The following is a 57,671-nucleotide window of genomic DNA, read 5'->3' on the forward strand; positions in this document are numbered from 1 at the left end:
GCCGCATCGTCGCCTCGCTCACCGTCGAGGCCGAGAAAGAGTGGCCGCACAATTCCTCCGTCACCGCCTTCACCTTGCGGGTCGAAACGCCTTGTACGTACATCTCGACCAGCGCCGACACCAAGGCCTTCTCCGAACGCTGATAGCGCTCAAACAACTCCGTCGAGAACCGGCCCGTCCGATCCTGCGGAACGCGAAGTTCCAGCACCCCAACCCGCGTCACCAGCTTGCGCTCGTAATACCCGGACCGGTAACTCACCCGCTCCGCCGTCCGCTCGCCTTTCTCGGCCCCGATCGCCTCCGTCATCTCGGCTTCCAGAGCCTCCTGCACGACAGTCTGCAATACCTGGCGAAAGCCGTCCTCATCCGACAGCAGCAACGCTTTCAACTCGCCCCTGCTCAGTTTAACTTCTCGATTGGTCATGGCACTTCCCCTTCCACGGGAATCGGTGATTGCAACGTCACCACCGTGCCATGGCCGCTCGCCCTTCAGAGCAAGCGCCGTTCTCTCTCCAAAACTTTTTGCAGAACCTTCAGGACACTATCCTTCATTTCAGATCGGCTGAAAGCCGGCCGCCTCCGCCTTTCGCGATCAGAAGCGGTAAGTGACACCTGCGCCTATCAACCAGGGATCGAGCTCCGCCTTCCCCGTCAGCTTCGCGCCGTCCACTGTGACGTCGAAGTCTGGCTTGAGGAAAAGCTTCTTCACGTCGAAGTTGACGCCCCAGTGCTGATCCACCATGTAGTCGAACCCGACCTGCAGCGCGGTGCCGAACGTGTTCTTAACCTTGAGAGCATCGGCGCTGCCGGCATCCTGGTTATAGAAGATCGTGTAGTTCACGCCGGCGCCGACATAGGGCTTGAAAGCGCCGAAATTGGTAAAATGATACTGCAATGTGAGCGTGGGCGGCAGCAGCCAAACCTTGCCGATATTGCCTAGCCCGCCGATCGCTCCTTGGCCCTCGATGTTGGCATAGGTGGTGCCGAGTATGAGTTCGGCGGCGATGTTGTCCGTGAAGAAATAGGAGATATCGAGTTCCGGGATCACCGTGTCCGAATAGGAAAGACCCGAGCCTGACACTGCATTGACGTAGCCCGAATCCTCGGTAATGACCCCCAACCCACGCAGGCGGAGTTGCCAAGGACTTGGCTCTTGCGTGACCGGGGCTCCTGCCTGCGGGACGCTCGCGGCTTGCGCAAGGTCCGCCGCGACGGCCTGCTGTCCCATCACGATGAGGACAACGGCCGCTGTTACTCCCCGCGCCGCGCGCATTTGGTTTCTCGCCATGATATTCTCCTTGCTTTCAGAAAATGTGGACTGAATTACGAAAAATTTTGCTCGAACTGCTTGAGATTGGCGGAGCGCTCATGCGCATTTGCGTGGGACCGTGCACACATTATTGGCGCCGTGCTCACAATCATCGACCTGTACTCACTTATAGAAGCGTTGCTCTTTGTCTGGGTCCCGCCCACCTATCGACGCCATCGGCTTGCCAACCGATCGCACTGCGAAGGAAATTGTTGCCCAGCGCAATGAATCCGGCCCGCTCCCGATTGTCCTTGCCGTAGCTGTGGCCGCCCGCGTCGGCCTCGTAAAAGTAAGCGGGATAGCCAAGAGCCTGCAGCTTTGCGGCCATCTTACGCGCGTGGCCCGGGTGGACGCGGTCGTCCCGCTTCGTGGTGGCAAGCAGGATCGGCGGATAGGGTTGTCCTGGCGTTGCGGCGTGAGAGGCGGAGATTTCCTTTAGGAAAATCCATTCCTCCGGCTTGTCGGGGTCGCCATATTCGTCAATCCAACTCGCGCCCGCCAAAAGCTTGGTGTAGCGGCGCATGTCGACAAGCGGCACTTTGCAGAACAGCGCGCCGAAACTCTCAGGATAGCGGGTAAGCATATTGGCGATCGGAAGGCCGCCATTTGAGCCGCCCTCGGCGGCAATCCGCCTCGGCAGCGTTATGCTCCTTCGCACGAGGTCGGCGGCAACGGCGGCGAAATCGTCATGGGCGAGACGCTTGCCCGCCCTGCGCCCCGCCTCGTGCCAACGGGTGCCGAACTCGCCGCCGCCCCGGATGTTCGCCACCACGCACGTGCCGCCGCGTTCGAGCCACAGCTTGCCGAGCGAGGAGTTGTAGTGGGGCAGGACCGATTTGCCGCACCCGCCGTAGGCGGTGAGGTGAACCGGGGCATCCCCGTTCCCGTTCGCCGGACCGACCTGCGTATAGGGGATCATCTCACCATCGGTCGAGACTGCCTCGTGGCGCGTCACCACCAGCCCTGACGCGTCGAAATTCTCCGGATCGCACTTCAGGATTACTGGAGCGCCGAGAGGCGCTGCGGCATTGAGGTCTAATAGGAGACGCTTCGGCGGCGTGATCGGGTCCTGAGCCGAAATGAGGACGTCCCCATTGGTCTCGTGAGGTTCAGCATCGAGCGACCAAAGGTGAACAGTCCCTTCGGTGGGCACGGTGTCCAGCGCTCGGCGCGTCCATTCGTGGCCCTCGGGGGTGAACATCTCGAAACGTGGATCGAGGTTGACGAGGTAGGAGATAACGAGCTTCCCGTTATTCCAGAAGAATGATTGCAGGGAGCGCCTGTCGCCTGGTTCAAAGAGGATGGCAAAACTGCGCTCGCCGGCGATGAAGGAGGAAAGCGAGATGCCGATCAGCGCGTCCGCGGCATGGGTCATCGCTCCCACTGTCCATGGCCTGCGCGGCTTTACCGCCAACCAGTCGCCGAAGCCGCTCCACCAGGCGTCCCGAGGAAGGTCGATCCGCATCTTCGGCCCGCTCCTGTCGCCGATTCGGCCGATCGTCTCAAAGAAGGTCGACCGCTCGATGAACCAGAGGCGCTCGCTCTCAGCGGTGCGGTCCAGATGGCCGGACACGGCCATGGAGTCGGAACCGGTTTCGAATATTACCGGCGCGGTGAGCGGATCCGCGCCACGCTTCCACAGCCGCACGGTGCGCGCGTAGCCGGAGCGGGTGGCCATGCCATTACCAAGCGCACTGGAAAGCAGAAGCGTGTCCGGATCGAGCCAATTAGCCCCGCCCTTGGCCTCGGGTAGATTGAAACCCTCGGCGACAAAGCTCATGGAACCCAGATCAAATTCGCGATGCACGACCGCATCGCTGCCGCCGCGCGACAGGCGCAGAACGGCTCTTTCTCGTCTCTCTGGCTCAAGGGACGCGCCACGCCAGATCCAGTCCTCTCCGTCGCTAGCGGCGAGGGCGTCCAAATCGAGCAGTAGCTCCCAATGGGGATCCACTTTCATGTAGGCGGCAAGGGTGGTCCGGCGCCACAGTCCGCGCGGATTTCCGGCATCTTGCCAGAAATTGTAGAGGTACGGGCCGCGGCGGGTGATCAAGCGAATCTTGTCAGGACGGTCGAACATCGCTGTCAGCGCGTCGCGGTCGCGATCGAACTGCGTTACACCGAAGTGCCCCAGGGTTCTGGCCGACTGGCTGGCGGCCCAGGCAAGTGTCCGTTCTCCTTCTACATCTTCGAGCCAAAGATAGGGATCATCGTCTGGAGCATTCAGCGTTGGGCGGAAATCGAATGCGGTCATGTCTGGATAACCCGAAGAGTGATGTGGCCTCGAAAACAGGCGCAAAGTCTTCCGTCCCGGGAAAGCCCAGTTTTCGCGACTGGGACCGCATGTTCGGCGCGCATGATCATGGGATGATTTCTCCTCTGTCCGTGCCGCAGCGCGTTTTGCGGACTGCTTTGCAGGTGTCGTGCCAAATGAAAAAATCATTTCAGAACAATGCGATCACCCTGACCGCGCTGTGTCTCATGTCTGACATCGTCGAAAATCCGACAACGAATGCAGCCGTGACCGCCTGATAGAACCTCCTGTGCGACCTCGGTGGCCACTGCGGAATAAGCAGTGAAGCTCACTGCGGAACTGGCAGAGCTTCGGATCGACATCGGCGACGGGCGACCGACGACCACCTACGTCGCCGGTGCCGGGCGCGGCACAGCCCGAGGAGCTCCGCGGCGGCGATCATCGAATAACTGCGTTTACAACGGCTCCATCCTGGCCCACGGGTCGGCGCGCAAAAGACTGCTTTGCGGCCTCATCCCTTTGCCTTGGATGAGTCGCAGGGACCGAATGGCGCATCTGCTTTTGGAACCGGCAGAGTGGTAGAACGCAATTCTCCTCGGGCTATCTTTACAGAGATTCGACAATCCAGTTGGTGAAGGTCCCATATCGCGCAATCATTGATGCGCTTAGGCTTGGGCATGCGCCCATCCGCGACCATCTCATCAAGAGCATCGATCCGACACCAACATAGAGAATTGCTTCCCCATTTAGAGAGGCCTCGCGGCGGACATGAGATTGCGTCACTCTTCATGATCGCGGCCTCCGAGGATGTCGGGATCGAGCCAGTGCAACGGCACGACAGGGCGAAGGATCTGGCAACTCTTGCAACTGCCGACCTCGCTGAACAAGGCACATCGCGATCTGCTCGGCAGAGACACAATGTTCTGCACTATCCGTTCATGAAGACGTCGTGCTGGTCTCCATAAGGGAAGTATTCTGGTGCAGAAAGTGCCCGATTAGCTATTCGGAAAGGCGACATCGACGTGCAAATCGGACGCCGCCGGTAGGCGTCCCCTTAATGTCGGATTTCCGACAGGATCGGAAATCCGCCAACCCATTGTTTAATAAGGCTTTCCTTCTCTGGCACGGCCCATGCACGGGATTCTGCGAACGCATCAGCGAGAGGTCGTCCATAATCATGCGCACCGAAAATACCGTCGCCGCAGTGAAAACCGCGCTCTCGCCTGCCATCAAGCCGCCGAAAGGCCCGCGCGTCATGGTTGAGGCGGACGATTGCGCCGGCTTCAAACACCTCGATGGGCTGCGTCTCGCGTGACGGCGACGCGGGCATCCAGACGGCGGATAGGACATACGTCGTTGCCCCACGTCGCCGGCCTGACCCCTCGATTGTCACCGCGCTGGAATGCTCGGGTCTACATTCGACGACGCGAAAGCGCTGGACAAATTCTCGCAAACCCGGTCGGGACGGGGGCTCCGAAAACGTCCGCGAGGGGCCCAATGGTTATGGCCGATATTCGCCGAGAACAAGCCACCTAGTGGGAAGACTCTATAGGAGGAAAGCAAGTGGAGTTATCTTGCGTTGGGGTCGGTGCTGGGCCGTCTAATTTGAGCCTTGCGTGTCAAATACACGAGCAAGTTGGGCAAGGGGCACTGTTCCTGGATCGGCAGATCGACTTCCGCTGGCATCCGGGCATCGCGTTCGATTCCTCGGAGCTCCAGGTCAGCCACTTCAAGGATCTGGTCACGCTGGTGAATCCGCGATCAGCCTACACTTTCGTAAACTTCCTGCACGAGAACGGGCGTCTGTATCACTTCCTGAACGCACGGTTCGAAGCTGTGTTCAGAGCTGAGTTTGAGCAGTACCTGAACTGGGCCTTCCACAGGAACCCACTTGTCCGTGGCGGCGAGACCGTGCACGAAATCCGCTTTGACGGCGAGTTCCGGGTGCGGACGGAAAACGCGGTTCTTGGCGCCAGAAACGTCGTGGTCGGCATTGGCAAGCAGGCGCAAATTCCGCCTCAGTTTCAGGGCTGGACTGGACGCAACCTGTTCCACTCATCTGTTTTATTGCACATCCATCCTGAGGTGCGGAGAAAGCATGTCTGCGTGGTCGGCGGAGGCCAGTCGGGAGCCGAGGTGATGTTGGATCTTGTCGGCCTGCCGAAAGAACGGCGGCCTGCCTCGATCACTTGGGTCTCGCAGCGCGAAAACTATCTGCCTCTGGACGACAGCCCGTTCACAAACGAGTTGTTCATGCCCTGCTTTTCGGATCGTTTCGCGGCGATGAGCGAGTCGCAGCGTAAGCTGCTCCTGCGGCGTTTCGTGCTTGCCTCGGACGGCATTTCGGAAAGCACGTTGCGCGCGATCTATCAGGCGCTGTACCGCCACGCATTTTTCGAGTCAAACCAATGCGACATCACACTGCGGCCGGGCTGCACCGTCTCGCACTGCATCAACGCCGGACCGGGTCACAGGCTGACCCTGCAGCACGGCATGGACGAGGTCGAAGAAGTCACGGCTGACATCGTCATCCTGGCCACCGGTTACGAGAACGCGGTGCCAGACTTCTTGGAACCGATCGCGCACCGGCTGGAGCAGATCGATAATGAATTAGCTATTCGCGAGGATTTTTCGGTGAGCTGGGACGGACCGCGTGACAGACGCATCTTCGTACAAAACGCGAGCCTCGGGCAGCGCGGCCTGGCCGATCCGAACCTAAGCCTGCTGGCCTGGCGCGCGCGCCGCATCCTCGATAGCCTTCTTAGGCGCGCGCCATGCGCGAACCCCGAGCATCCTGGCTTCATCAGCCATACCTCGATCGAGAGCTGGGCCGCCCCCGCAGCCGAAGAAATGGGCAGCGGGATATGACTCGTAGACTTTTGATCATCGGCGGTGGCATCCTAGGAATGATGTCCGCCTCCGCTGCGGCGAAGGACGGAGGCTTCTCCGAAATCATCGTGACCGAACAAGCCCTTGGACCAAGCGGCGCATCGCATTATTCTGGGGGCGTGCATTTCCCCTACGGTTGCCAAGACCGTACCAGGTCGCTCACTCGAAAGAGCGCCGTGGTCTTGGCGGCCATGGCTGGGTCGGCGGTCAGCGGATGGCGCCGGCCTTTAGCGATGCGTGTCGTGGCTGGACCGGGTGAAGCGATTGATCCGGCCCAGTTTACGGAACCCCTGGACCCGGCTGAGCCTGACATAGGCAGTCTCGCGCCGAGCTTCTGCGGACAATATCCGCCGGAGCGGAACGCACTTAGCATCTCCGTCCCACATGACGTGAGTCCGTCTCCGTGGACCCGCAACTTGACCAGCGCCCGACTGCCCTAATTGGGATGTCCGACCAACCAGTCTTTCCAACAGGAGGCTTTTCGCATGTTGACTGATGCACAAAGAGAAAAGTGGCAGAAAGACGGATACGTCAGGCTCGAAAGGTTCTTCGCTCCAGAGGCTCAAGAAGATATCTCTACTTTTGTCGAAGATATGTCACGCTGGGATGTCAGCGATGATAAATGGCTCATGTGGTTCGAGAAGACGACGGACAATCGAAAGATCATCTCCAAGATCGAGAATTTTCTCGACTTCCATGATCCATTGCGTCGTTTGCTCTTAGAAGATCAGCGCATAAAGTCAGCGGTCGAGGATTTGCTTGGCGAAGATTCGCGCAGGCTCAAGGAGTTGCTGATTTTCCACTACCCCGACAGCGGCGGCTATCTCCCGCATCAGGACATTTATCACATTCCACACAAACTCCCCGACCGGATGGTCCATGCGGTGGTTGCCATAGGCATCGACGACTCCGACCCGGAAAACGGCGGGCTTTTCTTCAGCCGCGGCAACCACAAGAAGGGGGTGTTTCCCATGGATGCCGGTGGGGTGATCGATCCTCAAGTCGCCGAAATGTTCTCCTGGGAACCCGTAGTATGGAAGGCTGGCGACATCTTCATCTTCGACGATTACGCACCGCACTACTCACGACCGAACAAAAGCAATCGTTCGCGGCGGACACTCTACTTGGTGTTCCAGCGTGCTTCAACCGGTGGACCGACCCGCACTGAATATAACGTGCTTAAGCGCGCCCTTAACCCGCCCGAGGGCAAAGTGGCCGATCTCGACAAACTCAAGCCCCCAAATGGCATTTTCTATCGCGATTGAGCTCACGCAGCCAGGCGGAGGCATGCACACGAAACTGATCGACCGCTCAAAAATGCGGGAGAGTATGGCGTTCTGGTTTGCGGGCTCGCGGAGCATCGACCGCAGCCCGTTAAGACGCTTCGGCACGTGGATTGTGGAGGTGGTCGCAGGGCGGTCTTCTGTGGCGCCTACAGCCCGACTGGTGCCCCTGGTCGCCCGCCTGGCGGCCCAGAGCTGCACTATCCTGGCCGGGGCCGCCAACGGGTCGGGCTACCGTTTCTCTCCACGAATTGCACGGGAGGCTGTTGCGTTGGCAGCCGAGGCTCCCACTGCTTCAACAGCTTAGGTTCGTTGTCATGCGCAAATACACGTTTTCTCGAACGGAGCTGTCGCGGGCGTTCGGTATCGACATGGCCACTCTTGGAACGGGAAGCGTCGGCACGGGTTTTTCATTCGGTACGGTGGCACCGGGCGTTACATCCGAGCCCCATCGGCACGACGAAATCGAGGCCTTCGTGGTCCTGTCTGGCGCGGGCAAGGTCACTACCGACCGTTGGGAAATCTCGGTCGAGGCGGGCGATGTCGTTCTGTTCCACCCTTTTGAAGCGCATGTGCTGCGCAACGACGGAAACGAAGACCTAGATTTCGTCGATATCTACTGGCGAGACGGCGAGGCCGCCCTTGATGCCGCTGCAAAGACCGCGGCTTCACGCGGGCCGATCTTCGTCTTCTCCACGCCGCCAACGCCAAATGGCGATCTGCATCTGGGGCATCTTTCTGGCCCCTATTTCGGCGCCGACGTGTATACTCGTTTCCTGCGCATGAAAGGAGCCGAAGCATATCACCTCACTGGAAGCGATGACAACCAGAGCTACGTCACGACACGCGCCGATGCCGATCAATCGACGCCTGCAAACGTGGCGCGCTACTACGCCGACGAGATTCGCGCCACGCTTGCACTTCTCGATTGTGACGTCCACAGCTTCCAACCCACAATGGGCGATGACGGTTACGGCGAGTTTCAAGCCGCGTGTTTCCGCAGTCTTCTGAGCAGCACGGCGGTAAATCTGCGCCAGAGCCCTGCGCTTTTCGATGCTGTGACAGGCCACTATCTTTACGAACCGGATGTTAGCGGCCTCTGCCCCGATTGCGGCGGCTCCGCCGGTGGCAACATCTGCGAGGAATGCGGCGCCCCAAACCTTTGCCACGACTTGGGTGCAGCCCGGTCACGGCAGTCTGCCGAGGCGCCGCTGGTCGGCTCCGTCCGCCGCCCGGAACTTGCCTTGGACCGATGCTACGACAATATCGACCGGCATCTAAGGGCGTCGGGCGTCCCGCTACGGATCTTGGATCTCTTCGCGCGCCTACGCCGACGCGGCAACTTTTCAGTGCCCATTACCCACCCCTCGGGCTGGGGCCTGCCGGCCGAAGGGTTCCCGGGGCAAGTGATCTGGGTCTGGCCGGAGATGGCCTTCGGTTTTCTTTACAACATCCAGGCGCTCGGCCGCTTGCTGGGTCGCGACTGGAAGGCGGAGATGCCCGGCAACGACTGGCAGATTGTCCATTTCTTCGGCTTCGACAATTCGTTCTACCACGCGCTACTCTACCCCGCTCTTTACGCCGAGGTCTTCTCCCACTGGACGCCACGCATCCACTATCACGTCAACGAGTTCTACCTGCTCGACGGCAAGAAGTTCTCAACCAGCTGCCGCCATGCGGTCTGGGGCAAGGAGGTTCTGAGCCCAAAGACAGTCGACGTCGTGCGCCTGCATTTGGGCCTGACACGCCCGGAAGGTGAGCGGACGGATTTCACGCTGGACGCGCTGCGCCGCACCGAGAACGAGGTGTTCCAAGGGATCTGGCTGAACTGGCTCGATGCGTTGAACCAGGAAATCAAGCAGGATTTTGGCGGCCGTGTACCCGATGCAGGCGACTGGAGCCCGGCCGACCGCGCCTTCTTTGCTCGGATAGAGATCTATCGCGCGGCGATGGAGCGCGCCTATTCGGACGAAGGCTTCTCGGTCCGGCGCGCGGCCGCTCAGGTCTGCGATTTCGTGCGCGATTGCGTGATCTACCGTCGGGCGCGAGACTATGCGGCGGCGCGACTTTTCTATCCCGCCCGCAATCGGACTTCGCTAGCCCTTCAGACGACGGCCGCGGCGATCCTGGCACAGACACTCGCTCCGCTGATGCCCCGATTCGCCAGAACGCTGGCGCGAGGCATTGATGGCGTCTCAACCGAAACATGGCCCCGGTCCGTCCAGCGCCTTGCGCCAGGGACGCGCTTTGATCTCGGACCCGTGTTGGTGTTCTACGCCAAATCCGGCAATCCTCATCTCGATGAGGAGGAAGCACTATGAGCCCAAAGGTGCACCAGTGAGCTATCCCAATCTCGACCAGATCTGCGGCAATCAAAACCGATGATGCCGAACATCTGTACTCGCTGCTGGCCCCCGAAGGCCGCTACCAGACTAGAGACCAGACTGGCCGACCTGAACCAACGCATCGTCGACACCCTGGCCCGCGCCTTCGAGGACCGCTCGGCCGATCGCTTCCCAGCCCTTGCTGTTTCGTGCCGCAAATGCCGTGTGGGCTCGACTGCGCTGACCAACCTCTTCGGCATCGCGGGATTTCCGTGCTCCAGCCGGTCAAGACTGTCATGCGGTTCGAGGCGCTTGGTCAACCTGGCGTGCCCTAGATCGTGCGCCGATCACCGGAAATGTCGAATGCGAATGCCTGCCTGATGGTATCTTCGATTCTGTCCGAGCCTGTACTGGCGCGGCAGTCGGCCGAAGAACAACTGAGCTACTGACAATCGGAAGGTAGCAGGTTCAAAATTCTGCCCCAGAAACCGGATATTGCGCACAACCAGCGTTCACGATCGCGAGGGCGCACAAGCTTCCAACCAGACCCGTGCAAAGACAGCCCGTCGCCTGAAGATAGTCGGCGAGGGCCGCCAAATCCCTCGCAAGCGTATCCTCCGTCACATGCACGCCGTCTTCGCCGACAATGCAGACGCTTGTCTCGTCGAGAGATAAGTCCAGCCAGGGTGCTCCTTCAGGATTGCGTGTTTGCTCGGGTACGGAAGCCGCCCCCTGAGATCGCTCGCTAGGTTACCCGGCCGTGAACCCTGCAAGCCGAAAATTCAGATGCCGCCCATGCAGAGATATTTCATTTCGAGGTAGTCCTCGAGGCCATGGCGGGATCCCTCCCGCCCGATGCCGGACTGTTTTATCCCGCCGAACGGCGCCGCTTCTGAAGACATCCGGCCGGTATTTACCCCGACCATTCCATATTCCAAGGCCTCGGCCACACGCCAGACACGCTTCAGGTTGGAGGCATAAAAGTAGGCCGCGAGGCCGTAGATCGTGTCGTTGGCCTCACGCACGACCTGATCCGCATCTTTGAAGCGAATAATCGGTGCCAGCGGCCCGAATGTCTCTTCTTGCGCGACGGTCATCTCGCTGGAGACACCGGTCAGGACTGTCGGTTGGAAAAACGTGCCATTCGTGCCGATGCGTTTGCCCCCGCATCGAATTGCGCCGCCTTTGGCGACGGCATCGGCAATATGGGATTCGATCTTGGCCAAAGCGTGCTTGTCGATGAGCGGTCCGATGTCCACTCCGGGAGCGAAACCGTCACCAACTTGAAGTTGGCGAGCCCGTAGCACGAATTTCTCGACGAACTCGTCGTGAACGCCCGACTGGACGTAAAGGCGGTTCGCCGAAACGCAGGTCTGGCCGGCATTGCGGAACTTCGCCTGGACCGCACCGTCAACCGCGGCATCGATATCGGCATCATCGAAGACGATGAAAGGCGCATTGCCGCCGAGCTCAAGGCTGACTTTTTTGATCTGGTCCGAGCACTGGCGCATGAGAAGGCGCCCGATCTCAGTCGACCCGGTGAAGCTGATCTTGCGCACCTTCGGATTGGTACAAAGTTCGCGGCCGACCGCGTCACCTTCGGACGCATAGATCAGGTTGACGACGCCTTCGGGAAAGCCAGCCTGATGGGCGAGGGCGAACATTGCTCCCGCCACGAGCGGCGTCTGTTCAGCGGGCTTGAGGACGATCGTGCAGCCCGCCGCCAAGGCTGGCGAGATTTTGCGCGCCACCATCGAGGCCGGGAAATTCCATGGCGTTATCGTGCCAACAACTCCGATGGGCTGCTTGATTACCAGCATTCGGCGGTCCATTGATGGTGCGGAGATCGTCTCGCCATAGACGCGATTGGCCTCCTCGGCGTACCATTGCAGATACGCCGCAGCATGCGATATCTCCGACTTGGCTTCGGCAAGCGGCTTGCCCATCTCCGCGGTGAGAATCGCGGCGAGATCGTCGGCGTGGTCGATGATCAACTGATGCCATCGCCATAGAACGTCGCTGCGCTCACGTGCGGTCAGCCCTGCCCATCCAGGCTGCGCGACATAGGCCTTGTCGATCGCAGCGCATGTCTCCTCGACACCCATGTCGGGTAGTTCTGCCAGCACTTCGCCAGTCGACGGGTTGAGGACCTCGAATGTCCGCTCGCTAATCCGCGTGCCAAGTGCCGGCAGGCGATCAATGGGTCCAAACAGGTCGGGGGATCTCAGGTGACGGATCATCGGCAGGCACAGGGGCAATACCGGATTCCTCCTCAACGCAGCAGGTACATATAGCAGGTGCGGTGTGTACTCCGCGACGTCCGGGTTCCTTATAGGGCCTCGGCCAGACAGCTGGTAGACCACGGTACCCGACTGGAAAGGGAGAATACCTGAATACGCCAGAAGATGCCTCGCGGTTCTACTAGTCGAACGATTGAACAACGGACATCGGCTTCGCCAGCCGCGCGGAGTGGATGCTGGTGGCCTGCGCCTACAATCTGCGGACCACGAATCGGCGACTCTATCCACTCGAAGAGAGGCTGGCCTGAGGAGAGCGCACCCCAATAATGACGCCTGAACCGGCAAATGCCTGGCAAGGCCCGCGAAAACCGCTCCTCGGGGCTTTAAACAGATCCCGTTTACCCGGCGAGCGCCCGCAAGATGAGAAAGAGGATGGAGAGGAACAGGGTGGCGAAGGCGCGCCGAGGGAAGACCGGCCGGCGCATTTGCATGGGGATGGAGCTCATGATCAATTCCCCGCCTGTTGCTGCGGCAAAAGATAGCCTGTCGTCGAATGGTCGAGCACCAGATAACGCGCGGCGACCGCCTTCACCTCGTCGGTGGTGACCTTGCGGACGCGGTCCGGCCTCTCGAGCACGTCCTTCACATTGCCACCGGTGGTGAGCGTCTTGCCATAAATGTTGGCGATGTGGTCCAGCTCGTCGTGCGCAAAAATCACCGAGCGGATATAGCGGTCTTTGGCCTTGTCCAGCTCGTCGCTGGTGACGCCATCTTTGGCGATCTGGGCGACTTCGGCAACGGCCGCCGCTTCGAGATCGACGAGCTTTGCATCGCCGCGCGGCGAGCCGGAGATGGTGAAATTGGTGTCGTCTAGCATGGTGCCCTGGAAGAAGGCGCCGGCCGCCGAGGCTATGCCTTGCTTGACGACAAGCTCCTGATAGAGCCGGCTGCGGTTGCCGCCGCCGAGGATCTCGGCCAGCAGGTCGAGCGCCTCGGCCTCGCCGGGCTCTGCCGTATGATAGGACGGCACCACCCATTGAGTGGAAAAGCTCGGCACTGAAACGCGCGCATCGGTCAGCGTCACTGTGCGCCTGGTGTTCTGCTCCGGCTCGACCGGGCGGTTGCGTGGGGGCAGGTCCGGCCCGCGCACAACCTTGCCATAGGTCTTCTCGGCCAGCGCCTTCACCGTCTCAGGCTCTACGTCGCCGGCCACCACCAGCACGGCGTTGTTCGGTCGGTAGTATTTGTTGTAGATGGTGAATGCGTCGGTGCCGTTCAGCTTCTCCATCTCCTGCATCCAGCCGATGACCGGAATGCGGTAGGGCTGGTTCTGCCGCAACGTCGCGTTGACCTCCTCGTCCAGCAGAGCATGCGGGTTCGTCTCTCTGCGCCAACGGCGCTCCTCCAGGATCACGTCGCGCTCGGTCTTGATATCATCGTCGTTGAGGATGAGGTTGAACATGCGATCGGCCTCGAAGCCCATCATCTCACCCAACGCCGAGGGCGCCACCGTCTCGAGGAAGGTGGTGTAGTCATAGGCGGTGAAAGCGTTATTGCAGCCGCCGATGGCGGCGACGGCTCGGTCGAACTCGCCGGCGGCGTGATTGGTCGTCGCCTTGAACATCAGACGCTCGAGGAAATGGGCAAGGCCTGATTTGCCGGGTGGCTCGTCGGCGCTGCCGATCTTGTACCAGACCATATGAGTGACGATCGGCGCGCGGTGATCGGGGATGACGACCACTTCCATGCCGTTGTCGAGCAGGAAATCCGTCACCTTGCCGCCGTCGGTGGCGGCCAGAGCCGGAGTGGTTGTCACCAGGGCCAGCGCGGTGGCAATGAACGCCTTGCGCAGCCGGGGGGACGATCGATGGCTCCTGTTGTGGTGGCTAGTCGAAAGGCAAGGCTCGAGGCAAAGTGATTTGTTCCTCATTTTGATGAAGGCGCTGCGTCCCAGTCTCCCCCCGTGGGAGGATCGGCGGGCAGCGCCGAGCCAGATGAACAAGCTCTTCACGGTGCCAGGCCTTACTCGAGCCTCATCTTTGGATGGACCCAGGAGACCTGCGGCCGTACTTCTTGGTGAGGTGATCATGGGACGGATTCTCCTTGGTCCGCGACGCCTTGCGGATGACCAAGCACGCACCGTGCCAGATCAGAAAACCGTCGAGGCATGTAGACAAATCGGGCTCTGCCATGTTGCGCATCCGACATTGTCGGACATCGGACAGGGCCGAACGCAACGCGCGCGCGGCTGAGGATATCTTCGGAAGACGATGGGCGCGCTGCCGGGAGGGGAATAGGATGCGCTTCGATGGCCGCTGCACTGACGGTGAGAATGGAGATGTTGGTCGCCCCAGCGGAAACCTGTCCTCGACAGCCAGACCGGGTCGATGCTGAACGGCAGAGGCGTGAGCAGCGTAGCGAACTCGAGCGCAGAGCCTGCTCGCGCGCGAAGACTGATCAAAGATCGGCGAGTTGGGCGATATCCGCGAGGCGTTGGAAAACGAAGATCGTAGGACTCGGGCGGGAAAAGAAGGAAGCGGTGGCGCGCTTCAGGCGTAATGCGCCTGCCGCGAGGCCGTTGAGCCTGATGAGTTGCTGCGGGAAAGGGGAGTGTTTGCGCGGGACCTTGGTCAAACGTAAGAGACAACCGTCGAGCTTGCCGTGGATGGGGTCATGCAGGCACGTTTGTCGCTGGAGGACAGCTGCACGGAGGCAGTCCGCGCTTGCCGTCGTCGCTGGGTACCAAACAGGAGAATTTGGTGGTCGCGATTGAATTCATCTGCGTAAATACCGCCTGGCTGTGCTCGGTTTGCCGGCGAACAGATTGTGCCTTCTTCGCGGCTGCAAACGCATCCCTGCCGGCGTGGTCCCTAAGGTCAAGGGCATCGGGTCAGTAACAGCCTGATCCTGCTCAATCCGGTGCGCGCCAACCGCCTCGCCGGATTGTGGAACCGCTCGCGGGTAGCTTCTACCACAAACAGCAAGGTCATGAAATCAAGTAGGAAGTCGTCGATCGCTTGGGCGATTGTTTCTGACTTGCCCTTGAACTGGTCCAGCAAAACGCGCGCGTTATCGATCGCTTCCACGCTGGTGGCATCGATTAACCCCTCGATCCTCTTGAAACAATCCAATTCAAAACTCCTTCAAGCGCTTGCCAAGCCGTTATGCACGAAGGTAGCTCCGTGAACTACCCGGCCCTCGAGCGGCGGCACGAGCAGCGGTCGGCCATACGTCGTGCCTCCAAGCACCAGCCATAGACGTGGCGCTGAGGAGCGTTGGAAGGATGGGGCGCTTCCGGCCATGCTCGAGCGGTAGTGTAAGGACATTTTTTGCTGGCGGCCACGGCCACAATGGAGTGCGCCAGTTGCCGCGACCAATCAAACGGCCTTGAAGTTTTTCGTTTTGCTGCCCCTAAGTCTCGGCTATGAATCGGACTGGCCAAATGGCCTGCCCACGTTGCAATTTGTTACAAAGGAAGACGCATATGGCGACCGGAACAGTGAAGTGGTTCAACAGCACCAAGGGGTTTGGATTTATCCAACCCGACGATGGCGGTCAGGATGTTTTCGTCCACATTTCCGCTGTCGAACGCGCGGGCCTCTCGACCCTCGCTGACGGCCAGAAGATCAACTATGAGATCGAGCAGGACCGACGCACTGGCAAATCCTCCGCTGGCAGCCTCAGCAAAGTTGGCTGAATTTACTCTTGCGTCCTGGCAAGAGTGGGAGCGGTACGTCAGGAGGGCCTCACGGCCGCTCGACATGAGCGAGCAAGAACGTGGCTCAACTGCAAGGCCGCAGCAGATTGCTGCAAGGCGTCGCGAATTCCTCATGAAACAAAGTTGTTTCAAAGGAAGGCGGGGTTGGCCCCGCCTTTTTATTTGACGCGCAGATTAAGCCGATGGCTGCAACGCTCCAGAACGAATCTCGATTGCCGAAATCAAGCTGCGACCTTCTTGCGGGTTCGCTTCGTCGGCGCCGGCCCTTCCGGCGCTTTCGGTTTGCGGCCGAGCCCCATCGTCTTGGCCAATGCCGAGCGCGCCGCGGCGTAGTTCGGCGCGACCATGGGATAATCCGCCGCCAGGCCCCATTTGGCCCGATATCCATCCGGCGTCAGCCCATAGTGGGTCGACAGATGGCGCTTTAGCGATTTGAATTTCTTCCCGTCCTCAAGGGAGATGATGTAGTCCGGTGTCACCGACTTCCTGATCGGGACTGCAGGCGTAAGGGCAACCGGCTCTTCTGCAGAGACACCTCCGGCCGTCCCTTTCAAAGCCGCGTGCACTTGGCCGATGAGGGCAGGGAGATCCCCCACCGGGATCGGATTGTTGGAGACATAGGCTGAGACGACATCGGCGGTGAGCTCGATGAGGGTGTCGATGTTTTTTTCGGCTTCTTCTGTCATGAAACTCTCCAGGCGGCGTGAAACACAGTCGGCGAAGCGTCGCTTCATAGTGGCGGTCGCCGCTGAAAGCAACAAAGGTCTCGACAGGATTATTGCGATGCTCGTCCAGCGAGATCTATGGCGCGGTATCCCGCCGTCGTGACAGTTGATCCGTCCGTTGTTGGCGACCTGCCGCGGTGCTTCGCGCATTTCAGGCGCGTCTCGGCCGTAAGCTTTGCGCCGAAACGACCAGTGATCTCGAAACGAAGCGGGCTATTTCTGTTTCGCCATCCTCTCTTTGGCTGTGAAATCGGTGGCAGAGCAGTGGCCGCTTCCTGGTGGCGCGTGGAAGAACTACCAAGTGTTGATTCGCAATGGTCGAAACGATGTAGATTCATCCGGTGAGCCGCTCTCGCATCAGGATGTTAGGGATTGGCCCGATGGTAAACCGAGGACATCACGCCGCTGCTTTGCTATTGAACCGCTATCGCTGTGAAACACATTCCGCAATGGTGGGCGGGTGTAGATGAGGCGCCTGTTCACGCAAACTAGCGGTTCAGCAGGTCGGGAGGAACGAATGAGCTCAGGGACTTTCAGCAGCCCACTTTTCGTAAGGCGTGCAGCGCACATCGTGCAAGAGATTACCAGTCCTGCGGATGCTATCGAGTTTCTCAACGAATTGCCAGAAGATCGCAGAGACCGGATCTACGAAGCCGCCCTCAGGGCGTGCTTTGATGCATACAACGGACGAAAACCTGCGAGCGCAGCGCGCAAGACTTTTTCCGCTTTGCGAAACAGGTCGCCATATTGGAAGATGCAACCTCCGCGATGCAATGGCTCGCTGCCTGCATGTCGGGCTGTGGAAAAGCGCAAGTGTAGGCGTCGCAGTCGTGTGTGAGGCTGGAGCGGGTACGCCGACGAAGTTATTGTATCGAGATTTCGTCGGCATCTGGAGCGTAGTATAGCGAATAAACAATATTTTGCGCGCTGTGGTGATGTTAATCATCTTGTTGTATTTGTAAATCAGCTTCTCGCGACAGGACTGCAACGATTCCGGTGTAAAAATCACTGTGTGGGACTTGGTTCTCAAATTTATGATGGTAATTACCGTGTAATGATCGCAAAGCAGTTGTCCCATTGAAGCAAGATGATAAACGAAGCCAAAATTGTTCTCCGTCGTCTGCAATATTCGCTCGATGGAGGCTATAGGCCTCACAAGCCAATCAAAACAGCTACTCGGGTGCACTTTGAAATTCGTTTAATTTCGCTCACCCCAAACGGCCCTCCACAGTCGAAAATAAGATTGTCCCGCAAAGGGTGCTACAAGACGCGATCGCGGATCGATTTGGGCCAACGTCGATCTGGCGAAGGCACGCCGGAAATCGAGCAGGACCTGCAGCGGAACAGATCACCGGCCCCGAACCGAAATCTGACACGGCGGCGGACCCGATTTCTTCATGGTAGAAGGCGCAGAGAGAACCGGAGCACGGCTCCGGCGCCGCCGCTTGCCGAGCAGCGATCCTCCGCCTCCCAAAATCCAATCGAGAAGAGCGTTCAATTCCGGGACGGTCCAAGCTCTGCCGCAAAAACAGGTGTCAGACCACCCGGTCCGCAACTGATCTAGCGCAGGGCGTTCATGAGCCGCATATCCCAGAGTGGCTGCGTGCACGACGCAGCGAGATCATTTATGAAAATCCTATTCAGTACGATGGCTGTCCCCTTGCTGACAGCCACCGCCTTTGCTGCGGATTCGATCCCCGCAGACCTCAGAGAAACGGCAATGGCCACTTTCAAGGCTTTGCCACCCACCACGCCGGCAGTCGCCAACAACCCGATCACCCCGGAAAAGATCGCTCTCGGCAAGGCACTGTTCTTCGATCCACGCGTCTCTGCGTCAGGCGTCTTGTCGTGCAACTCGTGCCACAACCTGGCCACCGGCGGCGACGACAATCACGAAACCTCGATCGGCCATGGTTGGCAGAAGGGACCGCGCAACGCGCCGACTGTACTGAACGCCGTCTTCAACATCGCCCAGTTCTGGGACGGTCGTGCCGAAGACCTGAAGGCTCAGGCGAAGGGACCGGTCCAAGCCGGCGTCGAAATGGCCAATACACCGGGTCAAGTCATCGCCACCCTCAAGTCGATGCCGCAATATGTCGATTGGTTCGATGCAGCTTTTCCGGCTGAAGCCGATCGGGTCACCTTCGACAACCTCGCCAAGGCAATCGAAGCCTTCGAGGCGACACTGGTCACGCCGGCGCCCTTCGACAGCTTCCTGAATGGCGATGACGCCGCCATGACTTCCGAACAGAAACAGGGCATGGCGCTTTTCATGGACAAAGGCTGCTCGTCCTGCCATGGCGGTATCAACGTTGGTGGGGAAGCCTATTACCCATTCGGCCTCGTGGAACAGCCCAGCGCCGAGGTCCTGCCGGAAAAAGACAAGGGCCGATTTGCGGTCACCAATACTGCCGACGACTCCTATGTTTTCCGCGTGGCGCCGCTGCGCAACGTTGCACTCACCGCGCCATACTTTCATTCGGGCAAGGTTTGGGATCTGAAACAGGCCGTTGCCATCATGGGAACCACCCAGCTTGGCGTGGTACTGGCGGACGAAGAAGTCGACCTGCTTGTTGCCTTCCTCAACTCGCTGACCGGAAAGGCACCCGAGCTCGCCTATCCCATTTTACCCGCCGAAACGGCGACAACGCCCCGGCCTGTAACGCAGATCTTAGGAAAATAAACGGCCAGCTGACTGCGGAACATCGCAATCTACAATGATTGCGACTTTTACTGGGACGAGACGATCGCGAGGTCCATGAGGACGCAAATGGCTCGTTTCCAAAGTGCAGACACTGCTTTCGTCACCATCCCGTTGCGATGGAATCATGGTTGGGATCTGGCGTGCGACATGCCAAGGAAGGCGTCTGACGCATGAGGCTCGCGCGCTGTCGATACCGCGCGGCGGACGGCCATCGCGCTGGCGGCCGAATAGCCGCGCGCCGGAGTTAGCGGCCCTCCCTAGGGCGATGGGGCAGCCACCCCGTCCTCTATGTCCAGAGATTCTTCGACTGCTTCCGGATTCCGGGCGATGGTCCAAAGGAGAGTATTCGCCGCTATATCCGGTTTCGAGCGACCTTGCTCCCAGTTTCGAAGCGTTGCCAGATCGAGACCATACCTTACGGAGAATGCCTCCTGAGAGAGCTACGTGCGATCTCGGACTTCGCGAACACTTATCGGCCGCGGCGCATGAACCTTCGCGATCACCCCTGCGGACGACAGTTCATTCTTCAGTGCCAACAGGTCGTCGACGCAAGGAACCGTCACGAACGCCTTGCCGTGATCGACCATCTCAGTGAGGATCGCGTGGGCCGTCCTGAGCGGCAGCTGTCTCTTTACGAGAATGCGGGCGGCCTCAGGAGTATTCGCGCCGTGAAGAAAACCGAGGCTCAGTCGGACGGGAGAGCCTGACGAAACCGGCACGACGTCCCGGGTTCGCACCCGTTGTCCGAACCGCTCCATGAATTTCGATGTAGTCGACATTAACCTTCTCCGCGATCACCGAGCTTGCGTAATTTGGACCATCCAACACTGGAGGGCATCGCGATTAAAGTACGCCAAACAACGCTAAGGGAGAACAAACGGTGATCTGATTTCGTTCGACGCTCGTTTTCGAGAGCCGTTCTGGGTCGTTCGCAATCAACTGTGTAGGCCAGCGGAGCGAGCAAGGAGCGCCAGATCCGGACAGGGCTGAGTGGGGTGTTTCTCCGAAAGTTGGGGCCATGCCCTAAGGGACACGAGATGTAGTGGACTCGTCGATCCGCGCTGTTTCGATTCGCGCACCCGGGCACAACGCTTGGATAAGTCCCATCAGATGCTCTCCGGTGGCCGTCATCTGTTTAGCTGACATTGGGCCGAGGGCTTCCAGCACGAGCCACATGGCGCGGGGTATCGACCGTGACCATGGTGCGCCGCCCCTGCCGCCAGTTCCAGCGGCGGCACGTGACACCGGCATCATCGCACCAGATGACTTCGCCCGGTTCAGGATGCTCGGTTACCATTTCACCTTGCTCGATCGTGTCGAATGGCTCCGCTCCCTTCGCAATTAAAAGTCTCGGGACCCCCTGGTAAAGATCGAGATCCTCCCCGCCAATCGGAACGCCATACAACACGCTGACGGCATTGTAGGCATCAACCAGTGGGGAAATCCGCGGGAGAGAGCCATCTTTCCGCACCCGCTTGAGAAGCGCGGCGGCCGAGCACGGCGTTCGATTGGCCTTTGTGCCGAAAGCCTCGTAGGCAACGGCCCACGCCGCAAGATGCGCGTCCCTTTGGGCGTCATCGCGAAGCGCCGCCTGTTCCGCCGCCGCGATCGTGTCGTTCAACGCCTGTGCATCCGGCACGTCGATTTCAGCGTTCCGCACCACAATGCTGATCAGATGAAAATCCGGGTAGCGGGCCTTGATCTCGGGGGCAACCAATGGCGTGAAAGACATGGGATGCTCTTTTCTCATGGGGAGGCTTTGCGCTGGGGGTCGTTCGGGAAATGTTTGAAGAAAGGTGCTTGTCGAGCGTCCAGATCTTCTAGCATCGGCATGGTGCATGCCGCACCATGCGCTGGATAATTCCATCATTCGGCGGTGGACAAGGCCTGATAGAGATCGTCGATTATGTCTTGCGGGTGCTCGAGCCCACCTCGGCCGGCAACAAGCTACGCCTCCTCCAGATCCTCCATTTCATAGGAGGCAGCGGGCGCGATATGGATGTGAAGCAGCTTTTCTTGCCGGGTCATGCATCGCTTTCGGAAATTCGTCTCGCACGAAAATCTGCCGCCAAACTGGCCTGATCAACAGCACCAGTTGCATAGCGTTTTCCCAGTCCAGTTGGCTTTGCAACGAAATGCGGTTCAGCCCAAGGGTCGGTTTCCTCGCCAGCACGCCACGTCCCCGCCGTTTTAGCCACCGTTTCCCGGCAACGCGTCTTGCACCTGCTTGACAACCGCTCGCAGGATCTCAACGCCCTTCTCGATTTGCCGAATGCTCAAGGCGGCATAGCCCATGACAAGCCCCACGCGAGCGATGTGGCCTTCGTCCGATTGCCGCTCGTAGAGCGGCGAGATCAGGTGCAGCCCCAGGCCCGCGCCTCGGGCGGCTTCGACCAGGGTCGTTTCCCGCGATCGCGGCAGTTCGTCGAACCAAACGACGACGTGCAGACCGGCCTCTGCTCCCTGGACAGCGATGCGATCGCCGAAGCTGCGCCGCAAGGCGCCCAACAACGCCTCCCGACGCTCGCCGTTCAGCCTGCGCACACGCCGCACATGGCTTTCGTAGCCGCCACTCTCGATCAAAGAGGCCAGAGCCTCCTGTTCAGCGACCGGCGAATGTCGGTCCGCGAATTGTTTGGCGGTAGCGAAGACCTCCTGCAATTCCGTCGGGACAACGAGGTAGCCGATACGCAGCATCGGCGAGAGCGTTTTGGAGATCGTGCCGAGGTAGATGACAGCCCCGTGGTCCTGGAGGCTGTGCAGCGGAGGGACCGGATTGATGTCGTAGCGATATTCGCTGTCGTAGTCGTCCTCGATCACGTAGGCATTGTTGTGCCGCGCCCATTCCAGAAGCTGGTGGCGGCGCGTGATCGGCATGACGCCGCCCAGCGGAAACTGATGCGATGGCGTGACATAGGCCAGTCGTGCACCAATCCCCGCCAGCAACTCCGTCTTCATCCCGTCCTCGTCGACGGTGACCGGGACGGGCGAGGCACCCGTACTGGCAAAGACCTGACGCGCCATCCTATAGCACGGGTCCTCGATGACGAAGCGGTCGGCGGGATCGAGAAGCAGGCGAGCGCACAGATCTAGGCCCTGCTGCGAACCGTTGACGATGATGATCTGCTCGAGGTCGCAGCTCAGGGTTCGGGCGCGCCAGAGATAGCCCTGGAGCGCCTGGCGCAGCCGGCGCGAGCCGCGAGGATCGTCATAGGCAAGACGCAACGGGCGCTGCCCCATCGCCTTGCTCATCGCACGTTTCCAGACCAATGCGGGGAAGTCTGACGGCGCCAGGTCGCCATAGCGGAAATCGACCTTCAGCCCAGTCGGCAGATAATCCGGCCAGGGCGGCGTGACGCGCAGTCGTTCGCCATAGGCGGACAGATGAACCGGGCCGACTCGTTTCGCGACAGTGCGGCTCGTCTCAGGACCGATCAGCGAAGATGCAACGCGAGGTCGTGCGCCTTGACGGACTTCGATGAAACCTTCCGCGGTCAGTTGCTCATAGGCGACCGTCACCGTCGTTCGCGAAACGCCAAGGTCATTTGCCAGGCCTCGGGAGGACGGCAGCTGACTGCCGGTTTCATAGACGCCGCCGAGGATTTGCTCGCGAAGAGCCTCGTAGATCTGGCGTGCACCCATCGCGTGCGAGCGACCTGCAGAACCGGCACTTGAAGACTGGACCATTTCATTCATCGCTAACTGGATATTTCACATTGGCCAGTTTGCCGTCAATCTTTCGGAAACCCAAGAAAGATCTAGAGGCCGAATGACCCGTTCCTATCAATCCGAAACCGATGCTCTCACGCGGTCGCTCAACGACACCGGTCCCGGATTCGCCACTCGGGCGATCCATCATGGCTACGATCCGGCCGGCTTTTCCAATGCCGTTCAGCCGCCAGTCTTCTTGACCTCGACCTATGGATTCGAAAGCGTGGCAGCGAACGAGGCCGCCGCCGCGCTTGGCGGAAGGCTCTATGCGCGCGAATACAATCCGACGACGGAGATCCTCGAGCAACGGCTCGCCAATCTGGAAGGAGCCGAGGCAGGTTTGGTCGTTGCCTCGGGGATGGCGGCTTTCGGCACACTGATCTTGTCGCTCCTGTCCCAAGGCGATGAACTCATCGTCCACAAGACGCTTTATGCGAACACGCTTGCCATGGTCGAACAGGCGGTCCCCCGCTTCGGCATCAAGGTCGTCGCGGTGGACCTGTCCGATCCTCAAAATCTCGATGCCGCGATTACCGAGCGGACCCGGCTTGTTTTCTTCGAGACGCCGGTGAATCCGCTGAGCCGCATCCTTGATCTCGCTGCCATTGCCGAGCGCGCCCACGCGCGCGGTGTAAAGGTTGCAGTCGACAGCACCTTCGCCTCGCCCGCGCTCCAACGGCCGCTCGAACATGGGGCCGACCTCGTGCTCCACTCCCTGACCAAATACATCAATGGGCACGGCGATGCCCTTGGCGGGGCGATTCTCGGCGACGCGCAAACGCTCCGCACGCTGCACGAAACGGGCCTGCGCTACATCACCGGCGCAGCGCTCTCGCCCATGTCAGCCTTCCTGATCCTGCGCGGTCTGAAGACGCTCACGCTGCGCATGGAACGGCACAGCGCCACTGCCCTTGCGGTGGCTCAGGCGCTCGAGGCGCACCCGGCGGTGGCATGGGTGAGTTATCCCTTCCTCGACTCGCACCCTGATCAGGTGACGGCGCGAAAGCAGATGTCCCAAGGGTCGGGCATGTTGGCCTTTGGCCTCCACGCTGGGTTCGAAGGCGCGCGCCGAATGATGGACCGGCTCAACCTGATCACCCGGGCTGTCAGCCTCGGCGATGCCGACAGCCTGATCTATCATCCAGCAAGCCTGACCCGTGCTCGGCAGCCGATCCGCAAGGATGCCCATCTGGCCGACGGAGTCGGCGAGGACCTCATGCGTCTCTCGGTGGGGCTCGAAGACGCCGATGACCTGATCGCCGATCTGCGGCGGGCTCTGGACGTCTTGTGATGACTTGGCGTGCGGCCACCCCTGCGCTCACGCCTAAACCTGGAGCCTTGCCATGGCATTCCTGAGCGGTCTTTCCGCGTTTCCCATCACGCCGACCGATCGTGACGGCCGTGTCGATAGCGTTGCTCTGCGCAAGCTGATTGCTCGGCTTTGCGCCGCTCAGGTCGATTCCATCGGTCTTCTCGGCAGCACCGGCACATACATGTATCTGACGCGCGAGGAACGGCGACGGACGCTCGCCGAGACCTTGAACGAAACCGGGGGACAAATGCCGGTCGTGGTGGGTGTGGGCGCGCTGCGCACCGACGAAGCAGTGAGGCTCGCGCAGGACGCTAAGGCCCTTGGGGCTGCCGCGGGGTTGCTTGCCGCCGCCTCTTACACCCCGCTCACTGATGACGAGGTGTTCGAACATTTCTCGACGGTGGCGTGCGAGAGCGGCCTGCCGATCGTCGTCTACGACAATCCAGGAACGACGCATTTCCATTTCACCCCAGCACTCGTCAGCCGCCTGGCAAAGGTGGGTGGGATTGTCGCTATCAAGAATCCGACAGACAAGGGCGATGCGATCAAGAGCCATCTGGCCGACCAGAGGCGCACTGTGCCGGAAGGGTTCTCGATCGGCTACAGCGGCGACTGGAACGCTGCAGAGGCCATAATCGCCGGCGCCGACACATGGTACAGCGTCCTCGCCGGCATCCTGCCCGAGGTCTGCGTGAAGATCGTCACGGCGGCGCAACAGGGCGATGCGGCCGAAGCGCGACGGATCGATGCCACGCTTGCGCCGCTCTGGAGCCTCTTCAAGGAGTTCTCGAGCCTTCGCGTCGTCTATGCACTTGCCGAATTGCTCGACATTTGCCGTGCCGACCCCCCGCGTCCCATCCTGCCTCTGCCCTCAGCAGCGAAACGCCAGATCGCCGCCGCGTTGGAACGCTTGCCATCGGATGTCAACCGGTGAACAGCGAACCCGGCGGCCAGTGAAGGAACCTGTCATGTATGTACCCGCGCATTTCGATGAACCGAGCCGAGAAGTCCTTTACGAACTGATCGAGAACAGCGCACTTGGCATGCTGATAACCCATGGCCGGAGCGGTCTCGACGCCAATCACATCCCCTTCGAACTCGACACGTCACAGGGAGAAAACGGTACCCTTTACTCCTGCGCGATTAATACACGTGCCGAAGGAAAATGCACATTCTCGCTCGAGTGAATTATTTCAAAGGATGTGATCGCGTTTTGGCACATTCACGGCCGACGTGCGGCAGCCGGGGACTCACCACATGGTGAGCAACCAGGAAACCCTCCGGCCTACACTTTCTCCCGGAGCGCACGTGCTGCATCGACCATGTTCATGAGGGCAGGGCGGACCTCCTCCCATTTGCGTGTTTTGAGGCCACAGTCGGGGTTTACCCACAGTTGGGAATCCGACAGTCGCTCGCGGGCAAGCATGACGAGATCCGAAATCTCCCCGACTTCCGGGACACGTGGTGAGTGAATGTCGTAGACTCCGGGCCCGATTTCGTTCGGATATTTGGAACTCGTGAAGGCGTCCAGCAGTTCCATTTTCGAGCGCGACGTCTCAATCGAAATTACATCCGCATCCATTTCGGCGATCGCGTCGATGATCTCGTTGAACTCCGAATAGCACATGTGGGTATGGATTTGAGTCGTGTCCTTTACACCCGTTGAGGCGATCCGGAAGCATTCGACAGCCCAGTCGAGATAGTCTTTCCAGTCAGATTGGCGCAGTGGCAATCCTTCGCGAAACGCGGCCTCATCGATCTGGATCATCCTTGCGCCGGACCATTCGAGATCCGTCACTTCGTCGCGGATGGCAAGCGCGATCTGGCGGCATGCCTCGGAGCGGGGTACGTCGTCGCGAACAAAAGACCAGTTGAGAATGGTCACTGGGCCTGTGAGCATTCCCTTCACAGGGTATTCCGTAAGCGACTGGGCGAATTGCCACCAGCGCAGCGTCATCGGATTGGGCCTCGATACGTCGCCGAAGATGATGGGGGGGCGCACGTAACGCGACCCATAGCTCTGCACCCAGGCATGCTGGGTGAAGGCGAAGCCGGACAGCTGCTCGCCGAAATGCTGTACCATGTCGTTTCGTTCGAACTCACCGTGCACCAGCACGTCCAGCCCGATCTCTTCCTGCCAGCGAATTGCAGCCTCGATCTCCTTCTTCAGGAAGGTCTCGTAGTCGACATAGCTCAGCTGGCCCTTCGCATGAGCGGCCCGCGCCCTGCGTACCTGCGGCGTCTGCGGGAAGGATCCGATGGTCGTCGTCGGGAACGGCGGCAGCCCGAGCGTGCCGGCCTGGACTCTGGAGCGCTCGGCAAAAGCGCTCTCTCGTCGCTTCATGCTGTCGTCAATGCTGGCGATCCGCCCCTCAACAAGCGGGTCATGGATCTTCGTGGATGTCACGCGGGTGGCGGCAGCCTCGGCAGACGCTTTCAACGCGCCTGCCACCGCATCCCTGCCTTGGGACAGGGCCCGGGCCAGCAACACCAACTCGTCGGTCTTCTGGGCCGCGAAGGCGAGCCACGACCTGATGTCCGCGTCGAGTTCCGTCTCCATGCGCAGGTCAATCGGCACATGCAGCATCGAGCAAGAAGGCGCGATCTCGACGCGGTCCAAGGGCCAGCCGGCGACGATCGGTTTGATGCGGTCGAGAATGGCGGGCAGGTTCGCACGCCAGACGTTGCGGCCATCGATCAAGCCAAGCGAGAGCACCAGATCCTTCGGTGCGAGCCGACCCACCGTTTCCAGCTGCTGGGGAGCGCGCACGAGATCAATATGCAGCCCGGCCAGGGGCAGAGAAACCGCGGTTTCGAGATTGTCTCCCAGCGGCCCGAAATAGGTAGCCAGCATGATCTTCAGCTCGGGCGCGGCTTTCGACAGCTGGCCACAGGCGAATTCGAACGCAGCTCGTTCGTTCGGGTTCAGATCGAGGACAAGCGCTGGCTCATCGATCTGCACCCAGTCGGCTCCCGACAGCTTCAGCCTCTGCAGGAGTTGCTCGTAGACGGGCAGCAGCCGCGGCAGGAGCGCGATGGGATCGAATCCCTCGGCAGGCGATTTCGCCAGCTTGAGGAAGGTGACCGGTCCAAGGATGACTGGGCGTGTGTGAATGCCGAGGGCTTTAGCCTCGAGGAAGTAATCAACCGGCTTCGTCGACGAAAGAGCGAACGTTTGATCATCGTTTAGTTCCGGCACAATGTAGTGATAGTTGGTGTCAAACCACTTGGTCATTTCCATCGCGGTTACACCAGGCCGATGAGCCGCATGCTGGTGACCACCGTGCCCACAATCCTCCGTCTGACCTTGGTTGCCGCGCGCCATAGCGAAGTAGATGTCGAGTGGGACCTCGCCGCCATTCCAGGCGTAACGAGACGGAAGGGCGCCGACCATGGCTGCGGTGTCGAGCACATGGTCGTAAAGCGAGAAGTCGTTCGACGGGATTTTCGACACGCCGCGATCGTGCTGCTCTTCCCAGCTAGCGGCACGGAGCGCCTTCGCCGTCGTGAGAAGGTCGGCGGCGGAAGATTTTCCGGACCAGTAGCTTTCAAGCGCGAACTTCAGTTCTCGCCGACGACCGAAGCGCGGCACGCCGAGCGTTGCTACAGGAATTTGCTGAGAGACAGTCATGCCATACCCCGATGGTTGGGGCGTCGGTGACAAGGAAGGCGCTAGCAGGCCGGCAGGAACGCCAGGCTGCAGCGGCCACCGAGACACCCCGCCCGTGGACGTAATTTGCCGTGGCAGGTCTCCTGGCTCGCGGGGTCATAGCCTCTACCCGTCTTCCCAAGGCTATTCGCCTCAGTGACATGAGTGGGGTTGGCTTGCCGCTAACAGTTGCGGGGGCAGCGCCGGCATCGCACCGGCTTCCCTCTTAGCTCCGCTGCGGCAGCGCCGTACGGAGAACCACGACACGGGAGACAATCACAGCAGTTCGCTTCTTTGTCAACGCCGCATAAAGAAATGTTTATGTCGTTATGTTAAATTTCCGTTGGCATGTCCCCAAAGGTCGCCTCGAAAGCGAAAACTGTGGAAGCCTTGAGCGGCCGGTAAATCAAAGCAATGACGCACAGCGGTCCAGGAGGATAGGAGTTCGTCGGCTGCCGGCGGCAAACATACCGGCAAGTGCCGTGGTGCTGCTTCCCTCATCATGCGAACGCCACCTCGGCGTCGAACTTCGGCTCCGAAGGTTCCGACCGCTTCTTTGGTGATCTGCTCGCGACCACATTCGACTCAATGGCGAGGCTGTTGCCCATGTGGAAGGTGTTGGCCGTGATGCCCTCGGTGACACACAACACAACGATTTCGAGGGGAGCACCCGAGGCCCGGCGCAGCGGCGTGTTGCGGAGGATCGAGGCCGACGTCTCGAATGCTTGTTCGCAGCCCACCGGCTCAAGGTAACCCGGCTCAAACCACCGGGCCAGCTCAAGTCCTGTCCAAATGAGGCCTGAGCGGCAAATCGTCGTGCACGCGCACGGTTTGGCGTTCGATCTTGTGATGCGTCTTGGGCGGGCAATCGCCACGGTGCAGCGCTTCCAGGCGCGCAACGATTTCGGCGTCATCCTGGGTCTGCCTGTTGTTGTGGCGAACATACTCGACCCAGGTTGGCACATGATAGCACTCGGTCCATAGTTCGGGCTTTTCCAGGTCACGCAGCAACGCCCATTGTCTGGCGCCATCTCGCAGCCGGGCTTTTCGCCACGATGTCATCACACTGAGAAATTCTGGGACATCTCTCTGATCGATACGATAATCGACCATCACCATGATCGGACCGCTTCGTGGCCGAAGGTCAAGTTGCAGCGTCGGTTCGCTGAACTTGTTGGTCGGATCCAGATTGAGCGTTTCGAAATCCGGCTGACGCAGAACGATCCCAATCAGTCCACCAATCAGAAGAACCACGCTGGCGACGAGGAAGGCTCCCGAAACACCTTGGACATCCGCCAGTTCGCCCCAAAGCCAGCTTCCCGCCGCCATGCCGCCGTATGTGGCCGTCTGATAGAGAGACAGGGCGCGTCCAACCACCCACCGCGGCGCCGAAAGCTGCACTGTGACGTTAAACAGCGAGAATGATTGAATCCAGGCCGCACCGGCCGGCATGAGGAGGAGACAGCTCAGCCAAACGTGCTCACTCCATGCCAGAAAGAAGCAGCTGATCGCCAGTATAAAGAACGCACCGCGAATGACCCATTCGTTGGAGAGAACTTCTCGGACCCGCCCAATGAGGAGCGCGCCGCAAATCGCTCCCAGGCCGAAGAAGCCGAGCATCACGCCGTAGGTGACTGCGGTCCCTTTGATCTGTTCGCGAGCGACCAACGGCAGGAGAGCCAAAATGACAACGGCGGTGAGGCCGAAAATGAAACTCCGGCACATCACCTTGAGAAGGTTCGGCGACAAGAGCACGTAACGGAAGCCCGCCGCCATCGCACTGCCGAAAGCCTCCCGCGGCAGCGCTTGTCGTGCCCGTACCGCTTTCCACCGCAACAGCGCAGCGATCAGAGCGAAGTAGCAAAAGACGTTAAAGAGGAACGCGAAGGCCGCACCGGCTGTGGCCACGATTAGGCCGCCAATCGCCGGCCCGATGCTGCGCATGAGATTGTAGCTCATGCCGTTGAGCGCAACCGCGCTAGGCAGGTGTTCGCGAGGCAGGATATCCCCCATCGAGGCTTGCCAAGAGGGATCGTGCAATGCCCAACCACAGCCGATCAGGAAGGTGAGACCCAGAAGGATCCAGGGTGTCATTTCCCCCGCATAGGTCAGGAACGCCAGGAAGGCGGATACGCAGACCATCAGCAGTTGCGCAGTCAACATGATCCGGCGACGGTCAAAGTTGTCCGCGAGCGCTCCCGCCGCGAGGGAGAAGATCATGTATGGGAGGGTGGTCGATGACTGGACGAGCGCCACCATTCCATGGGAGGTGGCGATGCTGGTCATCAGCCAAGCCGCCGCCACACCTTCCACCAGGGTGCCAAGGTTCGAAACGAGTGCAGCCGACCATAGCGAACGGAAGGTCTTGTGCTGAAAAGGAACGAGTGAAGATGTTCTCTTCGCCGTTGTGGGAAGCTTCGGGATCGAGCGCGGGGCTGGATTTGGTTCGCCTCACTCAACCATGGCCTCGCCGTACAAGCCAAGCTGCCACAGTGGCGCGCCTGCTAACCCAGAAAACTTGGCGGCCTTACAGGCATGCGCAGGACGCGCGAAGCCGCTCAAATCTCCCCAGATGGGTCAGCCATCGAAGACCGGCATCACTTGCCCGTTGAGCGGCTATACGATAATGCTCCGCGCTAAGCAGGAACCGCCAAAAATTCGAGCGGCGACTTCATTCTCCTATTCAGGAAGGAACTATGAGGCGGCAGACGCGACCATTCACCGTGGAAGTCAAACAAAAGCGCAATTATCAAAAATCCGCACGTTCCATCTGGGGTAATTTCGACATCGCCGCGGCGATGGCCGAGACAACAAAGGAAGTCGAGCCGTTAAATCGTCAGCTTGTTGACTCTACTGTAGTGGCCCTTGATGCTGAACCTTTGCACAAACCGCGAGTGGAGCATTTCATGGCCAATCCCCTGGAAACCGAGTCAGCAGTAGTTCCTAGCGCACCGGCAGACAAAGCGGAAACGCCAAAACCGAAGACGAGAGCGCGGCGGTCGAGGAAGCCAGAAGCTGAGGCGAGCGCGCCTGCCCGCAAGGAGGGCGCCAAGCCGATATCCGCGACCACTGAAGCACCGCCGTCAGCGCGAACAGGCCGAAAGAGCTACTCCGCGAAGGATCGTGCCCAGAAACTGGCGCAGATCGAGACCTCGATCGGCGGCGGCGCTACTCTCAAGAGCGCGGTGAAGCAAGCCGGCATCTCGGAACAGACATATTATCTTTGGAAGAAGGCGGCGGCGCCGGCGGACAGTGACGGGCTGAAGGATCTCGTCGCGCTCGAGGAAGAAAACAAGCGGCTAAAGAGCCTGCTTGCCGATCGTCTCCGCAAGGAGAATGCGGAACTGAAGAAAAGGCTCGGGCTGGATTAAGGAGGGTGGGCAGCTGGTTCTTGGCTCGCCACCTACAGCAATCCCACCTGCTCCGCCTCTCGGCGCAGATTCTGCCGTGGCCTTGGGCCGATCTGCTGGATGACCAGCCCGGCTGCCAGCGAGCCGAGATCGCCGCACTGCTTCAGGCTGCGGCCTTGCGTGTAGCCGTAGAGGAAGCCGGCGGCGTAGAGGTCGCCGGCGCCTGTGGTGTCGACCAGCTCGCGGATCCTGGTCGCATTGATGGTCACGGTCTCGTCGCCGCGCACGATCACCGAGCCCTTTTCCGAGCGGGTGACGGCGGCGATCTTGCAATCCTTGCGGATCTGGGCCAGCGCCTCGTCGAACGACGCGGTCTGGTAGAGCGACTTGATCTCGTGGCTGTTGGCAAAGACGATGTCGACGGTGCCGGAGCGCATGAGATCGAGGAACTCGTCGCGGTAGCGGTCGACGCAGAACGAGTCCGACAATGTCATCGACACTTCGCGCCCGGCGGCGTGGGCGAGTTTCGCCGTTTGCCGGATCGCTTCCTTGGCGCGCGGCGGGTCCCACAGATAGCCCTCGAAATAGGTGACGGCCGCGCCCGACGCCTTGTCGGCCTCGACGTCCTCCGGGCCGAGCTCGACGCAGGCGCCGAGATAGGTGTTCATCGAGCGCTCGCCGTCCGGTGTGACGAAGATCATCGAGCGCGCCGTCGGTGGTTCGCCGTTGAGCGGCTTTGTGTCGAAGGCGACGCCCTGGGCATGGATGTCATGCGCATAGATTTCGCCGAGTGCGTCGTTGGAGACCTTGCCGAAGAAGGCGGCGCGGCCGCCGAAGCTGGCAATGCCCGCCGCCGTGTTGCCGGCGCTGCCGCCCGAAGCTTCGATGGCCGGGCCCATGCGGCTGTAGAGCAGTTCGGCGCGCCTCGTGTCGATCAAATTCATCGCGCCCTTGATGATGCCGTTCGTCTCCAGGAACGCCTCGTCGCACTGGGCGATGATGTCGACGATGGCATTTCCGATACAAAGCACGTCATAGTCCGGCATGAATGATGTCTCCGCCAAAAGCCCACCGGCTTTCTGGCATGCCGGCCGCGGGCGGGTCTGGCCAGTGGGAATGGGCTTTGCGCTTGCCAATCCGTTCGGCGCCAGCCCTCACGGGGCGGCAAGTCCTGCCTCGCGACGCAATTCGTCGGCCCTGTCTGTCTTCTCCCAGGTGAAATCAGGCTCTTCACGGCCGAAATGGCCATAGGTCGCGGTCTTGCGGTATATAGGGCGTAAGAGATCAAGCATCTTGATAATGCCCTTCGGTCTGAGATCGAACAACTCAAGAATGAGGCGCTCGATCCTTCTTTCCTCAACCCTCGCTGTTCCGAACGTGTTGACCATGACAGAAACCGGACTGGCCACGCCGATTGCGTAAGCAAGCTGCACCTCGCAGACGTCCGCAAGTCCGCTAGCGACGATATTCTTTGCGACATACCGGGCCGCATAGGCAGCTGAGCGGTCAACCTTGGACGGGTCCTTGCCCGAAAAGGCGCCGCCGCCGTGACGACCCATCCCACCATAGGAATCGACGATGATCTTGCGTCCAGTGAGACCGCAGTCGCCGCGCGGCCCGCCGACTACGAACCTCCCCGTCGGGTTGACCAGAATTCTGATGCCTTCCGTCTCCAGGTGGGTCGGCAGGACAGGCTTTATGATTTCCTCAATGACGCCCTCGCGGACCGTCTCTTGCGAGACCTGCTCGTCATGTTGGGTCGATACGACGATGGTATCCAGGGCGACCGGGCGCAACCCGTCATAGCGCACTGAGACTTGGGATTTCATGTCAGGACGCAACCAGCCAAGCTGTCGTGCTTTCCGGACATCTGCCTGTCGTTTCGTCAAGCGATGAGCGAGCTGGATCGGCAAAGGCATCAGAGTATCGGTTTCGCGGCATGCGTAGCCGAACATGAGGCCCTGATCTCCCGCTCCCTGTTGGAGGTCCTGCCCTCGTCCCTCGTCAACGCCCTGGCTGATGTCGGGCGATTGCTCGGTGAGTGCATGAACGACGGAGCAACGCCGGCCGTCAAAGCCGACGGCCTCATCGTCGTATCCAATATCCAGAATCGTATCGCGTGCAACTTGGCTATAATCCACCCGCGCATCGCTGGTAATCTCGCCAGCCAGAACGACCATCCCTGATTTTACCAACGCTTCACAGGCGACGCGCGCCTTGGGATCGGTGCGGAGGATGGCATCGAGGATGGCATCCGAGATGTTGTCGGCCAACTTATCCGGGTGTCCCGCGCCAACCGATTCGGAAGAGAACACGAACTGCCTAGCCATGAAATGCCTCGCTTCGGGTGTTGGAGTTGTATGGGGCATGTTGCTTAGCCCACCTTACCTGTCGGTGATGCCCGGGACCTCGAACGCAGCGCACAAGTCGGCAACGTCTCATCGCACGCAGGCATGGAGATCTTCGTCGTCTAGCTCGCCGGAGGACGGAGTCAATGAAGCCAGCAATTTGCACCGTTTCCACATCGCGCATGCCCATTGACGTCACTGCTGGCGCCCCCAGGCGAATTCCGCTTGTGACCGCAGGATGGCGCCGGTCGCCCGGCACCATATTAAAGCTCGTAATGATGCCTGCCTTCGCTAACCGCTTGGCATAGGCCTTGCCTGATACTGGTCGATCGCGAAGATCAAGGATCAGCATGTGATTGTCAGTGCGCCCGGTGACCAGGTCATAACCTCGGTCCAGAAGCGCCTGGGCCAGAGCCTTGGCATTTTTGACAATCTGTTGGCCGTAACTGCGGAAGGACGGGTCCGCGGCTTCCCGCAAAGCGACAGCTAGCGCCGCGATAACATTCATATGGGGGCCGCCTTGCAGTTGAGGGAAGACAGCGCGATCTATTCGTCTGGCGAGATTGTATTTGCCCTTCGAATGATACAGCGCTTGATAGCGATCTTCATTCCTTGACAAAATGAAGCCACCGCGGGGACCGCGGATCGACTTGTGAGACGTGCTGCTGACGACGTCGCAATGGGGTACGGGATTCAGATGCGCTCCAGCGACAATCAGGCCACTGATGTGCGCGATGTCGGCCACGAGGTAGGAGTTCGCCTCCAGAGCGATTTCTGCCATTGCCACGCAGTCAAAGATACGGGGATAAGCAGTACCGCCAGCCCAAATGAGCCGAGGCCATTCGCGTTTTGCTGTTTCGCGCAAACGGTCATAGTCAATTTGCTGCGTCTTTTCGTGCAGCCCATAGGGGACGCGCTTATAGTCTGTTCCGGAAAAATTGATGACCCAACCATGAGTGAGGTGGCCCCCTTCCGGAATTGGCAAACCCATCACCTTGTCACCGGGGCTTAAAAGCGCTCGATAGACAGCCTGATTGGCCGGCGAGCCGGAATAAGGCTGGACGTCGGCGTGTTCGCTGCCGAATAACGTGTTCAAGCGCTCAATGGCGAGGTTCTCAAGCTCATCGACGATCTCGTTTCCCGCGTAGTAGCGCGCAGCGGGGTACCTCTGGGCGTACTTGTTCATGAAAATCGAGCCGTTCGCTTCCAGCACGGCCGAGGACGCAAAGTTCTCTGAGGCGATGAGCTTAAGGGTCGTCCGCTCATGCCGCTCCTGTCTTAGAAGCAGTTCGTGAACGCGGCAATCAACCGCGGCCAAGGAAGACTGCCCGTAGGTGTCGGGCTGTGCGATCGCGCCGTCGGCGGAGTTGTCCATGGTAGCTTCGCGCTCCAATTGGATGACCTATTTCACGGTCAAGCATGCGGTCCCCTTCGGCCGCGTGTCTCGTACCGCTTCGAGCCGTTGAAGGTCTCGTTTGTGATAGCCATCGCCGTGGGGCAGGAGATCAACCAACAATTGAACCAGCCCGCCGTCCTTACCTCCTGTTTTGAGATTGTACGAGCACCACGGACGTTGTTCGTTGCAGTAAAGAAAGTCGGCTCTGGCCAGCAGCCGGACGTGTCGTACAACGTGCTCACGACGCAGACCCAGAATCTCCGCTAGCTGGCAGACAGTTAGGTCCGCGTGCGCGCAAAGGCCTAGAATTCGAAGGCGATCTAAATGCGCTGCCGTCCGTAGGCGACTGACCAGTGTCAGCATTGGTCACGACCAAGCCACTTGGAAAGCCTGGGCACTCGTCCTACTGAATTTGTCATTTCGCGTTCTCCACAGATGTTGCAGCTTTGGAACCAAATAATATGGTTGCTTGTCCACCGACCGGACAATCTCGGTGGCCGTGAAGATACTGTTTTGAGCCGATATGGCTGTGTCGAACAAACAAGATGGGCGCTCTTCTTGCCATTGCCTTTAGCCGAAATTGCACGCAGTTCGGCGGGTCGGAGAATAAGCCACGGTTCGGACCCCACTGACTCAAACGTTGCAATAAGCCTACCATTCACAGCGAACCGGAGTTGCTAAGAGTCTATGAATTTCCTTGAAGGAACTGTTGCAACGTTTGCGCAGCCCGGTCTTGCTCCCGGCTTGCACCGGTCAATCTCGTGCAGACTGACCGTGATGCAAAGATGACAAGGAAGGTTCGCTTTCAATCCGATCTTCTTCCTGGCCAAGTAGTTCGTAGTCTCATAACTGTGGCCTAGACAAAAGGAGGGCTAATCAGCGAGGTATGATGTCGTTAGCGTGGTTGGCCACCAGCAGGTCGACGCCAAGATCGATACGCGCAATTTCCCGCGCTACGAGAATGTCAGTGACTGCGCGCTCTTCCTCGGGCGGTCTGGCTGCGCCGTCTAGAATCTGAATGCGTCTCGCGCCGACCCGTTCAGCAATGAGCTGTTCGGCTTGCCGCATTGACGGCGAAGCAAGCTCAAGTACGTTTTCGCGCATCTCACGCGCCGCCTCGCCGACTTCCGCAAAACGCTTCTCGGCGAACTGCTCCTTAAAGAGCGCAGCGAGATCATCAAATGTTTGAACTTTGGTGGGCTTGGGTTTCGAGCAAAAATATCCAGTTGCCAGTCCAGGTTTATAGGCAAGGCTGTGCGCTTAGTCGTCTGGCAAGGGCCCAATATCCCCTGGTGAGACGAAAATGGACTGCCGTGCTACGATTGCTCTATTATAAGAGCGGTAAGAGCGGTCGAAATCGCTGATGTTTGCAATACAAGGAGCCGCATAGAAGACGTTTGACGGATAGCACGCCTCAAGCCGAAGAAGCAGTTCATGCTGACGCGACACATCCCTGCGCATCATCGCAATCCGAAAAAATGGTATCGACAAACCGGGACAATGTCCGCTCGCAATCTCAAAGGCAGTTCCTCGCTTCATCAGCTCCGGAAGCTTGTACTGGAAAAACAGCGGAACCCCTGGGAAATTGATGCGGATGTCAAAGCCAGAATGCCCCTCCTGTATGAGGTTTGGAAAGACCGGCGCGCCTACAGGTGCGGCTGACGATGACCGGATAAGGTTTTCGGTGAAGGCATACCCAAATGAGAACTCCATGTAGCCCACCTTCATTCAATACTGCTTTCGTGCTGAAGTTTATCCGGGCTCTTTGCCTGCAGCCGAGCAGACTCTATAACAAAAAAACTATGTATACTTGCGATAGTCTGAGTTGTCGATTCCTCGGATAGATATCTAAAGAGCTCACCCACTCTTCTGGCTGCTAGAATGGGAATGGGAAGCTTCTGGTTGATCTGGGTCGAGTTCCAGTTGATTTTGGTAAGCGAAAAAACCTCCTGCGCTATCTCAGCGATTCCCGGCCAGATCGCCGATAAGTTTCGGGCTTCGCGAACAGCGCCAGAGTGCGTAGCCGATATCTTCAACCGGGGCGGCGGCTTCTCCCTCGCCAGTGCCGAGCGCGATCACATGCGTTGCGCATTCGGCCAGCGCGCCGTCAAGGCGCCCCGCTTCCGTCGCGCTGCCGTAAAGGTCCAGGAACCACGCCAGCGAATAAGACCAGTCGGCAGGCAAGTCCTGCCCATTGTGATCCCTTGCGACGACGGCCACGACGGCGTTGCGGCCTTCGGGCGTGCGGGGCTCTATCCCAAGGATCGGGTATAATTTGGGTGTCGGCTGCTGAAGGATACGCGCCGGCACGAGCGACAGTGCTTTCTCCAGCGAGGGAGGAAAATCCTCCAGTTCTTCGGCCAGTTCGGCAGCTTCTCTCCTTCGTCCCTCGCGGCGCGCTTCTGCATATTCTGCCGCAACCACGGCAACGGTGCGCTGCGCCCGTTCAGCGGTGCTGGTGGCAATCAGCTCGGCCGGAATGTCACCATCCTTGATCGCCCAGTGCGTACGGTGCTGTTCGAACTGTTGAATGCCCAGCCGGTCCGCAATTCTCAACACCGCTGACCGGTCGAGAAAGGCATGTTTCGGATCGGGCTCGAAGGTGAAGGCCAGTTCGTGTCCGCGCCGAACGATATTGCGTATGCGGCTGTGCCGGACCACGCGCGCGTGCGGGCCTCCCGCCCCGACTTCGTACATCAACAGCGCCGGGATTTCCTCCAGCCGGCGCAATGTTTCAGGGCGCGAGGTCGATAGCCTCGGCCTCGGCGCCGCTAGATTCCTTGAACCGGTCAATGGTTGACGTGAACGGCGGCGTTTCCCACCACTCGCCGTGGCCCGAGACAAGCAAGTTAAACATGGCACACCACCGACCTCACGCCGCCTTCTCCATAGACCACTTCACCCGTTCGCCGAGAAAGGCGGCGAACGTTTTCACATTCATATTGCCGCTCGCCTCCTCCAGCCCTGCGAGGTAGGCCTTCCGGTCATCGACTCTGACGACTGTCCAGGGGTAACCGCCTGAAGCCAGCATCGCGTTCATGAGGAACCGCGCCATTCGTCCGTTGCCGTCCGGATAGGGGTGCACATAGCCCACAAGCCAATGCCCCAGCACGGCACGCACGGAGGCCTCCTTCTCCGCCTCCAGCAGGTCGAACAGCTCATTCATACCATCGGCCACCGCTTCGGTACGCGGCGGCACGTGCTGCGAGCCGCGCAGGTACACAGGGTGATTGCGATATCCCGCAAGCGCGCTGGCTTTGAGGATGCCGGCGGTCACTGACGGCGCGAACAGCTCCCGGTACCACTCCCGGTGAGTGTCCCGCGTCAACGCGCCGGCTGGCTTGCCGTTGATGATCGCGGCAACAGAGTCTTTGACCTTCTGGAATGCGAGGTAGTAGCCACGCGCGGCAAGCGCATCTCGGTTCTTGCGGTCCTCTTCATCAATCTCCGGATTCCAGCTCCCCTCGCGCACCCGGTCGATGAGTTCCGGGGTGACGCTGTACCCTTCTATCGACAGCGAATGGTAGGCGTCGCTTTCGTAGATATCCTCGACGAACTTCATATAGGCGTCTTTGTCGGACGGCAGTCCGGGTGCCTTCGGGAATATCTCGATGATGGCTTCGCGCTGCGATTGCCAGATCGCGCGCAGGCGGGCGACCAACGGCGGTACGCCCGCCGCAATAGTTGTCACTCCAATTTGTCCCGCGAACGGATCGGATTCGCGCACGTCATAGCCGGCGGCTTTGAAGGCGGCCACGATTTCATCGGCAAAGGAGTCGCGTCCTACGCGACGGAAGGCCCCCGCAAGCCGTCCCGCCACGGCGGAATGGCCGCCATCAAGCAGCAGGGCCAGAACGGTTGATACGTCGCGCACCGACGCCATGGCGATCTGCATCTCGATAGGGGCGCGCTGGAAGAACGCTTCCGGCACCCGGGTAAGGGCGGCCTCGACAGTGAACACGCGCTGGCCGTTTTTCTCTGTCAGTTCGGCCGGCATCTCCTTGACCTTGAGGTCATAGAGCGAAGTGCCGAACAGCAGGTCGATTTTGTTATTCGTGCCTTTGGGGGTGTTCACCACCACCTGAGGCGGAATAGTGGGCGCTTCCGCGTGCAGAAGCAGCGACTGCTCCGGTGAGAGGAACCAGTCCTTGCCGAACCGGTCATTGCAGTAAAGGGAGCAGAACTCCCAGAAGCTCGCGTACCAAGGGGTGGTGTCTTGCTGCCGTGCCTGCGGGCCGGTCGACATGAGCCAGCCTTTGATAACATCGCGCAGGAACCCGTTCTGCAGCAGCCGCTCCCGGTGGACGCGGGTCAGCTCATCTGATTTGAATATGCGCCGCCCACCCTCCTGCAGCTCTTTGAGGACGGCCAGTGATACAGCGAGTTTTTCATGGGGCTTGGCCATGGCCGTGCCTTTGCAAGTTTTTAGAGCTGTGCGACTCCAAGTATATAGTGCTGATAGGCGACAAGTCAATGATGCTGTGGAGTTGCAAGTTTTTTTAGTCGGGCGATAACAAGTTTTTTATGCGACAATCGGCAAATGCGATCGTTTCCATAGCCGCGCGAAGGATCGTTACCCGGATGGGCCGAGACCCAGCTCCCCCGCAGGCTACGCAGGGGCTCGGGGCGAGCCTAGAGCCTGGCCCTCCGAAGCGCTTCGAAGGAGGACGCGCCTCTTTGAAAAACTCGCCCGTTGTGCATCGTGGGTACCCGTAAACGCGAATTCTCAAAGGAAAGACGCTCCTTACCTCTCCCTCCCGCCACGATCATCACGGCCGCGCCCGCGCTCACTACGCCGCGACGCCCGCGAGATCGCTGCACGCATCTGATCGGCCACCAGACCGGGTTGCAGATGAAGGATGTCCGTGACGCTGTCGTGTGTTTGCACCGTCACCGCAGTGACGGCAAGGCAGCTGCGCACGCCCATGGAGGAGAGCGTCTCGATATCGCGCGCGATTCCGGCACCCCCACTGGAGTCCGATCCGCCGACGACAAGTACATGCGATGCCTGCCTCAGCGCCCTTTCATCCGTTAGAATGAGCGTTCGAAACGCAGCATTCCGCCGACACTGCTCTTCTTGTTGGCGTTGGTCCAATTCATGTTGGAAGCGCCGTCCACCTTGCCGACGGCGAAGTTACCGTATCGGCCATAGTCGAGTTCCGCCGTAACTGTGAAATCTGGAAGAAACGCATACGCGACGTTTGCAGCGACACCATGGTTCTTGAGCTGATTACCGGAGAGCTGAAGGTTGAACGAAGTTGTCTCGTTGAGTTTGTAAGTGGCGCCAGCCCAGAAAGCCCAGTTCCCGCCCCAACTCTTATAGAAGCCGCGACCATGAGCGTCGATGGCGTTCGTGGAGTCGTCGTTGAGCTTGCCGTTGGAACCGTAGCCGAGCATTCCGAACAGCAACAGTTCGTTGGTGACATTGATGTCGACACGGACCTTGGCGGCCACCGATTCGTAGTTGCTATCATAAGCGGCAACGCCGGTGATCGCGCCCCAGCCATGTGTGTATTTCAAGCCGCCGACTACGTGCGGTGCGTAGCTGTCGATTGTGCCGACCACGCCCGAGCCTTCTTCGAGCGAAACCACGGCCGAAAAGCCGTTCCCGGCGTCGAAGTAGTACTGAACCACATTGGTATCGAAAGAGCCGTACGGAACCGGCGTCTGGTTGAGTACGTCACCCGCGCCGCCAATAAACATGTCGAAGGCCGACCAGTCCTTACCAACTCGGAGGCCACCAAGCTGAATCCAGGCGAAAGTCAAGGTGCTGTCTCCGTTGAAGGCATAGGACCGAGAACTGTCCGAAACCGAAGTGTGGCGGTTGCCGAAGTTCATGCGGGTTTCGGTGTAGGTCTTCAACGTGCCGAGTTCGGTCTCCTGGCCGGTCCAAGTTTTCAATGTGAAGCGCGTGTTGTTTTGCCATGTGCCCTGATGCTCACCAGTCCTCACATCCGAGGTTCTTGCGTGATCAAACAATCCGACGTTGTAACGGACAGAGCCGCCGATTCGCAGGCAGGTCTCGGTGCCTGAAATGTAGACGTAGCCCGAGCCGTAGACGTTGCAGATCTTGACGTACTCAGTCGGGTCAGGCTCGGCGGCGGTGGTGACGGCGCGAGCGTTGGAAACGGCAATCAGTGCCGCAGTTGAGCCGAGGAGGAGGCTCCTAATGGTCATTGTCGATCTCCGCTTTAATAATAAAGTGATGGACACGAGTGATTCTGAGAACAACTTTGAAACGCGCGCAGTTGTGCTGGGCCGTCAGCTAAGCCCTGAAGGAAGGACCAGAATGTACTCTGGTCATTGTTGTAAAATATTTGGTTTTAGCTGCCGATAACGTAATTATCGCCGAAATGGAGGTGTGCAAAGTTTTGTACAATCATCACAGTCAACTCAGCTGGTAGAGGTAGGCGTCACAAACGGTCCTGCATTCGACCGCAAATGACGTGCCAGCCTGACGACCAGCTGCGGCTTGAAGCTCAATTGTGCGGGCGGACCTTGGTTCGCACTTCCTTGTTTTTGCCTTGCGGATCCACCCAAGCACGAACGGAAAACGTTTCGGCTACGGTTCGACTGTTCGCTTCGCGACAGTTTCGTTCATGGGGAGAGCATTGTTTGTGGTGAGCCCGACGTTGAGGCATCATGCGGCGGGACCGCTCGGCACGACGCCGTCATTTTGGCGAGCTGATGGTCGACAACTACGCGCTGCAGCCTTGCATCAAAGCCAGTAGGGCGCCTGCCTTGGCATTGCGGCGGACAGGACTGTCGCGCCGAGCAGGTTCTCGTCCTGAAAGCGGCGCGCCACAGCTAATGCATCTTGCCAGCAATTCAAACAACGAGCTCATCGACATGGCAGAGTTCACTAAGGGGGCCGGCACTATCTGGCGAGCAAAATCTGGTCCCAAGCCCGTATGTCTCGCCCATTGCGGCAGCTGCGCTCAGTAGAATCTCCGAGGCGCAGGTGAAGGGAAGGGATGGGATAGTCGAACAAAAGGGGCGCGTGAGGGTCTGACGGATCACCATCATCAGTCGGTGACCAGGTGCTCAGACCATCGCTGTCCAGCCTAAGACTGAACGGCGCCCATTGCTAAAAAGATCTAGATTCGAGCCCAAACGGAACGGACTGACATAGCGCAAGGACCCAGGCGGGCGCGGTGGGTAGGGTTGGTTGTTATCAGTATGGGATTGTGCCTTTGCAGACCACGAAATTTCGAGAGGCCCGGCTGCCTTGGTACACTATCTATCCGGCTGTGTCGGAGTTCTCCGGGGCGGTCGGCGCCGAGGCTTATGAGGCATGGCTCAGGAACCTGCCGGCTGAGGATCCGGTGTCACTCTATCTGCACGTTCCGTTCTGCCGATCAGCCTGCTGGTATTGCGGCTTCCCAACCACCATCACCCGCCATGATGCGCCCATCCTCAACTATCTGGCGGCGCTGCGTGACGAGATCCGTCTGGTTTGCGAGCGAGTGCCGAAGACGCTGCCCGTGAGCGACATACATTTCGGCGGCGGAACGCCGTCTCTCATCGGACCAGCCGAGTTCCTCGCTCTGATGGAGTTCCTGCGATGCCGCTTCGCCATCTCGAAAACAGCTACGGTCGCCATCGAGATCGATCCACGCACGCTCACGCCCGAGATGGCGGAAGGCTTGGGAGCGGCCGGCGTGAACCGCGCGAGCCTGGGCGTACAGAGCTTCGATCCCATTGTTCAAAAAGCGATCAACCGAATCCAGAGCGAGGCCCAGACGTCGGCTGCCGTGGAAATGCTGCGCCGGCATGGAGTAAACCGGATCAACTTCGACCTCATCTACGGCCTGCCGCGTCAAACGGTGGAGTCGTGCGTCGAGACGGCGAGGGCAGCGGTCGCCATGCGCCCCGACCGGCTTGCCTTGTTCGGCTACTCGCATATCCCATCCCAAATAAAGAACCAGCGCCTCATCGAGGCGGAATTTCTTCCCCACAGCGCTGCCCGCGCTGAACAGCATGCGGCTGTCGCCGTGACGCTGGTTGCCGCCGGCTACCGAGAGATCGGGCTCGACCATTTCGCCTTGCCGCACGACGAGCTCGCGCTGGCACAGGAAACAGGTCGCTTGCGACGTAACTCGTTGGGCTACTCTGCCGATACCTGCAGAACCCTGATCGGTTTCGGCGCGTCGGCTATCGGCCGCATCGGCCAGGGGTACGTTCAAAACGAAGTTACACGGGATTTCTACATCCGGCACATCGCAGCTGGCCGACTGGCGACATCGAAGGGCCATCGCCTCACAGACGACGACCGCCTGCGAGCCGCAATCATCGAGCGATTAATGTGCGATTTCGAGGCTGACGTGCCGGCAATCTGTGTCGCCCACGGATCTGATCCGATCCGTCTTCGCGGTTCAGATGAGCGTTTGGCGATGCTGGCCAAGGACGGAATAGTGGACTTCGAAAACGGTTTTGTCCGCGTACGGCGGGAGCATCGCTTTGGGGTTCGCGCTGTCGCTGCCGCATTCGATGCTTTTAGGGATGGCCTTACGTATCCCGCAGGTGAGGGCAAGCACACAACACGGAAGCTAACACAGGGAGTATCTTTTGCCGGAGAGAACGAGTTGCCATCGTGCGGTGCCCGGTTAGTGAAGCGCCGTAAAATGTCGACATAGGCGAGGTGAACTGGACCGAACGACGAGAACAGCCTATCCAGTTTCTTGTCGGCAGTTAGTTCGAAAAACAAGGGCTTCTAAGCGGTAAACACATGCTAATCCATTTGATTTACGGGCCGACCTGCAGCGGCAAGACAGACGTTTCAATTTAAATTGCACGAGAGACCGGACGGCCGGTCATTGCGTTGGATCGTGTACAATGCTGTCCTCAAATCGCTACGGGCAGCGAGCGTGCCTCGGATTCCGAACTGCAATCTACCCAGCGGGTTTACTTGGATACGCCCCCTAACCGCGGGCACATCCACGCCGTGACTACCCGTCGTAAGCTGATCATGCACGTGGATGAGCTTAGATCTCAGCCTGGGCTCACTCGCAGCCGGCTCGATCTCCCTTCTCAATTCACATGGCGCGAGTCAGCATCGGGCTGGCGCTTTCAGTGGCATGTAAGGCGGTGGCGGCTCGGCAACTCCGATGCCTTTGTAGAGAGAGCAAAGCGGGTTGTGTGCGTCAAGTTCTGCAAAATGGGGCGGCCATGATGCTGGTCATGCGGCTTGGCGCAGAGCGAGCTTCTTGTGCTCGCGCAGGTCGTCCATGTTGATGTATCGGTTGGCCTCCATCCAGTTTTCATTGGTCTCGACGGCCAAGGCCCTGACCAGGCGCAGGCAGCTTTCGGTATTGGGGAAGATGCGCACGACATAGGTGCGCCGGCGGATTTCCTCGTTGAGCCGCTCCGGCGTGTTGGTGGATTTGAGATGCTTGTGGTGCTGTCTCGGCAGCCTGAAGAAGGTCAGGGTTTGTTCGATGGCATCCTCGGCCCAGCCTGTCAGACCGGATAGCGGGCCGACCATTTGGCAAGCCATGCGGCAAGATCAGCCCTGGCCTCTGCGAGATCGCGCCGGTCGTAGAGCCAGCGCAATTCCTGCAGGCAGTCGTCGCCGTGCTTCCTCGGCAGATGATCGAGCGCGTTCCTGAGGAAGTGCACGTAGCAGCGTTGCCAGGCGGCTTCGGGGATCACCTCGCCGATCGCTGCCACCAGGCCGGCATGATCGTCGGACACGTCCAACCCGATGCCCTTGCTTTGACGGCAGCGCTGGCGGTCTTAACTTCAGTCTTGGTCATGGTGGCGTTCCTTCGCGGGAATCAGGTGACGTGAACAATCACCAGCCTGCCATGACCGCCCCCTCTCAGCGAATTTGCAGAACTCTCAGCACACTACCCCGACGTACTCACCCGGATAGTCCCGGCGATCCAGACGACCTGCTGCTGCCGTGCCGGAGCGGATCAGCTCGACGAACTCGTCGCGGTAGGGGTCGACTCAAAACGAATACGACAGCGTCATCGACACTTCGCGCCCAGCGGCATGCGCCAGCCGCGCGGTCTGCCGGATCGCTTGCTTGGCGCGCGGCGGGTCCCCCAGATAGCCCTCGAAATAAGTGACCTTGGTGCCCGAAGCCTTGTCCCGTTCGACATCGTCGGGGCCGAGTTCGAAGCAGGCGCCGAGATAAGCGCTCGCCATCGGGCGTGATGAAGATCATCGAGCATGCCGTCGGTGGTTGTCCCACTAGCGGTTCGGTGTCGAAGGCGACGCCCTGGGCGTGGATGTCGTGGGCGTAGATCTCGCCGAGAGGTCGTTCCACACCTGCCGAAGAAGGCGGCGCGCCCGCCGAAGCTGCCTACGCCGGCGGCGGTGTTGCCGGCGCTGCATTGCCGATGCAAAGAACGTCATAGTCCGGCGTCAATGTCTCCGCTTGGGAATCCGCCGGCCTTCTTACCACGCCGGCCGGCGCGGGTCTGGCAAGTGGGCTTTCCTTTTGCCAATGCGTTCTCCCGGCCCTCACGGGGCGGCGAGTCCCTGCCACCTGAGGCTACATGGCAGCCGTGGAGATGACCTCAGCAGCGGCGCCCGATCGGAAACCTTAGCACCTCCGCGCTTTGGCGTGGCTGCTTGAACTCTTCGACGGCAACCGCCTCAATTAGCAGATCCAAGGCTTCGCGGCCCCTTTGACTCATCGGGTCATCCCCACAAAGGTAGTCATACGCTCGATCTAAATGCCCTCGGGCGGCGGAAAAATCGCTTGTCATATCATAGGACCCTCTCTATCCGCCCGCATTGCCGTTTACGAGGTGAAGGTAGTGCAATCGTCAATATATACAGACAAATTTGAATTAAATCGGTGATGATCATAGAGGTCGAGTCCCCGACCTGATAGCGCCATCGAGCCCGCCGACGACCACTCGCTGGCGCTCACGGGCGCGGCGCTGAGTGGCCTGCCGCACATGCACAAGTCCTTCAACCTGCCGCCGCTTCCCGTCATATTCGCGGCGCGGCCATTTCACTATCTGGATGGTCTGCCGGCCGGCGGACAACGCGCCTGGCCCAGGAACTCGACGCCCTGATCCGCTCGCCGAGCCGATCATGGGCGCCGGCGGCATGCTGGTGCCACAGGAGGATTATTTTCCAAAGGTTCAGGCGGTGCTGCGCAAACACGACATCCTCATGCTGTCGACGAGGTGGTCTGCGGCTTCGGGCGATCCGGCGACAATCTTTCCGGTTCCGAGGAGAAGTGGCTTAAGATCGTGAGCGCCCTATGCTTTTAGGTTTCCGGAAAAAGCTTCGGAAACAGCGCGTCCAGAGCGTCCGCCGGAAAGCGTAGGGACACTGGGCCCTTTGGCGTTTCCGACGCCAATAGTCCGAGCGCGATTACGTCATTGAACAGTCGACGCGCCGTACGTTCGGGTAGTCCGCTAATACGGGATGCCTCGCCGCGGTCAAACTCACCGCGCGTGAGCGCTTCCTCCACGAGGCGGCCTGCTTCGGGCTTCAGACCACTGCGCTCCACATGGCGATACAGCCGCTTGGCCAACGTGTCGAGATCGAACAATCCGGTCATGAAGCTCACCTGATCGATACACGCCTGCAGGAACCATAAGGTAAAATCGCCGAGCGCGCGTTCGGAGAGGTTGCCACGTCCGTCGAGATCACCCTGGCGGGGCATATCGGCATGATCCATCATGCTCTTGTAATCCATTCGGCTTTTCACGCCACGTGCCAAGCCTCGTGAGATCGACCACAGCCCGTGCGCGGCGATCCCGGCCTGATGGGCCATGGCGTGGCTCATCAATCGGCTGACGCGTCCGTTGCCGTCCGGAAACGGGTGAATGTAGTTGAAGCGGTGATGCGCGGCAGGAATGGTCAGGATGCGTCCGGCCTTGCCCAGCTTATCGAAGCGATAACGCATGGCAAAGTATTGCATGAAATCGTTGACGCGATCGCTCGAAGGCGGTTCATGCCGGCCGATGGCGACGTCATGCTCTGGCTTCGATCGCCACTCACCTGGCGCCATGACGAACTCACGGCCGGCACCCTTGATGGTCAGCATGGGCGCTTCGGCATCGCGATAGAATTCCGCGTGCAGCCATCGAAGAAAACCTACCGATGCTGGTTCCGGCAACTGCCCATCGGCAGCCAGGCGGTCGATCTCGGCTTGCAGGCGAACGTGCGCGGCCGCCTCGAGCTGCAGATTGCGGCGGTTCTCGTCTCGATCGAAGTTTCCGACCAGCGCCCGTTCGATGTCGCGCGGGCGCGTATCGTGGCCTTCGATCAAGTTGCTGTAGTAGGTGTTCATGATGCGCACGAGATCGGCTAGGTTGGCTGCGGTACGCGAGTGCAGGCTTTTGCCCAAAACAGCCGACGTCGCCGACAGCTCTACCAGCGCATCCGAGATAGTTTCGGATACATCGGGTAGGCGTGCCGGTTCGATGCGCTGTACGCTCTCTTCCATATTGGCCGATCTTGGGTTCCGCCAAATGCGCGATTATAAACATAAATTTTCAGTTGACCAGATTGTTTGGCCGATCTTCTGGCCGATCGTCGGCATGCGGACTTGCGGGCCTCGGCACTGCCACCGCTGCCAGGCTTGGACACAAATCGATGCTGCCGATGATGATCATGGCCGATGTTCGGCAGGCCTATCGCACTGACAACTATGCACAAACCGTAATTGGGGGAGCCATCTGGCCGATGCTTTGGCCGATCTATGACGATCGGCCGGACTCAGACAGGTTCGAGGTGGAAAACAGGCAGCTTTAAACATGGTTCTGCCTCGGCCAGCGCAAGATTCGCCTGGAGCTTCGCTTATGCTGTGTGAGCTTGTTCTCTCGCGCCCGAATTCCCCATGGATGGCCCAAAAGCAGGCGATCCATTTGTCATTTTTAAGTGCGTCGGACTGCCAGTTGATCGCGTTCTGACCCGACTGGGAGTTCAAGTTTGACCTGAAACTGACCGGGTGCTGGATGGCAGGCTTCATCCCCACCGGTCTGATATGAAACAACGTCCGGCCCCGAGGCTAGGCTACAATCTCGTATGGCTTCTATGCGCCGTTCTCTTGGAGCGTGTTGCGGGCTTGGTCTGCTCAACCTCGGAGCTCAACGCTTCACGGCGTTAGGATGAGCGTTCGAGGCGCAGGATTACTGCCGACACTGCTCTTCTTGTTCGCATTGGGCAGTTCCCGTTGGAAGCTTCCATCTTGCCGACTGCTGAGTTTGGAGTCGCCGTAGCTGTGAAATCGAAAAGAAGCCCATAGGCAACGTTTGCCGCGACGCTACTGAGAGCTGGTCACCGGGAGAGGCGAAGGTAGAACGAAGTTGTCTCGTTGAGCTTGTATGTGGCGCCAGCATAGAGGGCCCAGTTCCCACCCCAAGGCTTATACAAACCGCCACCGTTAGCGCCGATCGCGTTCATGGCCTCGTCCTTTTGGCAGAGATCACCACGGTCGCTAGCTGGCGAGCAAAGTCCGTCCCAGCGCTGCATTATCTCGTCGGATCCGGCAAGCTGGCAGAATTTCCCAGGCGGAGCTGACGGGGAGGGATGGTGGGAATAAAACGGTGCGCGTGAGGTCTCGGCGGGAACAGCCAAGACATCTAAGCGGAACGGACTGGCATAACGCAAAGACACAGGCGAGCTCAGCGGCAACGTGGTTTGTTATCACCATGGGACGCCTGCCGCGTCAAACGGTGGAGTCGTGCGTCGAGACGGCGAGGGCAGCGGTCGCCATGCGCCCCGACTGGCTTGCCTTGTTCGGCTACTCGCATATCCCATCCCAAATAAAGAACCAGCGCCTCATCGAGGCGGAATTTCTTCCCGACAGCGCTGCCCGCGCTGAACAGTATGCGGCTGTCGCCGTGACGCTGATTGCCGCCGGCTACCGACAGATCGGGCTCGACCATTTCGCCTTGCCGGACGACGAGCTCGCGCTGGCACAGGAAACAGGTCGCCTGCGACGTAACTCGTTGGGCTACTCTGCCGATACCTGCAGAACCCTGATCGGTTTCGGCGCGTCGGCTATCGGCCGCATCGGCCAGGGGTACGTTCAAAACGAAGTTACACGGGATTTCTACATCCGGCACATCGCAGCTGGCCGACTGGCGACATCGAAGGGCCATCGCCTCACAGACGACGACCGCCTGCGAGCCGCAATCATCGAGCGATTAATGTGCGATTTCGAGGCTGACGTGCCGGCAATCTGTGTCGCCCACGGATCTGATCCGATCCGTCTTCGCGGTTCAGATGAGCGTTTGGCGATGCTGGCCAAGGACGGAATAGTGGACTTCGAAAACGGTTTTGTCCGCGTACGGCGGGAGCATCGCTTTGGGGTTCGCGCTGTCGCTGCCGCATTCGATGCTTTTAGGGATGGCCTTACGTATCCCGCAGGTGAGGGCAAGCACACAACACGGAAGCTAACACAGGGAGTATCTTTTGCCGGAGAGAACGAGTTGCCATCGTGCGGTGCCCGGTTAGTGAAGCGCCGTAAAATGTCGACATAGGCGAGGTGAACTGGACCGAACGACGAGAACAGCCTATCCAGTGTGTTGTCGGCAGTTAGTTCGAAAGTCCTGCTACACCCGATCCGATGCCTCTCAACGCCGAGGCCGCACCTCCCTGCCGAAGCCGGCCTTCCCAACGGTGGGTCGAGCCGTCGCTTACCCCGTGCTTGCCTCACAGATCCGCGACCGAGAACCCAGCCTCATGCTCCCGCCCTGCCGGGGCCTAGGTCCATCAAGCATGAAAGGAACACGTCGGAACCTGGGATATCGCTTGCCCGGCCGGGCGGCGATAGCCTTGTCCGGCGGCGAGGAGCCGTAGCCGATGATGAACGCACAGGAGAAGTCTGGCGTGAATGGGGCGATGATTGTCAAGCTTTGCTCTCGAGTCAATTTCGTCAACCATCTTGCGTGACCGATTGGCGACCATCTCCTCGTCCCGACCTTATATTACCCGTCGCCTGTCGCCGCCAGCGCGCAGTGACTTGTCAAGGATGGAGGCCCGCAGACCCCATCGCGCGGCGACTTGTCCTTGACGGTCACGAGCACGGCGGCAGGTTTGCCGTGGTCGGGGAGCCCTTCCTTGGGCGGAAGCCGACGACAGTGTTCGAGGGGAACTCGCCATGAGCCGGGTGCGCAGAGATCGTCCGACGCTCTTGTATTTGCTGGATCCCAGCCGGCTCCGCCTCCGACTGCCTCGGTAGCTCGGTATCCTGAGCGCGTCGGCGGCATCATGCCATTATCATCCTACGAATTGCATGCTCCATCGTCCTGGACGAGACCGGTTTGGCTAGCCAAAGGACGAAGGTCTGATTACCAGATGTGATCCGCATGGGGTCGCTTCCACCAACGACGATGATGGGCACCGTCATCAGGGTGGTACGTACGGCTTCGGGCTGTCCTGGCCCGAGGAAAGTCGCTTTATCGAAAATTAGGAGGTCGGCTGCCTTCCCGCTCTCGATCCAGTCGCAAAGACTTTCGAAGGTCGCGAAGCCGACAGGCTTATAACCAAGCGCGGCGATCTTATCGTTGTAGATCTCCAACGCTGCTGGATCGGGCTCCACGACTGCAATGATTTCCCCATTGCCAAGTGATCCATCGTATGGACCGGAAGCGCTATCAGCTCTGACCTGCTCCTCAGCGCAGGCCGGTAAGTAGAGATCGAAGCGTGTACCTCGGCCAACAGCCGAGGTGACGTCAAGGCATCCTGCGAGCGCGCTCACATGGCGGTCCACTGCAGCAAGACCCAGTCCGGTCCCGCCGACGCGAGAGCGCGTGGTAAAAAAGGGCTCAAAGATATGCGGAAGCACCGAACTTGCGATTCCTTGGCCATCGTCGCTGATGGAGAGGAGAACGTAATCTCCCGGTTTCAAGGTGCCCTTAGCCACGGGCTTCGTTTGACAGACGTGAGCGCGAGAAACGCTAATCTCGACACGGCCCTCATTCAAAAGAGCCTCCGACGCGTTCTTGCATAGATTCATAAGGATCTGCTGTATCTCGGTCGGGCTGCCCTCGATCACCGTTTGCCACTCGTCGATCTTGAAGTTCAACTGAACATCCGCACGAAGTGTAACCCGCAGCAATGGCGCGAGATCCATTACACTCTCCGAGACGTCGAAAGGCATCGTCACGCGCTTGCGATTTCGGCTTAGTGACAAAATTTGATCAATAATCAGCTTGGCTCGGTTGCTGGCCAAGATAATTTGGCCGATGTGGCCCCGAATTCTCGAGGGGCGGCGCACAAGACCTTTAGCCATCTCTGCGTAGCCGACTATTGCTCCTAGAACATTATTGAATTCATGTGTAACGCCGCTTGCGATTGTGCCGACAGCCGTCAGCCTTTCCGCATGCTCCCATCGACTCTCAAAAAGGTTACGTTCCGTGTGTACACGTTGCATTTCAAGATGGTTGCCTAAACGCACAGTAGCGCTCGCCAGAACCAGGAGGTCGTCTGTGGAGGGTGGTGAGCGATCTCCTTCAAAAACAAGGATACAAACCGCAGCCTGCTGATCGGAGGCCCTGCAACCAACAATTTGACAAACACCGGTAGTGCCTACGGCAGTCCGAACCACTTCCGACGCCGGAACGACGCGAAACACTGGCTGTTCCGGGTGTACAAGTGAGACGACTTCATGGATTAGCGTGGCGTTCCAGACGCGCATGCGCTTGTTCGCGACAAAGTACTCGGTATTCCTGCTGATACTCGGATCCACCAGAGCAAGCGCGCATTGATCCGCATCGAAAACGCATTGAATGAGTCTAAGCGCTGCTTCGGTGGAGAAGCGCCGCGAAGCCTTCGTTGCTTGACTGTCGATGAAGCAAGCTTCGATCTCACTCATTGCCGCTTCAAGCTCTAACCGCCTTTCCAACCGGTTCGTCCGCACATGCAGCGTGGAGGCTCGAATGGTCGCAAACAAGCAGAGGCATATGGACACCAAGCCAAAGAAAAGTCGTGTACGCTGCGCTTGCGCGCTGGCGAAGCTGTAGGCTTTCAGATGTTCTCGCTCCAATTCGGCAGCCTTGGCGAACGTGTCGAAGGATGGGATCCGATTGACAGCGCGGTCCAACCTCAACATTGAGGACAGGATAGCGCGGCCCTCGCGGGCAACATCCTCCGTGGCTTGGTCCTGGCTAGGAGGAAGTCGGCCGAGAGACTGATCGATTTGTAATGCGAGGCTGAATCCCGGTCTGGCCGAAAATTGAAGGATCAGATTGGAAAATTCAGGCCTGTTCGACACTCCCCCCCGAAGGCGATTAGCCGAGCGAGCAAAGCGCACGAGAGAGCTTTGCAGAAGCTCATTTTGCGCGGCCGAGGCCGAGATGGCAGCTTCTGTGTTTTCGAGGGACTTTTTGAGCTGTGCAAGCAACCTGGAGTGCACCCCGGAGCTCTCATTGGGCGAAATCTCAACAAGGCGTTGGTAGTTTTGAAGGTTCCTTTTTAATGCTTGCCCGGTAGAAGCAACGGAACGGAAGTCCAATACCATGTCGGCGCGGGCGACGTCTCGCTGGAGCAATGCGTAGTTGATCTGAATCGTCCGCAGTTCGCTTAGGACCGCCTCGTTGATCTGGGGGTCTTGCCACTGTATCGCGACCAAGAGTGCAACCGAGGCCACTAGGGCCATTACAGAAGCTTTGTCGGTACTGAGCCATTTTTCCCAAACGAACGGCGTTTGATCCGCGGTGCGTGCCTTGCGAAGGTCCGATTTGAATTCTAGCTCCCCATCGCGTCGGTGTGCGGCCGGATGCTGCTGGAACAGGAAAGCCAAGTGTACCTCTCCCCTCAAATAGGCGGTGTAGACACCGTTGCACTCTGCCCCCATGGCCCGCTGACCTTCCATTGATTCGCGGGCGTTTCGACCTCGACGGCGAGGCGGCAGCACAAGGCGGGCAACTGATCGCAGTTTTCGGAACTGGTCTTCCGAGAGATCATCGAAGGGGCATACAAGCGCACGCCTGCAGCAGCCGAGGATGATACCGGTCGGTCAAACGCAACTGGCGAGGGCCGGATCTGCTGTTGGCTGGCAGCTAACACTGGCGAGGCGGCGGCCTCAACTCCGGCGTGCCTAGAGCCGGCTGCTGCGAAAGCGTCCGACACGCTTCCCTTGGGGTCATCCCGTCCAGCGGGCATCCTTGGATCGCTGAAAAAAGACGAGGCGGCTTGATGATCCTGCCCTCGCTGAAGCACCTCGCGAAACCCCTGTTCCAGTCGCAGAAGCTCCTCTGGACCGGTAGGCGGCTCGTCAGCTCGACCATCGAACAGCGGCCGGAGCGCCTCGGACACGTGTTGCTCAAAGCCCACTCGCCGGGCCTGGACCGCTTGCCCGTCTTCCAAGCCGGCGTCCTGCACCTGCGACAAAGCTGTTACACGGGATGGATTACTATTTCGCGGGTTCATACCTAGCCTCACATCAAACTGTATCGTCAAAGTCCTGCGCCAATCCACGCAGCGGCTCATCGAGTTGATTCTGTGGAGAGCCCCCCGTCTGCTTTCGTCAAGGGCGTCGGCTCCGGGAGGGCGCCTGTCTGGCTTTCAAAGATGCGTTTCAGAATGCGATCCGAAAAGTATCGCACCTTCCTCAATTTTAATGGTGGCAGACGTTGATGAGATTACTCGTCATTGAGCAGCCGCAACGCCTGGCTGTAGGAAATCGATTGGGCTTGAAATGTGAATCCACCGATAGCTTTGGAAATGTAGTTCGGAGTCTCGTCATCTACCTCGATGTTCCTAGAAGCGCGCCGGCAGCCCGGGCGGGGGGCTTGGGGTTAGACTGCCGGCGCACGCCACTCAGAAAGAGCGGCCTCTTTTCGCGGTTCGGACACCCATAGTCAACCCGGCAACGTCTGGATGCCCGCTGTGCTTTTTGCAGAGCGGCGATGCCGGGCATATCGGCCGATCCTGTCTAGGATGGTGTGGCCACTCTCGTCGGCCGAGTTGATGCTCCAGCCAGTATCGCCTTGCCGACCAGCATGAGTTCGCCGTTAGCAATCCATCGTTGCGAGCCGAGACCGAGGTAAAAAGCGCGTGTTATCGACTATGTAGCTGACGCTCCCGCTGACGCCTTCGAGTGCGCACGCTATGCCCCGTTCGCACCCTCTTGTGAATAGTACTGCGCCATGCACCTGAAACCTGAAACCGCCTCCTGGGGCCAGGCTTGCTGATTCAACACGATTGATCCGACGCCAAGGGAAGCGGTTTCGAGGTGCCGCAGCGCGTACATGATGATGGCCGCCGCGGGGGCCTCGCGGACTTCGAGAACCTTTTCACCGGTTGAGATGTGTTCGAGCCCGGTTGCTGACATACTGGCTCTTGCGGCTGCTGATCGACTTCAGTGCTCGTCGCGATGCCGCAAGCGATTTTTTGCGGCAAATGACCTTTCCGAAAAGTTTGCGACAGAACCCGCCGACGCCGCTCTCATCGAAGCGGATGAGGCTCAGCGGCCTCCCCTGTCCGACAATTTGCGTCGGTTTGGCGATTTGACCCCAGCCATGGAGCTCAACGCCCCGCGTCGGAGCGCTCCCTGCTTCTGAAGGAAGCCATTAGGTCCGCTCGGGCTTGATCGGAGGCTTGGCTGATGGACGTCGTGGTTGCTTCGCTCAGTTGCCGCCCCATGGCGCGGCTTTGCGGATTATCAGTCCTCTGCCTCTTCGCCGGTCTCAACAGCGCTGTGTAATGTTCATTGTTTATGATGACGCCCCCGCTGTTCACGAGGTTGCTCCTGTCAAGTGTACTCGTCAGTCCGTCCAGGGCCTCGCGCTTCTTGCCCAAGTGCCGTTCAAACGGCGCTGGCGCGACTTGTTGAGCTCGAGAGATGGGTCCCTGCTCTCCTGCGTGGCCATGAGCTTGTGCCGCGGTCTGCGCAGCGGCGTCCCCAATGGCACGAGCCTCCATGCCGACTGCGTCTTCCCGACGAGCAGCAAGGGCAATTTTGCGCCCGGGTGCGAACTTCCGGAGATGAGCTAGTGCACTGATCCCAGCGGAGTTCATATAGCGCTTGGCATCTTCATCCAGCGACCCCTCGTGAAGCCGATCCGCAATCCGCGGCTTTTTGTTTTCAACCAGGCATTGACTGAAACGTCTAAGAGCAGACCCATAGACCTGAATGGTACCGGGATTCGGCCCGGTCGCAGGCGCTCCCTTGTACTCTTTGATGTGAGCCGCTGTGTACTCTCTGATGAGCGCGGCGTCGGCAGGGTCGGGATTCAGGACAGCGCGGCCCAGCACTGGCGCTCCGCCCGCCCACGTCTTGAGACGACCTAGTGACCCAGCCACGTCCGAGGAGCCACTCTTGCGCTGGTACTCCTTGAGATCCGGATCCAGCGACGAATCGTTAAGCCGAGCGGCAAATCCCGGCTTGTTGTTTTTAAAGAGCCAATGACCAAAGCCGAGAAGAGAATCTACATGGCGCTTGACCGTGCTCTCCTGGACCTTACCGGCATAGAGTGCTGACCTCAGCCCTTCGACAACGGTCGCATCGTTGGAATAAAGAGGACGCTGGTCGTGACCGGAGACCACTATTGGAGGATCTGGCTGCACCGCCGCCGGCACAGAACGAGCATGGTCACGCAACTCGAACGGTGCGGGGGGATTCAGATCAACCACTGACGAATCCGGCGCATGATGATGGCGCGCCGTTGAGTGACCCGGCTGCAGCACCGAGGCACCCAGCATCGACCCACTGCCTCCGGTATGCGGTGCCAGGTGCTCGCCACTGCCTCCGGCGTACGGCGCCGCGGCGTGTTCTTGTCCGCTCCCTTGCATCATGGGCTGCGCCTCCCATGGCAATGCACCCACTTGATGGGTGGGGGCCTGCATCAGCACGCGAGCGCCTGAATTGCCGATCTCGCTCAGCTGCGGCTCAGTGGCAACGTCCTGCAGACGACTGTTCAGGGTCCTTTGCCCCTTCGCTGGTCTCAACTCCGCTGTATCATGCTCACGGTTGATGAGGATCTCCTCGCTTGATAGCTGGTTGCTCCTGTCCTGTGCAGCGATCCGCTCGTCCGGCGCGTGCTGGTCGCCGTGGCGCCAGCTCAGGGGACGAAAGGACCCTGCGGGATCCGAGGCTTGGTGATGGGGCCCAGTTGGCACGAAAGACGATGGCAGACCAGCGGCGTCTTCATTAGCTTTCCCAGGGGGGAGATACTCTGGCCAACTGTATTCCTCCTGCGGCCCGCTGTGCTGCGCAGCGGCGTCCCCCTTGCTCTCAAGACTTTGAAATTTAAATGGGTCCCCGGGAGCAACGTCTGGCGCTGACTGGCCGAGCCGCTTGATCTGCTGGTGAAACGTCCCAACGGGGCTTTCCTTAACCGCGTCTCGGGCCTGTCGGTCCATGAGTTCAAAGCTCATGAGATTATTTGCCGTTCCGAATGTATCGTCACCCCTGAGGCGGGTTTGTAGTGCCTGCCGATTGACGACGAGGTTGTTGAGGTTCAGGTCATCTGGCTGCGATTGCAATCGCCCAACCAGGGCCCGCGTGCCGTCCACCACGTAGACTCCGCAATCCACCCCGTTGCTCTGCTGGGCGATGCGGGATACGCCCACGCGGGTCTCCAGGCTGGCGCCCAGATTTTCTGCGAGCTCTTTTGCAAGCGTGTCATTGCATCCGTTGTAGGAGTCATAATGATAGGCAACCGGCCGTGCCCGCTCGCGGCGATCAACGAACAGCAGCGACCAATGGGTGCCGCGCTCCTCACGAGTCGTACCGGCATCGCTCACTGGCACGAACAGGAAGTCGGCTGTGTCGTTACCGTTCTTATGGACGATGCGCTGGAATGCGCTTAGCATGACGCTCGCGGAGCCCAAGCGCAGATGATAATTGGCTACGAGGGGATCCACGAACCGCGTCCGGGCGGCGAGATCTGGATTGTTCCCCTGCAACTCCTGCTCCAGGAGCTGGTAATCCCTCTGGATATGTTCGTCGCCTAGCCATTCCAATGCGCCGAGCACCCGCCCGTCTTTAGCTTTCCCAGGGGGCTTCTCTGGCCGACCCAATGCCTTCTGCGGCCCGCTATGCTGCGCAGCGGCGTCTCCAATGGCACGAGACTCCATGCCGACTGCGTCTTCCGGACGAGCAGCAAGGGCAATTTCGCGCCCGGGTGCGAACTTCCGGAGATGAGCTAGTGCACTGATCCTCCGGTTACCACCGGAGTTCACATAGCGCTTGGCATCTTCATCCAGCGACTCCTCGTGAAGCCGAGCCGCAATCCCCGGCTTGTGGTTTTCAACCAGGTATTCACTGAAACGTCTAGGAGCAGATCCATAGGTCTGAATGGTACCGGGATTCGGCCCGGTCGGCGCTGCCTTGTACTCTTTGATAGGAGCCGCTGTGTAATCTCTGATGAGCGCGGCGTCGGCAGGGTCGGGATTATTCAGGACAGCGGCGCGGTCCAGCACTGGCGCTCCGCCCGCCCACGTCTTGAGATGACCCACTGCTCTAGCCACGTCCGAGGAGCCACTCTTGCTCTCGTACTCCTTGAGATCCGGATCCAGCGACTCCTCGTGAAGC

Annotated in this window: 41 protein-coding genes, 7 pseudogenes and 1 riboswitch (1 of these 49 running past the window's edge); of the genes and pseudogenes, 17 read left to right on the plus strand and 31 right to left on the minus strand. The window is 59.6% G+C overall.

Going from position 1 to position 57,671, the window contains the following annotated elements; translation table 11 throughout:
* The 3 genes from NKI67_RS29410 to NKI67_RS29420 all read right to left on the minus strand — a co-directional run.
* Positions 1–424, minus strand: a 424-nt coding sequence (locus tag NKI67_RS29410; protein ID WP_352496830.1) for a transposase, incomplete at its 3' end; no start/stop codon positions are given.
* A gap of 168 nt (positions 425–592) precedes the next feature.
* Entirely contained in the window at positions 593–1,288 is a 696-nt protein-coding gene (locus NKI67_RS29415) for an OmpW/AlkL family protein (protein WP_502909369.1), read from the minus strand.
* A 148-nt stretch (positions 1,289–1,436) separates the two neighbouring features.
* On the minus strand, positions 1,437–3,563 hold the full coding sequence (locus NKI67_RS29420; protein ID WP_352648282.1) for a prolyl oligopeptidase family serine peptidase: 2,127 nt from the start codon (positions 3,561–3,563) through the stop codon (positions 1,437–1,439).
* Positions 3,564–3,586: 23 nt separating this feature from the next.
* Here NKI67_RS29420 and NKI67_RS29425 point away from each other — a divergent pair, with 23 nt between their 5' ends.
* The 5 genes from NKI67_RS29425 (at position 3,587) to NKI67_RS29445 (ending at position 10,056) form a co-directional block, all read left to right on the plus strand.
* Positions 3,587–3,841 (plus strand): hypothetical protein, encoded by a 255-nt coding sequence (locus tag NKI67_RS29425; RefSeq protein ID WP_352648285.1) that lies wholly within the window; start codon positions 3,587–3,589, stop codon positions 3,839–3,841.
* An 899-nt stretch (positions 3,842–4,740) separates the two neighbouring features.
* Positions 4,741–4,878: an iron-sulfur cluster assembly accessory protein gene (locus NKI67_RS29430; RefSeq protein ID WP_352648286.1), complete on the plus strand. Its 138-nt coding sequence runs from the start codon at positions 4,741–4,743 to the stop codon at positions 4,876–4,878.
* Positions 4,879–5,168: 290 nt separating this feature from the next.
* Positions 5,169–6,431, plus strand: coding sequence for a lysine N(6)-hydroxylase/L-ornithine N(5)-oxygenase family protein (locus NKI67_RS29435; RefSeq protein WP_352648288.1), 1,263 nt, complete (start codon positions 5,169–5,171; stop codon positions 6,429–6,431).
* A 506-nt stretch (positions 6,432–6,937) separates the two neighbouring features.
* Positions 6,938–7,717 (plus strand): phytanoyl-CoA dioxygenase family protein, encoded by a 780-nt coding sequence (locus NKI67_RS29440; protein WP_352648290.1) that lies wholly within the window; start codon positions 6,938–6,940, stop codon positions 7,715–7,717.
* A gap of 335 nt (positions 7,718–8,052) precedes the next feature.
* Complete coding sequence (locus tag NKI67_RS29445; RefSeq protein WP_352648292.1) at positions 8,053–10,056, plus strand: class I tRNA ligase family protein; 2,004 nt, start codon at positions 8,053–8,055, stop codon at positions 10,054–10,056.
* Between the two features lie 785 nt (positions 10,057–10,841).
* Here NKI67_RS29445 and NKI67_RS29450 read toward each other — a convergent pair.
* From NKI67_RS29450 to NKI67_RS29460, 3 genes are all read right to left on the minus strand, one after another.
* Complete coding sequence (locus tag NKI67_RS29450) at positions 10,842–12,299, minus strand: NAD-dependent succinate-semialdehyde dehydrogenase (protein ID WP_352648339.1); 1,458 nt, start codon at positions 12,297–12,299, stop codon at positions 10,842–10,844.
* A 508-nt stretch (positions 12,300–12,807) separates the two neighbouring features.
* The gene (locus NKI67_RS29455) at positions 12,808–14,124 is read right to left on the minus strand and encodes a M16 family metallopeptidase (protein WP_352648342.1); all 1,317 of its coding nucleotides are present in this window, start codon (positions 14,122–14,124) and stop codon (positions 12,808–12,810) included.
* A 1,051-nt stretch (positions 14,125–15,175) separates the two neighbouring features.
* Positions 15,176–15,430 (minus strand): hypothetical protein, encoded by a 255-nt coding sequence (locus NKI67_RS29460; RefSeq protein WP_352648294.1) that lies wholly within the window; start codon positions 15,428–15,430, stop codon positions 15,176–15,178.
* Positions 15,431–15,783: 353 nt separating this feature from the next.
* On the opposite strand from NKI67_RS29460, the gene NKI67_RS29465 reads away from it, so the two are divergent.
* The gene (locus NKI67_RS29465) at positions 15,784–15,996 is read left to right on the plus strand and encodes a cold-shock protein (protein ID WP_352648297.1); all 213 of its coding nucleotides are present in this window, start codon (positions 15,784–15,786) and stop codon (positions 15,994–15,996) included.
* A gap of 242 nt (positions 15,997–16,238) precedes the next feature.
* Here the strand turns inward: NKI67_RS29465 and NKI67_RS29470 are convergent, their stop codons facing one another.
* Positions 16,239–16,703, minus strand: a complete 465-nt coding sequence (locus NKI67_RS29470) for a Ros/MucR family transcriptional regulator (RefSeq protein WP_352648299.1) — start codon at positions 16,701–16,703, stop codon at positions 16,239–16,241.
* 556 nt (positions 16,704–17,259) lie between these two features.
* On the opposite strand from NKI67_RS29470, the gene NKI67_RS29475 reads away from it, so the two are divergent.
* Both NKI67_RS29475 and NKI67_RS29480 read left to right on the plus strand, forming a co-directional pair.
* Positions 17,260–17,580 (plus strand): DUF982 domain-containing protein, encoded by a 321-nt coding sequence (locus NKI67_RS29475; RefSeq protein WP_352648302.1) that lies wholly within the window; start codon positions 17,260–17,262, stop codon positions 17,578–17,580.
* Between the two features lie 789 nt (positions 17,581–18,369).
* Positions 18,370–19,425, plus strand: coding sequence for a cytochrome-c peroxidase (locus NKI67_RS29480; protein WP_352648344.1), 1,056 nt, complete (start codon positions 18,370–18,372; stop codon positions 19,423–19,425).
* A gap of 461 nt (positions 19,426–19,886) precedes the next feature.
* Here the strand turns inward: NKI67_RS29480 and NKI67_RS29485 are convergent, their stop codons facing one another.
* The 4 genes and pseudogenes from NKI67_RS29485 to pdxR all read right to left on the minus strand — a co-directional run bounded on the left by NKI67_RS29485 (position 19,887) and on the right by pdxR (position 23,133).
* Positions 19,887–20,225, minus strand: coding sequence for a hypothetical protein (locus NKI67_RS29485; RefSeq protein ID WP_352648304.1), 339 nt, complete (start codon positions 20,223–20,225; stop codon positions 19,887–19,889).
* Between the two features lie 356 nt (positions 20,226–20,581).
* Entirely contained in the window at positions 20,582–21,178 is a 597-nt protein-coding gene (locus NKI67_RS29490) for a B3/B4 domain-containing protein (RefSeq protein ID WP_352648306.1), read from the minus strand.
* 218 nt (positions 21,179–21,396) lie between these two features.
* A pseudogene (locus NKI67_RS29495) lies at positions 21,397–21,474 on the minus strand (MOSC domain-containing protein); the annotation flags it as partial.
* A gap of 162 nt (positions 21,475–21,636) precedes the next feature.
* Complete coding sequence (gene pdxR, locus NKI67_RS29500; protein WP_502909370.1) at positions 21,637–23,133, minus strand: MocR-like pyridoxine biosynthesis transcription factor PdxR; 1,497 nt, start codon at positions 23,131–23,133, stop codon at positions 21,637–21,639.
* 82 nt (positions 23,134–23,215) lie between these two features.
* Between pdxR and NKI67_RS29505 the strand changes: the two genes are divergently transcribed.
* Genes NKI67_RS29505 through NKI67_RS29515 form a run of 3 tightly spaced genes read left to right on the plus strand, consistent with a single transcriptional unit; the run spans position 23,216 to position 25,656 of the window.
* The gene (locus tag NKI67_RS29505; RefSeq protein WP_352648310.1) at positions 23,216–24,448 is read left to right on the plus strand and encodes a trans-sulfuration enzyme family protein; all 1,233 of its coding nucleotides are present in this window, start codon (positions 23,216–23,218) and stop codon (positions 24,446–24,448) included.
* Positions 24,449–24,500: 52 nt separating this feature from the next.
* Positions 24,501–25,403 (plus strand): dihydrodipicolinate synthase family protein, encoded by a 903-nt coding sequence (locus NKI67_RS29510; RefSeq protein WP_352648312.1) that lies wholly within the window; start codon positions 24,501–24,503, stop codon positions 25,401–25,403.
* Between the two features lie 34 nt (positions 25,404–25,437).
* On the plus strand, positions 25,438–25,656 hold the full coding sequence (locus NKI67_RS29515; RefSeq protein WP_352517525.1) for an FMN-binding negative transcriptional regulator: 219 nt from the start codon (positions 25,438–25,440) through the stop codon (positions 25,654–25,656).
* A 98-nt stretch (positions 25,657–25,754) separates the two neighbouring features.
* On the opposite strand, the gene metE is transcribed toward NKI67_RS29515, so the two are convergent.
* The 3 genes from metE to NKI67_RS29530 all read right to left on the minus strand — a co-directional run bounded on the left by metE (position 25,755) and on the right by NKI67_RS29530 (position 30,542).
* On the minus strand, positions 25,755–28,100 hold the full coding sequence (gene metE / locus NKI67_RS29520; RefSeq protein WP_352648315.1) for a 5-methyltetrahydropteroyltriglutamate--homocysteine S-methyltransferase: 2,346 nt from the start codon (positions 28,098–28,100) through the stop codon (positions 25,755–25,757).
* A gap of 95 nt (positions 28,101–28,195) precedes the next feature.
* Positions 28,196–28,396, minus strand: a riboswitch (cobalamin riboswitch).
* Between the two features lie 222 nt (positions 28,397–28,618).
* Complete coding sequence (locus tag NKI67_RS29525) at positions 28,619–28,858, minus strand: hypothetical protein (RefSeq protein ID WP_352648318.1); 240 nt, start codon at positions 28,856–28,858, stop codon at positions 28,619–28,621.
* Positions 28,859–28,895: 37 nt separating this feature from the next.
* Complete coding sequence (locus tag NKI67_RS29530) at positions 28,896–30,542, minus strand: MFS transporter (protein ID WP_352648345.1); 1,647 nt, start codon at positions 30,540–30,542, stop codon at positions 28,896–28,898.
* Positions 30,543–30,814: 272 nt separating this feature from the next.
* Here NKI67_RS29530 and NKI67_RS29535 point away from each other — a divergent pair, with 272 nt between their 5' ends.
* Positions 30,815–31,489: a transposase gene (locus tag NKI67_RS29535; protein ID WP_352648320.1), complete on the plus strand. Its 675-nt coding sequence runs from the start codon at positions 30,815–30,817 to the stop codon at positions 31,487–31,489.
* Between the two features lie 32 nt (positions 31,490–31,521).
* On the opposite strand, the gene NKI67_RS29540 is transcribed toward NKI67_RS29535, so the two are convergent.
* The 10 genes and pseudogenes from NKI67_RS29540 to NKI67_RS29585 all read right to left on the minus strand — a co-directional run bounded on the left by NKI67_RS29540 (position 31,522) and on the right by NKI67_RS29585 (position 41,389).
* The gene (locus tag NKI67_RS29540; RefSeq protein ID WP_352648322.1) at positions 31,522–32,514 is read right to left on the minus strand and encodes an adenosine kinase; all 993 of its coding nucleotides are present in this window, start codon (positions 32,512–32,514) and stop codon (positions 31,522–31,524) included.
* 108 nt (positions 32,515–32,622) lie between these two features.
* Positions 32,623–33,798: a methionine adenosyltransferase gene (metK, locus tag NKI67_RS29545; protein WP_352648323.1), complete on the minus strand. Its 1,176-nt coding sequence runs from the start codon at positions 33,796–33,798 to the stop codon at positions 32,623–32,625.
* A gap of 108 nt (positions 33,799–33,906) precedes the next feature.
* Positions 33,907–35,191 (minus strand): annotated as a pseudogene (glyA, locus tag NKI67_RS29550) (serine hydroxymethyltransferase).
* An 897-nt stretch (positions 35,192–36,088) separates the two neighbouring features.
* Complete coding sequence (locus tag NKI67_RS29555; RefSeq protein ID WP_352648326.1) at positions 36,089–36,316, minus strand: hypothetical protein; 228 nt, start codon at positions 36,314–36,316, stop codon at positions 36,089–36,091.
* Between the two features lie 156 nt (positions 36,317–36,472).
* A complete protein-coding gene (locus NKI67_RS29560; protein ID WP_352648329.1) occupies positions 36,473–36,940 on the minus strand; it encodes a hypothetical protein in 468 nt (155 codons plus the stop codon).
* A 231-nt stretch (positions 36,941–37,171) separates the two neighbouring features.
* Positions 37,172–37,912, minus strand: coding sequence for a hypothetical protein (locus NKI67_RS29565; RefSeq protein ID WP_352572135.1), 741 nt, complete (start codon positions 37,910–37,912; stop codon positions 37,172–37,174).
* A 34-nt stretch (positions 37,913–37,946) separates the two neighbouring features.
* On the minus strand, positions 37,947–38,069 hold the full coding sequence (locus NKI67_RS29570) for a hypothetical protein (RefSeq protein ID WP_023679689.1): 123 nt from the start codon (positions 38,067–38,069) through the stop codon (positions 37,947–37,949).
* Positions 38,070–38,084: 15 nt separating this feature from the next.
* Positions 38,085–39,617 (minus strand): Fic family protein, encoded by a 1,533-nt coding sequence (locus NKI67_RS29575; protein WP_023679690.1) that lies wholly within the window; start codon positions 39,615–39,617, stop codon positions 38,085–38,087.
* Positions 39,618–40,019: 402 nt separating this feature from the next.
* Positions 40,020–40,229, minus strand: a pseudogene (locus NKI67_RS29580) (bifunctional hydroxymethylpyrimidine kinase/phosphomethylpyrimidine kinase); the annotation flags it as partial.
* Between the two features lie 14 nt (positions 40,230–40,243).
* Entirely contained in the window at positions 40,244–41,389 is a 1,146-nt protein-coding gene (locus tag NKI67_RS29585; RefSeq protein WP_023679692.1) for a porin, read from the minus strand.
* A 1,016-nt stretch (positions 41,390–42,405) separates the two neighbouring features.
* On the opposite strand from NKI67_RS29585, the gene hemN reads away from it, so the two are divergent.
* On the plus strand, positions 42,406–43,848 hold the full coding sequence (gene hemN, locus NKI67_RS29590; protein ID WP_352644016.1) for an oxygen-independent coproporphyrinogen III oxidase: 1,443 nt from the start codon (positions 42,406–42,408) through the stop codon (positions 43,846–43,848).
* Between the two features lie 152 nt (positions 43,849–44,000).
* A complete protein-coding gene (locus NKI67_RS29595; RefSeq protein WP_084641664.1) occupies positions 44,001–44,384 on the plus strand; it encodes an isopentenyl transferase family protein in 384 nt (127 codons plus the stop codon).
* A gap of 6 nt (positions 44,385–44,390) precedes the next feature.
* On the opposite strand, the pseudogene NKI67_RS29600 reads toward NKI67_RS29595, so the two are convergent.
* From NKI67_RS29600 to NKI67_RS29615, 4 genes and pseudogenes are all read right to left on the minus strand, one after another.
* Positions 44,391–44,932 (minus strand): annotated as a pseudogene (locus tag NKI67_RS29600) (transposase); the annotation flags it as partial.
* A gap of 234 nt (positions 44,933–45,166) precedes the next feature.
* Positions 45,167–45,549: pseudogene (locus tag NKI67_RS29605) on the minus strand (PfkB family carbohydrate kinase); the annotation flags it as partial.
* Positions 45,550–45,738: 189 nt separating this feature from the next.
* Positions 45,739–45,930, minus strand: a complete 192-nt coding sequence (locus tag NKI67_RS29610; protein WP_023679698.1) for a hypothetical protein — start codon at positions 45,928–45,930, stop codon at positions 45,739–45,741.
* Between the two features lie 512 nt (positions 45,931–46,442).
* Entirely contained in the window at positions 46,443–47,630 is a 1,188-nt protein-coding gene (locus NKI67_RS29615) for a Fic family protein (RefSeq protein WP_023679700.1), read from the minus strand.
* Between the two features lie 149 nt (positions 47,631–47,779).
* Between NKI67_RS29615 and NKI67_RS29620 the strand changes: the two genes are divergently transcribed.
* Together NKI67_RS29620 and NKI67_RS29625 are read left to right on the plus strand one after the other, a co-directional pair.
* On the plus strand, positions 47,780–47,938 hold the full coding sequence (locus NKI67_RS29620; protein WP_023679701.1) for a hypothetical protein: 159 nt from the start codon (positions 47,780–47,782) through the stop codon (positions 47,936–47,938).
* A 908-nt stretch (positions 47,939–48,846) separates the two neighbouring features.
* Positions 48,847–49,539, plus strand: a pseudogene (locus NKI67_RS29625) (oxygen-independent coproporphyrinogen III oxidase); the annotation flags it as partial.
* Between the two features lie 860 nt (positions 49,540–50,399).
* Here the strand turns inward: NKI67_RS29625 and NKI67_RS29630 are convergent.
* Complete coding sequence (locus tag NKI67_RS29630) at positions 50,400–52,934, minus strand: two-component system VirA-like sensor kinase (RefSeq protein WP_352648333.1); 2,535 nt, start codon at positions 52,932–52,934, stop codon at positions 50,400–50,402.
* A gap of 395 nt (positions 52,935–53,329) precedes the next feature.
* Here NKI67_RS29630 and NKI67_RS29635 point away from each other — a divergent pair, with 395 nt between their 5' ends.
* A complete protein-coding gene (locus NKI67_RS29635) occupies positions 53,330–53,569 on the plus strand; it encodes a hypothetical protein (RefSeq protein ID WP_352622007.1) in 240 nt (79 codons plus the stop codon).
* A gap of 50 nt (positions 53,570–53,619) precedes the next feature.
* Here the strand turns inward: NKI67_RS29635 and NKI67_RS29640 are convergent.
* Together NKI67_RS29640 and NKI67_RS29645 are read right to left on the minus strand one after the other, a co-directional pair.
* Positions 53,620–53,880, minus strand: a pseudogene (locus NKI67_RS29640) (type IV secretion system ATPase VirD4); the annotation flags it as partial.
* A 781-nt stretch (positions 53,881–54,661) separates the two neighbouring features.
* Positions 54,662–57,671: the 3' portion of a Ulp1 family isopeptidase gene (locus NKI67_RS29645; RefSeq protein WP_352648335.1), read on the minus strand. 248 nt of this gene lie beyond the right edge of the window; only the last 3,010 of its 3,258 coding nucleotides appear in the window; the start codon falls outside the window, past its right edge; the stop codon is at positions 54,662–54,664.

The sequence above is a fragment of the Mesorhizobium sp. M0408 genome (genome assembly GCF_040321495.1).
Lineage (GTDB): Bacteria > Pseudomonadota > Alphaproteobacteria > Rhizobiales > Rhizobiaceae > Mesorhizobium.

Coding starts and splice junctions, on each gene's coding strand:
- NKI67_RS29585 (WP_023679692.1), bottom strand. CDS start 41,389: ATGACCATTAGGAGCCTCCTCCTCGGCTCAACTGCGGCACTGATTGCC.
- NKI67_RS29450 (WP_352648339.1), bottom strand. CDS start 12,299: ATGATCCGTCACCTGAGATCCCCCGACCTGTTTGGACCCATTGATCGC.
- NKI67_RS29485 (WP_352648304.1), bottom strand. CDS start 20,225: ATGTCGACTACATCGAAATTCATGGAGCGGTTCGGACAACGGGTGCGA.
- NKI67_RS29480 (WP_352648344.1), top strand. CDS start 18,370: ATGAAAATCCTATTCAGTACGATGGCTGTCCCCTTGCTGACAGCCACC.
- NKI67_RS29465 (WP_352648297.1), top strand. CDS start 15,784: ATGGCGACCGGAACAGTGAAGTGGTTCAACAGCACCAAGGGGTTTGGA.
- NKI67_RS29440 (WP_352648290.1), top strand. CDS start 6,938: ATGTTGACTGATGCACAAAGAGAAAAGTGGCAGAAAGACGGATACGTC.
- NKI67_RS29620 (WP_023679701.1), top strand. CDS start 47,780: ATGCTGCCGATGATGATCATGGCCGATGTTCGGCAGGCCTATCGCACT.
- pdxR (WP_502909370.1), bottom strand. CDS start 23,133: ATGGTCCAGTCTTCAAGTGCCGGTTCTGCAGGTCGCTCGCACGCGATG.
- NKI67_RS29415 (WP_502909369.1), bottom strand. CDS start 1,288: ATGGCGAGAAACCAAATGCGCGCGGCGCGGGGAGTAACAGCGGCCGTT.
- NKI67_RS29575 (WP_023679690.1), bottom strand. CDS start 39,617: ATGGCCAAGCCCCATGAAAAACTCGCTGTATCACTGGCCGTCCTCAAA.
- metK (WP_352648323.1), bottom strand. CDS start 33,798: ATGGCTAGGCAGTTCGTGTTCTCTTCCGAATCGGTTGGCGCGGGACAC.
- NKI67_RS29515 (WP_352517525.1), top strand. CDS start 25,438: ATGTATGTACCCGCGCATTTCGATGAACCGAGCCGAGAAGTCCTTTAC.
- NKI67_RS29420 (WP_352648282.1), bottom strand. CDS start 3,563: ATGACCGCATTCGATTTCCGCCCAACGCTGAATGCTCCAGACGATGAT.
- NKI67_RS29555 (WP_352648326.1), bottom strand. CDS start 36,316: ATGCGCGAAAACGTACTTGAGCTTGCTTCGCCGTCAATGCGGCAAGCC.
- NKI67_RS29570 (WP_023679689.1), bottom strand. CDS start 38,069: ATGTTTAACTTGCTTGTCTCGGGCCACGGCGAGTGGTGGGAAACGCCG.
- NKI67_RS29535 (WP_352648320.1), top strand. CDS start 30,815: ATGAGGCGGCAGACGCGACCATTCACCGTGGAAGTCAAACAAAAGCGC.
- NKI67_RS29510 (WP_352648312.1), top strand. CDS start 24,501: ATGGCATTCCTGAGCGGTCTTTCCGCGTTTCCCATCACGCCGACCGAT.
- NKI67_RS29430 (WP_352648286.1), top strand. CDS start 4,741: ATGCGCACCGAAAATACCGTCGCCGCAGTGAAAACCGCGCTCTCGCCT.
- NKI67_RS29470 (WP_352648299.1), bottom strand. CDS start 16,703: ATGACAGAAGAAGCCGAAAAAAACATCGACACCCTCATCGAGCTCACC.
- NKI67_RS29635 (WP_352622007.1), top strand. CDS start 53,330: ATGATCCTGCCCTCGCTGAAGCACCTCGCGAAACCCCTGTTCCAGTCG.
- NKI67_RS29560 (WP_352648329.1), bottom strand. CDS start 36,940: ATGAAGGTGGGCTACATGGAGTTCTCATTTGGGTATGCCTTCACCGAA.
- NKI67_RS29475 (WP_352648302.1), top strand. CDS start 17,260: ATGAGCTCAGGGACTTTCAGCAGCCCACTTTTCGTAAGGCGTGCAGCG.
- metE (WP_352648315.1), bottom strand. CDS start 28,100: ATGACTGTCTCTCAGCAAATTCCTGTAGCAACGCTCGGCGTGCCGCGC.
- NKI67_RS29445 (WP_352648292.1), top strand. CDS start 8,053: ATGCGCAAATACACGTTTTCTCGAACGGAGCTGTCGCGGGCGTTCGGT.
- NKI67_RS29490 (WP_352648306.1), bottom strand. CDS start 21,178: ATGTCTTTCACGCCATTGGTTGCCCCCGAGATCAAGGCCCGCTACCCG.
- NKI67_RS29505 (WP_352648310.1), top strand. CDS start 23,216: ATGACCCGTTCCTATCAATCCGAAACCGATGCTCTCACGCGGTCGCTC.
- NKI67_RS29615 (WP_023679700.1), bottom strand. CDS start 47,630: ATGGAAGAGAGCGTACAGCGCATCGAACCGGCACGCCTACCCGATGTA.
- NKI67_RS29610 (WP_023679698.1), bottom strand. CDS start 45,930: ATGACAAGCGATTTTTCCGCCGCCCGAGGGCATTTAGATCGAGCGTAT.
- NKI67_RS29540 (WP_352648322.1), bottom strand. CDS start 32,514: ATGCCGGACTATGACGTGCTTTGTATCGGAAATGCCATCGTCGACATC.